Here is a 49,189-nt window from a genome sequence, read left to right as displayed (position 1 = left end):
AAGTTTTTACGCCAAGGTTGGATGGAAAATGACTTATCTAAATTGTTTTATGATATTCATCCAAAACATAACTCTTTTGTAGTGCAGTGACTATATCTAACCCCTTTGGCTAACGCAAAAGGGGCTTTTCTTCGTCTGTAGATTGGTGCGGGAAAACTACTAGTAATTGAGTTCATGAACTTTCCCTATGATAGTCAAATAAGACTCTTATACGAAAAATTTGTCTAGAAAATATATAAAACAATAGATCACGATACATGTTTCTTGTCGAATATAAATACGTTGTGATGAATTGCTTCATTAGTCTTTTGAATATTAAATGTTTTCTTATCTTCAGGTAATCGTAGTACTTTTGGTAGTCGTGCTATTGCCATTTTTTCATTAGCAATGGCATAGTGACGATAGTATTCATTTAAGATTTCATTGCAGTCAAATTCTACGTAAACAATATTATCATTATGTTTTTTAGCTAAATTTATTATGGACAGAAAAAACTCATTTTTCGCTTCATTTTTTGAATGTTCCACATCTTCTAAAGTATAATTTGGTGGGAAACCGACCTTTATTTTTTGCCAAATACTACCATTTTCCTTAGTTTCAAGATAAAATTTTAATTTTTCTTCTAATTGATTCAACTTTATCAGGTTCTGTTCAGTACTATCGAAAGCTTCCTTAACAATTGCAATTATTTCTTTAGAAGCATTAGTGAAATTTTTAATCTCAAATTTTTTATCCTCTAATGAATCATAAATCGTATCTAGAAAATATTTGAAGCTAATTAGCCTGGCAATCATAATTTCTACATTAGAAGAGTATGTAGCGATAGGTCTTAATTGAAAGTTTTGGAGATTATCTATAAGTTTATTAAAAATTTTAGTCAAATAATAAAATAAATAGTATCGATCATCACTATCAGTGACTGCATTATTAATTATATTAGGTAATTTATTCAAAATCGAAATTGTGATTTGGTGCTCATAGTCATTCATACGCTTACTGATATGATACTCTGTCTCTTCGCCGTCTTTTTTCAATTCTTTTTTGAGTAGAGGTATAATTTGTGTCTTACAAAGATGTTGTGCTTCTGCTATAAATTTGATAATTGTGTCCGATACACCAGCATCCAAAGTATATAGTCGACTTGTACAGTATTTAACATGTCGTATATAACTTTCTTCATCTATAAGCTCTTTTCTAATGACAACGTGTGTCAGATATACAAATAGATCATTACTACCGCCATCTTCATGCAAAAAACGTTTAATAGAATAAGGATTTTGTCTTGATTTATCGGCAATACCTATTAAAAACCAGTAACGCTCACTTTCAATGACAAAGAACTTTTTACGCTTTGCCTCTCTTTTTATAATATCGGGTAAGTTGTCTTGTTCCTGAAAGTCTATGTCAGTAGAGTCCCATGCGCGAAAGTCTCGCCCCTGAATCTTTTGCTTAATAAATACTTCTTTAAAGTATGTTTTTACGATATCAGTATTTAAGTGCCTTATACCAGGTTGTACTATAAGATTTACATTATCGATCCAAAATGCTAAATCGTATAAAAATGCTTTTTTTATACTTTCACGACTTTTTTGGTCTAAAATATGATCACCTATATCAATACGGTTAAGATAATCGATCATCGCCTCTACTTTATCAGCAAGTTCAATAGCATCATATGAATCCGGCTTAGACTCAATAAATTTCAACATCTGTATAGCAATTGCTTTTAGCTCTCGATGACGAATTGCTGTTTTAGATAACAAACTTCTCAAATCATCTGGAATGATATAAGTAAAATTTGGGCTAATGTTCCTTTTTGATAATATTTTTTCGTACACACTTTTACGACTGGGTATATCGAGCTGCGGCAAAATACTGATAAGAATGGTTTTCCAGTTACCACCTAATGCTGGGTCTATCGATTTTAATTGATAAACTTGGTATTCTGAGAGCTCATACACATACATATTACAATTTCCTTTACAGAACTAATGTTTGCACAAATGCTCGCTATCTTAGCATCTATCAAATAACTATCACAGCATCTTTATTGCTCAGGCAGCTAGTTTAATAAACTAAGGCAAAATTATGACCACCTCAAAAGTAACCTATCAAGGCAATTTACGCACCCAAGCTATTCACTTACAGTCGAATAATCAAATCATCACTGATGCGCCAACGGACAATCATGGTAAGGGCGAAGCGTTTTCTCCTACTGATTTGCTAGCGACCAGTTTGGGTAGTTGCATCTTAACGATTATTGGTATCAAAGCCGAAGCGATGGATATTGATATCTCAGGTACGACCGCAGAGGTTACCAAAGTCATGGCCGCCAAACCAAGACGTGTGAGTGAAATACACGTTGTGGTTAATTTTTCGAAAGCATTGGACGAGAGTACCTTAAAACGGTTTTATAAAACCGCGTTGACCTGTCCAGTAGGCAATAGCTTGGATCCTGCCATTACTCAAAATCTAGTATTTAACAATGGCTCAGAAGCCTAATATGTCTACTAAGACTTTACTTATCGTCGCTCATACGCCATCGCCCAATACTCAGAAATTGGCGCAGGCAGCTTATGACGGTGCGAATCATCCTGATATAGATATTACTGTCATTTTGAAATCACCGCAGGATACGCGGCCTGAGGATGTATTGGCTGCTGATGCGTTGCTGTTAGGCACGACTGAAAATCTGGCTTATATGGCAGGGCTGACCAAAGACTTTTTTGATCGTTGCTACTATCTAGTGTTAGAAGAGAAGCAAGGCATGCCATTTGCGGTATATATACGCGCAGGTCATGATGGTACAGGTACCAAGCTTGCGCTCAAAACGATTACAACGGGGCTACGTTGGTCATGGATTCAAGAAGCGCTGATACTACAAGGCGATTGGCAAGATAGCTTTGCTGAGCAAGTAGAAGAGCTTGCTATGACCTTGGCTGCTGGGGTAGAGGCGGGTATTTACTAGTAGTCAGTTGTTTGGTAGTTACTAGGGCAATATAGACAGTGCTTGTTCATCTACTGCTATCAACGCTTAGCATAACAAACGGTCTGGGAGGATAGTGATGCATGACGATAATCTGGATAGTGATAATCCAAATAATAAAGTAGATATTTCTGCATTGCCGTTTTCTCAAGCGTGTGAAAATAATAAACAGCCTATTCTAGAAGTACTTCAAATAGAACTACAAGGCTTTAGTCATGTATTAGAGATTGGCTCTGGAACGGGGCAGCATAGTGTTTACTTTGCGCCTAATCTGCCTGAGATACAGTGGCAAACTAGCGATGTCACTAGTAATCATCGCCATATAATCGCTTGGCACAATGCCTATCCTGCACCTAATTTATATTCGCCATTAGCGTTTGATTTGAGTACGGATTCCGTACCTGTTAATAGCCAGTTCAACTTACCTTACGATGTGATATTTACGGCCAATACTTTGCATATCATTAGCTGGGCTTTGGTCAAGCGATTAATTGCATTGGCTGGTGATGCGTTACCTGTGGACGGTAAGTTGATTATATATGGCCCATTTAACGAGAATGGTAACTATACCAGTGAAGGTAATCAGCGATTTGATGCGATGTTGAGAGCAGGTAATCCTGACAGCGGCATTCGCGATAAAGAAGACATTATCAGTCTAGCAAATGCTCATTATCTACAACTCTCTCGAACGTATACAATGCCTGCCAATAATCAGTTATTGGTATTTTATAAGCGCTAATTTTTTAAAGCGTTAGCAAAAATTAAATAAATAAAAAGACACCTTAATGGATCATTATTAGATCTTGTTGAGGTGTCTTTTTGTTTGGGTTTGCTTATATTATTACTTATGCAACTTGTGCTGCTGGATTATTTATATTCTTCTGCTAAAAAGTCTAAGTAGCGTTTCCAAGAGCGCTCATCAGCGCGGGCATCGTATCTATCGCTGCCAAATACGCTAAAAGCATGTGGCGCGCCGCTGTAGGTAACCATTTCGTGAGGTATTTTGGCGGCTTCTAAGGTCTTGCCCAAAGTCGCAAAGCTCTCTAGCGAGACAGATTGGTCAGCAGAGCCGTGAAATACTAGGATTTCTCCTGTAGTTTTGTCATAACTTTGACCCGTTGGAATATCGAATGCACCGTGGAAGGGTACAAAGGCTTTTTGCTCAAAGCCTGAGCGTGCTAACTCTAACGCGACCGTACCGCCGAAACAATAACCCATAGTCGTGCCTTTACGCACATCATTGCCTTGTAGTTGTCCTGCCGTTAATGCCCCTGCCAATATGCGACGCATTTTATTACGATCATCATATAGCTCGCCAGTTAGGCGTTTGTTTTCTTCGATAGAAGTGGGGCGAATGCCTTGTCCAAACATATCGGCCGCTAATACGTTGTAGCCTTCAGCTGCTAACATATCAGCACGTTTGCGCTCATAGTCAGTTAGACCATCCCAATCATGAATCAATAAGATAAAAGGTGCGTTTGGCTTATCTGCTTTGGCGTAATAGCCTTCGTACGCTTTATCATCGACCGTGTAGGTCACGTTTTTGGTCGTGATAGCGGCAGCTGTCTGACTGAACATTAATGCCATTAGACCCATTGACGCGCCTACTAGCAATGAGTGATAAGGTTTTTTAGTCGGGAATTTTAAAGTTGGTAACATGGTAGGTAGCCTTATAGTTATATAAAAAATAGTCGTATTGTCAAATCCATATAAACCGTTACATCGTCATCCTCGCTAACCATAATAATGTATAGCTTGCGCTCGGTTTTCTTGTATCGAAATCATTTGAATTCAACGATATAAAGAAGATAAATATAAGGCTAAAACCCTGCCAATTTATTTATCAATAGTCTCTGATACTTCATAAAAAGCATACCTTAAAGAATAACTACATTACAAGATTCTATTGTTAACGTTTATGCGCCTTTAGGACTATCTAAAGTAGTCGCTTTATAGCGTCTATAAACGTTAACTAAATATCAACAAGGTTTACTATATACGCAACTATATTTGACTTATTTTTTGGGTAGTATAACTCCTAAGCCTATTATTCCTTTACGAATTTTAGTGCGGTATCAATTTAACGATCGGCAGTGCTGAAAACACAGACAAATAAATGACAGATGAAGTCACCACTATCTCAAAGGATATCAAACCTGTGTAGGCACTCTTTTAGTGATTTAAAAGAGCACTCTCAATCTATTAGCTAGGACTTTTTATGAATAATAATATCGATCATACGGACCCCGCCAAAAACATGAATACGGAACGTGGCAATGGTGGTGAAACCCATCAGCGTGCAGGCGACGACACCAAAGTATTGACCACGCAGCAAGGTGTGGCTATCGCTGATAATCAAAACTCTCTAAAAGCAGGCTCACGTGGGCCGACGCTATTAGAGGATTTTGTATTACGTGAAAAAATCAATCATTTTGACCATGAGCGTATTCCTGAGCGTATCGTCCATGCTCGTGGTAGCGCGGCACACGGTTACTTTGAGCTGACAGAGTCACTAGAAGAATATACGACTGCTAAAATATTGACCGAAACAGGTAAGCAAACGCCACTATTTACGCGTTTCTCAACAGTAGCAGGTAACAAAGGCTCAAAAGATACGCCACGTGATGTGCGCGGTTTTGCAGTGAAAATGTATACAGAAGAAGGTAACTGGGACATCGTTGGTAACAACATGCCAATCTTCTTTATCCAAGATGCGATGAAGTTTCCAGATTTGATTCATGCGGTAAAACCAGAACCAGATCGTGGTTTCCCGCAAGCGGCATCTGCTCATGATACGTTTTGGGATTTTGTCTCACTAAGTCCTGAAACGATGCACAACCTAATCTGGCTGATGAGTGACCGTGGTCTACCACGTAGCCTACGCATGATGGAAGGCTTTGGTATTCATAGTTATCGTCTTATCAATAAAGACGGTAAGAGCACCTTTGTACGTTTCCATTGGAAGCCAGTATTGGGCGTACAGTCAACCACGTGGGATGAAGCAGTGAAAATCTCGGGCGCTGATCCTGATTATCATCGTCGTGACTTATTTGAGTCAATCAACAACGGTGACTATCCTGAGTGGGAGTTTGGCGTACAGTTATTTACTGAAGAAGAAGCCAATGAGTTCCCATTTGACCATCTCGATGCGACAAAACTGATTCCAGAAGAATTGGTACCAGTAAAAGTCGTGGGTAAGATGGTATTGAACCGTTATCCAGATAATTTCTTTGCAGAGACTGAGCAGGTAGCATTCTGCCCATCGCATTTGCCACCTGGTGTTGATTTTAGTAATGACCCACTATTGCAAGGTCGTCTATTCAGTTACTTGGATACTCAGCTATCACGTTTAGGCTCGCCAAACTTTGCCCAGATTCCTATCAATGCACCGAAATGCCCGTTTGCTAATAATCAGCAAGATGGTCATATGCAAATGCAGGTGCCTAAGACACGTGTACTCTATGAGCCACAAAGCCTAGATCCAACTCGTCCTCGTGAAAGCGCTAAACGTGGTTTCAACTCATTCCATGAGCAACTAGATGATGGCGTAAAAGGTCGCGTACGTGACGAGAGCTTTGCAGATCACTATAGTCAGCCACGTATGTTCTACCGTAGTCAGACAGCAACTGAGCAAGCACATATCGCAACCGCTTATGCGTTTGAGCTAGGTAAAGTAGACACAGCCCATGTACGTACGCGTATGCTTAGCCATTTGATTCATATCGATGAAGACTTGGCCAACCGCGTAGCAACGGCACTGGGTATGGCGCTACCAGAGCCAGCTGACGCAGCTGCACCTGTCCAAGACTTGGGAACCTCTAAAGCGGTACAAACGATTGGCCTAACGCCTGATAGCTTAAAAGGCCGTATGATTGGTATCTTAGTTGCAGAAGGTTCTAATAGTAGTGAAGTTAAAAAGTTCGAAGATGCTGCTAAAGCGCAGGGTGCTAGTGTCAAAATCGTAGCGCCTAATAAAGAAGTCGTATTGGATGATGGTACACGCATACAAGCTGATGAGCGCCTCGCTGGTGGTCCATCAGTGATGTTTGATGCCGTCGTTAGTATCATCATGCCTGATCAAGCTAAAAATCTGGCAAAAGACAGCTCAGCATTAGATTGGTTCAACGACGCGTACAATCATTGCAAAGCCATCGCCTATTGCGGCGCGACTGATGAATTTATCCTAAGTAAACTACCAGTTGAAAAAGATGAATTTGTGACGCCATTGGCTGAGTTAGATGCCTTTATTAGTAATGCTAAGTCTCGTCTATGGGAACGTGAGCCAAAGGTTCGTGATCTTGCATAGTTAATAAGTAGGTAATTTACGAATTATCTAAAATAACAAATAAGATATTAAGTGTTTCCTTAAACCCAGCCTAAGCGCTGGGTTTTTGCTTTTTGCTAATAAGGTGAGAATTTTCACAGATAAAAGTCATGTTATAGGTGCTAATCATTCGTTATTAATCGTTATTAATCGTTATTAATCGTTATTAATCGTTATTAATCGTTATTAATCGTTATTAATCGTTATTAATCGTTATTAATCGTTATTAGTCGCATTGTCTCTGTATACCGCCTAGCCTTTGTATATAGTCACAAGCGTTCACTCAAAGTCGTTTTATTTATCGTGACGGGCGCTATACTAAAGGTTGGCTATAAAACTGAACAAAAGCCTCACAATAATAACGACGAATGAGGTAGGGAACACCAATGAGTCTATGTGAAATTGTACGATTAGAAGGATATATCCAGAGTAGCTATCTGGCAGTATATCCAGATAAAATAATGCTGTTAGATGGCTGCTGCCGTGCTGATGTGCCGATGGTGCTTGACTATATTAAGACAACATTGAAACGACCCATCACCGACCTAAAAGTAGTGGTGGTCACCCATATGCATCCGGATCATGCAGGCGGTGCGAATAAGTTTCGAGAAGAGACTGGCTGTCTGATTGTCTCAGCTGATAAAAAAAAGCAGTGGTATAGCGGTATTGGCGGGCACACGATGCACTTCGTAGATATACATCTAGGATATTATGTGGCCAGACGTCAAGGCCGCCCACTTAAAAACCTATATTACTCGGCAAGCCTAAAACCAGATATCACCGTCACAGATGGTGAGCTTGTGCCACATTTTGATGAGTGGCAAGTACTAGAGACACCAGGTCATACGGATCGTGACTTGTCATTGTTTCATCTACCCAGTCGCGAAGTATACACCGCTGATTTAATCATTAAGTTGCGACACAAGTTCGTAGCACCATTTCCTGTTTATTATCCTAAAGACTATGTTCAATCATTAAAAAAAATAAGAGCATTACAACCGTCAATGGTGATGATGGCACATGGTCGAGAGTTGGCGATGAGTGAGGCAGAGTTTGATGAGTTTATCGCTCATGCGCCTAAGCATCCACGTACCATCAAAGATACGATCAGACATAAACTACTATGGCGCAAGAGAGATAACTTTCGACTGTTTAAACGCAAGTATAATAAATAGAGGTAGATAAAAGCTAAAAAACAACATTTAAAAAGCCCAGACGAAAAAAAGCCCAGTTACTAAGATAGTAACTGGGCTTTCTAAATATGGTGGGCTGTCCGCGACTCGAACGCGGGACCAATTGATTAAAAGTCAACTGCTCTACCAACTGAGCTAACAGCCCTGAAGAGTATATAAAAAAGCGATGCTTTTTAACTCTACAAGAAAAAATTCTAACTAAAGAACTTTCTAAAATTAAACATCTTAACGATGTCTTTTAAACTTATCTTTATTAGTCTACTACCGGATAGGGTAGAACGACTAATAAAGATTAAACTAAATATGGTGGGCTGTCCGCGACTCGAACGCGGGACCAATTGATTAAAAGTCAACTGCTCTACCAACTGAGCTAACAGCCCTAACGTTTAAAGTGTTTGTATCCCTAAACGTGAGAGCACATTATATATATTATTATGACAATTACAACCCCACATGATAAAAAAAGTGTAATTCTCTTATAAAATTGCCAATTTATTCCAGTTTCTTTAAATTTTTGCCATTATATTGATATTGACTGCTCTATTTTTGGCTAAAGCGAGTCAATAATTGATTATTAGTCTCGAGAAAGTGCTTCAACAGGATCTAATTTGGCGGCATTACGCGCTGGCAAGAATCCAAATACTACGCCAATTAACGTCGAACAAACAAAAGCAGCAATAATAGAGGTTGATGAATAGATAACTTTGAAATTATCACCACCCACGCTATTAATCAGCTCGCCAATGGCAAATGCTAGTCCGATACCAATCAGTCCCCCTAAAATACAGACCAAAACGGCCTCAATAAGGAACTGCTGCATGATATCGCTCTGACGCGCGCCCACTGCCATACGTACGCCAATCTCATTAGTTCGTTCGGTGACAGAAACGAGCATGATGTTCATCACCCCAATACCGCCGACGATCAACGAAATAACCGCGACTGATGAAATAAGTAGGGTCATCGTGCCTGTCGTCGACTCGATCGTTTGACGAATAGAGTCTGAATTGCGCAGCTCAAAGTCATCTTTACCATGGCGACTCTCTATCAAGTCAGAGATGGCTGTCTCTGCGGCGCTAGAAGAGATACTGTCATCTAACAACGCTACAAAGCGGTCAATATTGGTACTACCCGTGACACGCGACATCACCGTTGTATAAGGCATATAGATAGTAGGTGTCGTCACACTGGGGCCAAAGCCACCATCGCTCTCTTCGAGGACGCCAATTACGCGTCCAGGTACACTACCAACCAGTATCACCTCACCAACAGGATTATCAATATCTGAGAAAAAGGTCTGTTTAGCGTTGTCATCGATGATGATATCTTGACTACGTAATGTAATGCTTTTTGCATCAAACCCTTGGCCCAATGTTAATGTCTCACCAGTGACGTTTAGATAGTCTTCACCAACGCCATTGACGGTAGCATCCTCTTGTATATTACGATAGCGGACACTAGAGCTGGCATTTACCTGAGGGCTGACACTGATAATATAGGGCTGATTGCCGACCGCTTCTGCGTCTTCTGGCGTCAGGTTGTCATCGTTGTAACGGCGTCTAGGGTCGCCTCTAGGGTAACCATCATTGACGGTAATGGTATTGGTACCTAACGAGCTGATATTGGCAAGGATTTGCTGCTGAGAGCCTTGTCCAAGGCCTACGATAGATACGACTGCGGCAATACCGATAATAATGCCGAGCATAGTTAGTAGAGTACGCATCTTATGCGCGCGCATGGCAAGCAAAGACATTTTGAAAGCTTCAAGCAGTCGATCAATAAAACTACCAAAGGCACTTTTTCGATGCTCGCCAAGGATAGATTCTGGTTTTTTGTCTGTGTGCTTATAATGCTCAGTTTGATAGTCAGCGATGACATGGCCATCTTTGAGCTCAATCACACGCTCCGCTTGTGCTGCTAGTTTTGGATCATGAGTGACCATGATAATGGTATGACCTTGTGCGCTGAGGTCATGCAAAATCGCCATGACATCTTCGCCAGACTTACTGTCTAGGGCACCAGTTGGCTCATCTGCTAAGATAACATCGCCACCATTCATCAGTGCACGAGCGACAGAAACACGCTGCTGCTGTCCACCTGAGAGCTGATTGGGACGATTGTTGACCTTATTGCCAAGGCCGAGGTCAGTTAGTAGCTTCTCAGCACGATTGGTGCGTGCCTCGGTATCCATGCCCGCATACACGGCAGGGACGGCGACGTTGTCTTTGGCACTGATATCACCAAGCAAATGATAGCGCTGAAAAATAAAACCAAAATGCTCACGGCGCAGCTCAGCCAACTGATCGGCGTCAAGCTTACGCGCGGATTGGCCATAGATCTTATAATCGCCAGCCGTGGCTTGATCTAGACAACCTAAGATATTCATCAAGGTGGACTTACCAGAGCCTGACTGTCCAATGATGGCAACCATCTCACCTTGATTGATAGTTAGATTGATATCATGCAAGACGCGAATGGTTTGCTCACCAGCAGGGAACTCTCTGATAATGCCAGACAACTCCATAATAGGCTTGCCTGGTGCAGGGTGATTAACGGTATTGGTTTTTGCCAAATTATTTAAGTTATTTAAGTTATCTGAGCTGTTTGAAGGGTTAGCAGAAGTGTGTGACCCTAAGTTTTGAGCCGTGCTACTTTCAGAGCTATCTTCAGTCGACGATTTAGGAGATTGAGATATAGTCATAGCAGTGTCTTTAATAAAGGCTAATAAGCGTTATAGTGTTGTTATGAAAGGGCTGCTATGTTTAACAAGCCCTTTTTTATTCAACATAGTCAAAGAGCAAGTTACATTCGAGGTCCACCAGGGATACGGCCGCTACCTGATTTCTTACCGCTCTCTTCACTGATGATTACTTCTTCCCCTTCTTTCAAACCACTTAAGATTTGCGCATTTACTCGGTTATCAATACCGACTTCTACAGTACGCTCTTCTACGGTTCCGTCTTCTTTTAATACACGTACAAACTTGCCCGTTGTTGATTTGCCTTTTTCTTTAGCTCGCTTTTCTTGTATCACTGTTGATGGTACTAATAGAGTATTTTTGGCTTCGTTGACGATGATATATATCTGTGCCGTCATATCGATTCGGAATAAGCGGTCAGGGTTTGGTACTTCTACGTAGCCGACGTAATAGATAGCAGCGTCTGTCGAGCTGGTGCTACTGATCTGCTCTGGGGCAGGTTCGATAGCGGTTAATGTCGCATCATACTGTTGGTCTGGATTACCGATAATATTGAAATAAGCAGGCATACCAGCACTGACGTTAATGACATCAGCTTCTGAGATTTGCGCGTTGATACGTACGGTCGATAAATCTGCTAACGTCACCAATGTGGGCGCCGTTTGGTTAGCATTGACCGTAGTACCTTGCTCAGTCGTAATAGAAACGACTGTACCTGATATTGGTGCACGAATCGTGGTATAGCTTAGATCTTCTTCAGCAGTACTGACGTTGGTTCGTGATTTGCGTAATGCTGCTTGCTGACTGTTGATATTGGCTTCTGTGGTCGCAATCGCGGCTTTAGCTGTGTCGATAGCCGCACGTGCATTGGCAACGGCTGCTTTTGCGGTCTCGACACTGGTCGCCTGCGTATCATATTCTTGTTGCGAGATAGCATCGATAGCGACTAAGTCTTGCAAGCGTGCAAAATCAGACTGTGCTTGTTTGAGTTCAGACTGACGGCTAGCAAGATCGGCATAGGCACTTTTTAGACTGGCTTGTTTGCTTAACGATTCTGCTTGCGCACTTTGTAGCGCGGCTTCGCTTTGTTCAAGACTGGCTTGTTCATTGCTCAGGCTGTTCTTCTGAGTCACTTGATCAATCTGTGCAATCAAATCGCCTTGTTTTACTTCGTCACCGACTTCAACGTACAGGCGTTTTACTTCACCAGATACCTGTGCCCCTACATCGACGGTATTCAACGCTTTTACTTTACCAGACGCCATGACATTGTTTTCAATATCACCGACTTCAACGGTTGCGGTTAAATAATTAGGTGTGGCTTCTTCTGGTTTTAAAAAAATATAGGCCAAAGCCCCTAATGCTACGATAATTAAGGTGATGACACCCCATTTGATAGCAGACTTTTTGCTTATTTTGCGCATGACAACAATCCAATCACAATTAAATCAAGTGTAGATATAGTAGAGACTTCATCTACAAAAGGGAATGGAAATTAGTTTACGAAAGGTTAAGGTAGCCAAGAATAGAGACAGGTACAGAAAAGAAATGCTTACTAAAAATCAATAAAACGGAGATTATAGGAGAACAAGATAGGGTAGTAAAATCTAGATTTACAGCGTTTAAATGTATAAACCAGTAAGAGAAGAGATGGATAACTTGTTAATAGTAGAAACAATAAAAGGTGGTGACAAGCGGATCAGTCTTAGCGCATAGCAAATAAACGCTTACCTGCGAGCTCTAGTGCCGCTTGCAATAATAGCTCCCATGCTGGCTGGCGAACAAGTCCTTTGATAGCTTGGTCACAGCGGTAAAGCAGGGCAGGCCATTCGCTCGTTTGTTGTTTTGACTGACGGCGGCAGGCTTGTTGGTATAACCCTTGTTTACTACGCCAAATGCCTAATGCTTGAGGGTCTTGACCGTCCATAAGTTGGATAATTTGACGCATGTCTTTGCTAATAGCCCAGAGTACTAAAGTAGTGGGCTCATCGGTCGACTTTAGCTGAAACATGATTTTGGCGACCTGCGTACTATTGCCCGCGAGCATCGCATCAGACAAATCGAACACACTAAACTGCGCATCGCTGACCAACGCTGCTTGTAGGTCTGCAATATCCAATGCCACATTATTCACAGGTTGTGAAAAGCTATTAGATTGTTCGGTACTTGTGTCATTAGCACTATCTTCACTAGTACTGTTATTAGCCACTAGCTGCGGTGCAAACAGATAAGACAATCGCCATAGGGTTTGATAAGCACTTAGCAAATGATGCTCAGTGTGTGACATGAGTAGCTGCCACGCCTCTTGAGACAATCGTAAGCCAAACTTCTGAGCTTGTATTTGTAATAGCTGTTGGCGCTGCTGCTCATTGTACAAATTGCAATCAATAATATTGCCATATTGCGCAAAAGGAGCAAACCATTTGCTGCTCTGGCTGCGTTTGTCTTGTTTAGGTGTGAGCCACAATACACTATGACCATGTGTGCCAGCTTGTGCCTCGACCGCAAAACGTTCTAACTCAGCGATAACTGCTTTGTCAGGTTTATGATTTCCCGTCACGATTAAGGCACTGGCATCATCAAATAAAGACTGACTGCCAAGCTCTGACAGTACTTCTTGCCAACTCTTGACAGAAATCAGCTCTATACGTTTGATTGCATAATTCTGCGCGCGCCAGTGTGGGCGCAGCGCATCTATCAACCATTGACTCAGTAGTGGCTCGTCACCGTGCGCCAGCCACAAGCCCGCTACCGCAACGGAAGGCTGCAGTAGTTTTGGATAGGCTTTTATGAAAGTATCTTGCATAGCGTGGTGTTACACAGGTTGATGAGCAGGTAATACCAATTCCAAAAATATGATTAGTAGTATCAAGCTAGCCCAGTCTACTCAAGGTAGTACTTACACTCGCTTAGTTTTCTACTCATATTTCTAGAAATGGTATCGTTTGATAATCAGAACGACTAACTATTCCGGTTGTGGTACGACGACAACGGTTGGTGTCACGCCTTTATTCATTTGCAGAGATTGTTTGGCAGCAGGTGCAACTTTTGGAAGCGAGATAGCAACATACTGGTCAGTGATACGGCGGGCTAAAGTATCATAGAGCCAATCACGAGTCTGATCGCCTTGCTGATCGTCAGTACTAACAGATGCTTCGTTGTACTGATAGCTTCGCTCGACTTGAATGGGGTTGCTTAGGGTTACAGGCTTACCATTTTCCATCGTTTGATAGCTGACATCTGCTGATAGTACCAAGCGAATCTCTGTTAATACGCCAACCAATTCGTAACGCTTAAAACGTACATTACGGATATCGATAGCGGCAATAGTCTCAGCCCCTGCTTGTTGGTTATTACGAGCAACTTCTTCCGAGCTCATATTACCAATAACATCGACACCTAATGTCTTTAGGCGACGCGTCAATGGTAGTTTCAGCGGGAATGAGGTGCGATTATCTTCGATAATGACCGCTGTTTTTTCGACGTCAAGCAGCATCGCTGAGTCGTAGCCACGCAGCTGGAAGCCGCAGCCGCTAAGAGCAGCGGCTGCACCTACCACGGCGAACATTGGCAGCGTAGCAAGTAAGACTGCTCCGAGCTTTTGGCCCTGGGACTTTTTATTAGCTAGGCTGTATGCGCTTGATTCTGGTTGCGCCTGCTCAGCTCGATGCTTGTATGACATAAACGCTATCCTCATATGATAAGAAGGCTTAGAGCACTAAGCCTAAAATACTTAGCTCAAGATACCTCAGCCTACAACCACGATGTTAACCAATTTGTTAGGAACGACGATTTCTTTTTTGATTTCACCCGTGATGAATTTTGCCACGCTTTCCATGGTGCGAGCTTGCTCTTTTAGCTGCTCAGGATCGCTGTTTGGTGCCACATCCATCTTACCACGCATCTTACCATTGACCTGTACCACCATCGTGATCATGTCCTGTACCAACGCACTTTCATCAACGGTTGGGTAGTCTAGGGTCAAGGTGTCAAGACCCAGTTGCTCAAGCAGATGTTCACCAACGTGCGGCGCATATACAGACAACATAATCAACAGATTGGTCAATGCTTCGTGTTTGACGTGTAGCTCTTGCTCATTACTTGCGTTAAAGCCAGTCAGCTCGTTAGCAAGTTCCATCAGGCTTGATACAGGTGTGTTCAGTGCCAAACGATCACCCAAATCACTGTCAATCTTAGCAATCGTTTCGTGCGTTTTACGGCGTAAGTTTTTGGCTTCTTTGCTTAAACCGTCTGTGTTCAATGTAGCACTGTTAAGCGTATCAATGCTGATATTGGCGGCCGTTAGCGCTTGCATATGGTCGGTAGCAATGCGCCATACTTTTTTCACAAAGTTATAAGGGCCTTTTAGCGCGTCGTCTGACCATTCAAGCGTTTGATCCGCAGGCGCAGTAAATAGCGTATATAGACGAACCGTATCAGCACCATATTTATCAATGGTTAGCTGCGGGTCTACGCCATTGTTCTTTGATTTAGACATTTTTTCGATCTTACCAATCGTCACTGGCTGACCATCTGACTTCAAGATAGCTTTAATGGGTTGACCGCGTTCGTTAAAGTCAATATCGATATCTTCTGCAAAATAGTAAGTCGTACTGCCATCCGCATTAACGCGGTAGAACGTACCAGCAAGCACCATGCCTTGGGTCATTAGATTGGCAAATGGCTCATCACCTGTGACTAAGTTTTCGTCGCGCATCAGCTTGTGGAAGAAACGCGCATACAATAGATGCATCACCGCATGCTCGACACCGCCCACGTATTGATCGACTGGCAACCATTTATTGGCAGCAGACTTATTGACCATGTTTTGCGCATCATTTGGGCTAGCAAAGCGTGCATAGTACCAGCTTGACTCTACGAATGTGTCAAAGGTATCGGTCTCACGCTCAGCAGGGTTGCCACATTTAGGACAAGTGGTATTGACAAATTCTGGTATATTTTTAAGTGGGTTACCTCGACCATCAGGTACGACGTCGGTTGGCAACACAACTGGTAGGTCTTGCTCTTCAACAGGCACCGTACCACAATGCTCACAGTTGATCATTGGGATAGGGCAACCCCAATAACGCTGGCGAGATACACCCCAATCACGTAGGCGATACTGGATCTTTTTCTTAGCCAGCTCTTTTGGCTCAAGCTTGGCTAGCATTGCTTCAAATGCTTGCTCGAAATCTAGACCGTCAAACTCACCTGAATTAACCAAAGTGTTGCGCTCAGTATAAGCAAGATTGACTTCACTATCGTTCGCTTTAGCATCTGCTTTTAGCTCATCAAAATAACCGTCAGGCACATTGATGACCTGTTTGATTGGTAGGTCGTATTTATTGGCAAACTCACAATCGCGCTCATCGTGAGCAGGTACTGCCATGACCGCGCCTGAGCCGTAGCTCATTAGCACATAGTTAGCAACCCACACTGGCACTTCTTCACCAGTCAAAGGATGCGTCACAGTGAGACCTGTATCCATACCGATTTTTTCAGCTTTGGCTAGATCAGCTTCAGCTACTGAGCCTTTTTTGCAAAGGGCACAGAATTGAGCGATTGCGTCATCATTCTCAGAGGCATACTGTGCAAGTGGATGCTCTGCGGCTACAGCAACGTAAGTCACACCCATCAAGGTATCAGGACGAGTGGTGAACACATCTAAGGTGTTTGCTTCACCAGCAAGCTCATAAGGGAAGTGGACTTCCATACCAGCACTACGACCAATCCAGTTGCGCTGCATGGTTAGTACTTCAGAGGGCCAGTGACCTTCTAGCTGATCCAAATCATCCAATAACTCATCGGCATAGTCAGTGATGTTGAAGTAGTACATTGGGATGTCGCGTTTTTCGACCGCAGCACCACTACGCCAGCCTTTGCCATCGATGACTTGCTCGTTTGCTAAGACGGTGTTATCAACAGGATCCCAGTTGACCGTCGACAGCTTTTTGTAGACTAGGCCTTTTTTGTACAATTGCAAGAATAACCACTGCTCCCACTGATAATACTCAGGGCTACAAGTGGCAAATTCACGTGACCAGTCAATAGATAGGCCTAGTAATTTAAGCTGTGCACGCATGCTGTCAATATTGGCAAATGTCCATGCAGCAGGTGGCGTTTGGTTAGCAATCGCTGCGTTTTCTGCTGGCAAGCCAAAACCATCCCAGCCCATTGGCTGCATGACTTCATAGCCTTTTAGGCGATAATAACGGCTTAATACGTCAGAAATCGTATAGTTACGGACGTGGCCCATATGCAGCTTACCACTCGGATAAGGGAACATCGACAGCATGTAACGGCTTGGCTTGTCACTTGGCTCATTGCTTACTTCAAAGCGCTTGTCAGTGGCCCATTTGGTCTGCTGCGCGGCTTCTATCGCTTGTGGGTTATAATAGTTGTTTTCTGCTTGGTCTGCTGTCACGGCGTTGCTCATAGTCGGCTCGAAATTGGTTGATACTGATTTGTTTAATATGAATTTGTTTAATACTGATCAAAATAGATGGAATTTGACAATGCCATAGCATAGCGTAATTTGGCGAAAATTGCGACGATATGATGCAGTTGCTTACTAGGTTTGACGATTAAAAGTAAAGCATTCTCTATATCCAGTCAGCCTTAGGTATAATAGACAAGTTAATGAATATTTATGAGGAATCACTATGACCATCACCATTTACGGTATCAAGTCTTGTAGCACGATGAAAAAAGCGTTCACTAAGCTAAACGATCTAGATGTCAGCTATGATTTTCACGATTATAAAAAACAAGGTATTGATAAAGATACAGTACAGCGCTGGGTAAATGAACTAGGTATCGAAAAAATGCTTAATAAGCGTGGTACGACATGGCGCAAGCTAGACGACAGTCAAAAGCAAGCGGCTGACGCTAATGTAGACAACGCGATAGATTTACTCGTGGAAAATACCAGCATGATCAAACGTCCGATTGTAGAAGGTCAGTTGGCAGATAAAGATCAAGCAGTATTACTATGCGGCTTCGATGAATCTGAGTTTGATAAAGTTTTTTCGTAAGTTTAATCCATAAAAATTAAGCTAGGCTTATTTGTTAAGTATAAAAATGCATAAGAAAGCCCAAGCGTTTGTATTCACTCGGGCTTTTCTACATTTAGTATTGCTAGATTTTGCTAGCTCAATGATGAGTCTATTTCTCGACTGATGAGCGTACCAACCCCTTCGTTGGTGAAAATCTCAAGTAAGGTCGCATGAGGGACACGGCCATCAACGATTACCGCACTTTTGACGCCGCTACGTACCGCATCCAGCGCACATTGAATTTTAGGAATCATACCGCCTGAGATAGTGCCATCTTCGATTAAGCTATCGACTTTCTTTGGCGTGAGTCCAGTTACCACTTCGCCATCACGGCCCAGTACGCCTTTGATATTAGTTAATAGCATTAGCTTTTCTGCTTGTAAAAACTCCGCTACTTTACCCGCGACCAAGTCCGCATTGATATTATAGGTGTTACCTTCAGCGTCAACGCCAAGTGGCGCGATTACAGGGATAAAATCTGAGGCAATCAACATGTTAATCACATCTTTATTGACGCTGACCACATCACCGACGAATCCTAAATCAACTGGTACAGCGATACCGTCTGCGCCAATTTTTTCCATCATCAGTTTTTTGGCTTGAATCAAGTTGGCGTCTTTACCTGTAAGACCAATCGCGCGACCGCCATGTTTATTAATCAGGCTAACAATCGATTTGTTGACGCTACCGCCCAAGACCATTTCTACGATATCCATGGTGCTTTTGTCAGTGACGCGCATCCCATCGATACGGTCTGATTGACGTCCGAGCTCTTTTAGGAGGTTGTCAACTTGCGGGCCGCCACCATGTACGACTACTGGATGCATACCGACGGTTTTTAGCAAAACAATATCACGAGCAAACGAGCTCTCAAGCTCAGGGTCGGTCATGGCGTTGCCGCCGTATTTTACGACGATGAGCTTATCAACAAAACGCTGGATATAGGGCAGAGCAGTGGTCAATACTTCAGCGGTGTTTTTGGCATCATCTAAATTAAGCGTCATTACAAACTCCTAAGGGCCGGTTTTAAATTGGTTGTTTTTCTATTATGTCTAATGAGACAGCTATATGTTTTATGAGGCTACTCCGCAGGAATAGCAAGAATCTGTTCAGCTAGCGATGCGTTAAATGGTCGACATAAAGCGGCAAATGTCGCCTGAATATCTTTTAGGTCATCTATACTGTTACCCGCAAAGCGCGCGGTCAGGCTATTGCTGGTATTTGATTGACGCAGTACGCCAAAGCCATGCGCAAAATCTAAACGCACACCATCGATACAGCTCAGCTTGGTTCCTACAGGTAATAATTCATGCGTCTGTTTTAATGCTATTTGCGCCTTCGCAGTAGCGCAAGTACACGCTGATGACTTGCATGTTGTGGCGGGCAGGCAAGTATCTTTTAACTGCTGATTAGATGAAGAATCAGTATGAGTAGACATATCTACTAGATACTGCAAGTAATGACAAAATCTCGTTAATTGCTCTACAAGTGAGCAGTCGGTAGTAGCGGTCTGCGGCATTGGCAAGTAATGGTCAGCAGTACTGACTATAGTGGGTAAGCTTTGGATGATATCTGCTAGCGGTTTTTTATCATTAGTATCATCATGAACTTGGTCAAGCCAATGCAGCAACCGTAATGCAGCATACATCGCATCGTCATAAGGAATAAAGCGGCTGTCATTAAAGATGAAATGCCCTGATAATTCACCAGCGAAGACAATCTGATTGTCAGGATGTTGTACCTGTTGGCGCATAAAGCTGCTGCCAGTCTTGCTAATCACAGGTGTAGTACCAAGCTCAGATAATAGTCTTGGCAAATGATGGGCGCATTTAATATCGAAAAGAACTTCAGATGCTAATAAATAACCGCTAAGAGAGTTAGGGTGCTCAGTAATAGCAATACGAGCCAATAGATAGAGCAAATGATCGGGCGTAACTATTTTGCCGTTATTATCAACGATCATCAAACGATCGCCATCGCCATCAAACGCCAAGCCTATATCTGCTGCATTCGAAATAACGGCTCGTTGCAATTCGTTTAGACGATTTGGTTCGGTAGGGTCTGGATTACCAAGGGGAAAGTTGCCATCAGGTGTGTCATTGAGAAAAATAACATGCTGGCAAAAACGTTCAAACAGGCGTTGAGCAATGCTCCCAGTTGCGCCATGCATACAGTCAACAACTATGACCAAATCAAGTTTATAAGCGCTTTTCTGATTGTCTGCAGTTGCCGAGTGATTATGCTGAAATAATTGTTCAAATACCTGCGCAATAGCATCGATATAAACGTTTGCTACTTGATAAGCAGGTAGTTGCTCAAGCAAGTCGCTTGGTAATTTTGAGTCATGGTTATTATCAATGCTTTCAATATTTTCTGAATGCAAGATAGGATTTTTAGCTTGGCTATCGGGATAAGCGTGACAACTATGATGATCGGTTAGCTGATGATAGAGCGTCTGTATCTCTGAGCTACTAGGGGACTTGTTATTTACTAACCATTTAATGCCTAGTATGTCTTTAGCAGAATGGCTCGCTGTTGCAACTATGCCATGACCTTGATATTGCGCTGCCCAAAACGCCATCATCGGCGTGGTAACCAGACCTAATTGGATTACGCGTAAACCCTGCTGAGCTAATACAGTAGAGAGTGTATGTGCAATGGCTTCACTACCAATACGCATATCATAACCAATAACGACAACATTCTGCTTAGTCTCAACAGAGGCGTTAGTACTGATATTTCGAGACGGTTGGCTATCTTGCGTATTATAGAGAGTAGCAAAAGCATGGCCTAACGCTTGTATAAAACTACTAGTGAAATACTGGTTGGCACCACGAATATCATAAGCACGGAATAAGGATTGCTGCGCCGCAAAAGGTGGCATTGCTTACTCTCCTTATAACCGTGATAGATGTTCAATGATAAATAAAAATGAATAGCGCAAGGTTTTATATATAGCTTAAGCAAAATCCTAGACGCTATCTAAAAAGTTGTCAGAAAAATTGACCAACAAAATAGCTACTACTGACGACCTGAGTGTCCAAACCCGCCTGCACCGCGTACGCTTTCATCACTGAATTCTGCAACCACTTCAAACTCAGGACGGGCAACAGGTACTACGATGTACTGTGCCATACGTTCAGCTGGATTAAGAATAAAATCATCCCCACTGCGGTTCCAAATACTAACCATCAGCTCGCCTTGATAGTCAGCATCGATTAGCCCAACCAAGTTACCCAAGACGATACCGTGCTTATGACCAAGACCTGAACGCGGTAAAATCATACCTGCATAATTAGGATCTTGAATATAAACCGCAAGGCCTGTGCCAATTAAATGGGTTTCACCTGCTTTAATCGTCAATGGCTCATCGATGCAAGCACGCAAATCAATACCTGCACTACCATCGGTGGCACGAGTTGGTAGAGAAAACGCTTTATCTTCAGTAATTTTAGGGTTTACCACTTTAACTTGTACAGCTTGCATAACGCACTCACTTAACGATTTGATGGTTTTTAAATTATGATTTCAAACTAGGACTTTGAACTATGGTTTTAAATAAATCTTATTCGACATTTTTATATAAATAACAATTCTATATTTTAATTATTCAGCAATTCAGCAATTCAGCAATTCAGCAATTCAGCAATTCAGCAATTCAGCAATTTAGCAATCAGCTATAGTATCAACACGCTGGCCAATCCTAAAAAGGACATAAAGCCGACGATATCCGTGACAGTCGTTAAGATAACCGAAGCAGATAGAGCAGGGTCGATATTCATCCGTTTTAGCATCAGCGGTATGCTGATACCCGAGACATTAGCTGCAGTCATGTTGATTGCAATGGCAAAACCGATGACGGCACTGATCTTAATATCATGAAACCATAACTGAGCAATAAACGCCATAATTATCGCCCAGATGATACCGTTTATCGCACCCACCCACAGCTCTTTATTTAACAGCCAGACACGGTTGGAACCACCGATTTGACCCATCGCCATCCCGCGGATAACGACCGTTAGCGTCTGCGAGCCAGCAATACCGCCCATACTGGCGACTACTGGCATCAATATCGCTAGCGCCACGACTTGTGCCAATACTTCTTCAAACTGTCCAATCACAGCTGCGGCCAATAGGGCGGTACATAAATTGATACCTAGCCAAACGCTACGGCTTTTGGCACTGGTTAGGATAGGAGCAAACAGCTCTTCATCTTGGCTAACACCAGCGAGGTTTTTCATGGTGCTGTCGACATCATCTTGGATGATTTCCATGATGTCTTCACCGTTTAGTTGACCAACTAGCTCGCCATGGCTATTGATGACAGGGGCAAAACGGATGTCTTCTGAACGAAAAATCGCGGCTGCATCTTGAATATCCAAGCGATCATTAATTGTAATGGCAGTGTCAATCAGATCCGAGACTAATGTATTCTGTTTATGCTTGATTAAATCTACTAGACTCAGTAGTCCCAGTAATTGCTGGCTTTGATCGACAACGAGTAGCTCTTGGCTCTCGTCATCGAGCAGGTCATCGTTTTCACGCAGCCACTCTTGCACATCAGCCAAATAGATATCATCCCTTATCTGGATAATATCGGGATCCATATAGCTACCCACTTCCCAGTCAGCATAGGTATCAAGCTTATTGACTTGAACCCGCGTCTCTTCGTCCAGCGTTGCCATAACCGAGGTACGTACGCTCTCAGTGACAGTATCCAAAATCTCAGAGATATCTTGCGCATCGAGGTCTTGGGTAAACAAGGAGATTTCTTGAGAAGAAATATTCTCCATCAACGGCTGGCGCGTATCGACATCTAGCTCGGCAAGCACTTCACCTTTGATGTGCTCTGGCACCTGCGCCCAAATCAACAGACGGTTTTGAGTTGGGAAGGACTCTAGTAAGTTGGCAATCTCGTATTCGGACTGCTTTTCTAAGAACTCGGTAATGGCCTCGTATGCTTTATCAGCAACCAACCCCTGCAGATACAGAAGCTTATATTCGGCACTATATTCAGCCGAATTATAGTCTCCTGACAGCATGGCAGTTCGTTCCTGATTGGGCGTCGGGGTAGGCATAAGTGTTCCAAGTTTTTACAGTCAATTTTTTATAGTATATAAAGAACAAGAACAAGAACAATAACAATAACAATGACGATTATAACAATCGTTTTTTGCACAGTCTAAAGCGTGTTCTCGCAAGCGTTTTACTTAGGTGGTTAAGTGTTTAAATTAAGATTAACGCTTGCCCAGTAACGCTCGAATATTGGCCAGATATTCATCAGCGACGGCTTCTGGATCTTTGGTCGCTTTTTTCTTTTTCGCTTTGGCAGGCCAGTCTATATGATCCTCGGGCAGCTCATCTAAAAACCGTGACTCTGACGTAACGCGCATCTGACCGCCTGCACGGCGTTGTGTGGCTAGCGTCAATGTCAGTTCACGACGAGCGCGAGTAATACCTACGTACATCAATCGTCGTTCTTCTTCTACGGTTTCGCTGAGAATAGAGTTGCGGTGCGGTAGCATCTCTTCCTCAAGTCCCATGATATAAACGAAATCAAACTCCAAGCCTTTTGCCGCATGCAAAGTCATTAAGTTGACCTTGTTGGTATTCTCTTCTTCTTGCTGTTGCTCGAGCATATCAAGCAAAACCAGCTTACGAATGATGGTATCAATCGTCCGATCCTCGTCTTCTTCGGCGCGATTAATCAACGATTGAATACTGGTATAAAGCATATCAATATTATCAATACGATTTTTTTCTTGCTGCGGTGTTTTGGCATCACTGCGCACAAAGTCAATATAACCTGTCTCATCGATCATTTGACGTACGATAGGTACAGGATCAGGGTGTTGATCCAGCTCGCGCGTATAGTGCTCAATGAACTCGCCAAACTCTTTTATCGTACCATAAGCCTTTGACGGCAATACATGAGTCAGACCAGCGTGGGTACAAGAAGCCAATAGCGATATGCTGTGCTCTTGCGCAAACAAACCAAGTTTTTCTAGCGTGGCAGGTCCCATACCGCGCTTGGGTGTATTGATAATACGCAAAAACGCGCTGTCATCTTCAGGGTTCAAAATCAGGCGCAGATACCCCATGATGTCTTTGATTTCACTACGCGCAAAGAACGACTGACCGCCTGATAATTTATAAGGCACTTGCAACTGGCGCAGTTGTGCCTCTAGCATACGTGCCTGAAAGTTACTGCGGTACAGCACCGCATACTGTTCCCACTCATTGCCAAAACGCAGCTTATGAGTGACGATTTCTTTGGCCACGCGCTCCGATTCATCATCGTCATTACGGCAGTTAATGATGCGGATTTTTTCGCCTTGACCTTTATCTGACCATAGTTTTTTCTCGAATAAATGCTCGTTATTTAGAATGACGGCGTTGGCCGAGGTCAAAATACGCGTGGTTGAGCGATAGTTTTGCTCAAGCATAACGATTTTTAGTTTTGGAAAATCTTCTTTTAGCAGGGCCATGTTTTCAGGCTTCGCCCCGCGCCACGCATAGATAGATTGGTCATCATCACCTACCACGGTGAAGCGACCTTGCGGACCGACCAAGTATTTAATCATTTCATACTGGGCGGTATTGGTATCTTGATACTCATCGACCAATAGATAACGAATACGGTTTTGCCATTTGTCTCGCAGTTCTCTGTTTTCACGCAATATCTTGGTTGGCAAGACAATCAAGTCATCAAAATCGACGGCATTATAAGCACGCAAGTTACGCTCATAAAGCGCATATAGCGTGGCAAAAATCATGTCTTCTGGATCGTCTAGCGTTTCCATCGCCTTATCAGGCTCGACCAAGTCATTTTTCCAATCAGAAATCATTTTGATGGCTTTACCGACCAACTCACGGCTTTCAGCGCCACTCAAGTTGTCGCGCATCATCAGCTCCATCAGCAATCGCTTACTGTCGTCGCTGTCCATGATGGAAAAGTTGCCTTTTAGCGGCGTATGAATCAGCTCATAGCGCAAAAACTGTAGACCAAATTGGTGAAAAGTCGACACCGTTAGCCCGCGCATTTTTTCGCTTGGTAGCAGTTTGCTTACCCGCGCTTTCATCTCACGTGCCGCTTTATTGGTAAAGGTTACGGCGGTGATACGCTCAGCTGGCATGTCGCATTCTTGGATTAGGTAAGCAATCTTACGCGTAATCACAGAGGTCTTGCCGGAGCCAGCACCTGCAAGTACAAGTAGTGGACCAGATACGTAGAGCATGGCTTCTTGTTGTTTGGGATTGAGTTGACTCATAACGTGACCTGTAAGACAAAAGCAAAAAGAGGGTAGCGCTGATATGACAAAGATAGTTAAACGCAGCGCGCATCATCAAAATTCGTATCGTTGCGATATTTTAATAATCTTTATTATAAGAATAATAGAATTTAAGGTTTGATGATGGCATATCATAAAAATCTGGTGGGTCATTATAAAGCAAAAATGCTCACTTTGGGGGAGGACTTGGATGATGAAAGTGGGGTATTCGGACACTTGATTTTTGCTAAACGTCGTGGCAGTGTTTGCTCATAGCCAAAAGTACGGATTTGGGGTTAATATAAGGTAAGGTCTATATCATAATTCATAGTAAAAAAAACACATTTTTTTTACACAGAAAGTGACCGTTCAATACAGTTAAAAACTAGCTTTTAGACACTGATATGCGTATAGTACGTAAATAATTTATGCCAGTTGTCACGTCATTGTTGACCACGTGTAATGAGCTATTAAATCAATTAAGTAAGCAGTCAGATATGATATTGATTTAATACGTTGATCTTACGTTGTTAGAAGATGCGTTGGGCGACCAGCCTTTATCCGCGCGCATACCGGAATCTCTACAGTTGGTCACGTCTGACATCGTCGTCAATAAGCTTGATAATTGGTTGTTACCAGCAAAATACCTAACATGTGACTCAATGACAGTTACTTAAACACAGTGACAGTTGCTGAAGTGCAGTGACAATTACTTAAATAAAGTCACTTTGTGTTTTCGTCTGCGTTATACCTGTCGCAACATGGCCTGAGTGGGTCAGTGCTTGCGCTGTGTCTAACACTCGATTGGGTGAGGAGCACGTATTATCATGTCTGCTTTTAATTGGTCAGCCATTGCTTTTATCTTAGCCGCCATTGGGCTAGTTGTCTTTATGCTGGTCGTACCGCGCTTACTTGGCGGTCGCTCTCAAGGCTCACAAAAGGAAGAAGTATTTGAAGCGGGTGTTGTCGGATCTGGCAACGCCCGTATTCGTTTGTCTGCCAAATTTTATTTGGTCGCAATCTTCTTTGTGATTTTTGATTTAGAGGCGCTATATCTCTACGCTTATGCTGTGTCGGTACGCGAGGCAGGCTGGCTTGGCTTTGCCGCCGCTGGCACGTTTATCACTATTCTGATTATCGGTTTGATTTATGAGCTGAGCTTGGGTGCGATGAACTGGGCACCTGCTGACAAGCTACGCAAAAAAGCACGCTTGTATGCGGCGCCTGCAGGCTTTAATTTGGCAGACATCACCAAATTTGATGGTGCTCATGAGCTAATGGTCGATCCGACAGGTAAAGTGCCAGCGCAGTCATCCGGTCAAATCAATGTCTCAAACAATATTGAGACCAATCGTCGTCATCTACAAAACATCGATCATATTAATACCACGGGTAACGTTACTTCTGTGGATTTTGCGACGTCTGCTCAGCAGGATAAAACTGAACGTTAATAGCAGTTGATGCTCAGCTTATGGCGTTTGCAAAGACGAGCAGCAAAGCATAAAGGCGTCAGTTCTGTTTGTATTAATGATCGCTGATGATTAGCCACTTATTAATAATAAAATTATGGCGACAGCGTGAGCAAGATGATTGCCACGCCAAGCCTAATATGAAGGTTGTATGTTATGAAATACACATTAACAAAAGCCAACCCCGATGCAGATACCTATCCTGCACAGACCAGTCAAACGGTCAATGATCCTATCGAAGATGAAGTGAATAAAAACGTCTTTATGGGTCGTCTCGAAGACCTCGTTCATTCAACAGCAAACTGGGGGCGTAAGAACTCACTTTGGCCATTTAACTTTGGTACCTCTTGCTGTTATGTTGAATACGCTACTACCTTAACCGCCGTTCATGATTTGTCACGTTTTGGGGCAGAGGTTATTCGTGCTTCGCCTCGTCAGGCGGATGTCATGATCGTCGCTGGTACTTGCTTCGTTAAGATGGCTCCTGTCATCCAGCGCCTATATGAGCAAATGCTTGAGCCAAAATGGGTTATCTCTATGGGTGCCTGTGCCAATTCGGGCGGCATGTATGATATTTATTCTGTCGTACAAGGTGTCGATAAGATTATCCCTGTTGATGTGTATGTGCCAGGTTGTCCGCCGCGTCCAGAAGCGCTTATTCAGGGTTTGATGTTGTTACAAGAATCTATTACTAAAGAGCGTCGTCCGCTGGGTATCCATGTCAATGAGCAGGGTATCTATCAGCCGCAAATGACGCCTGAGCGTGACCGCAAGCAGGCAGATCGTATTGCTGTCAAAAACTTGCGTAGCCCAGACAGTATTTAAGTTTTAAACAGCATTTAGACTTATAGCAACAGTTTCAATATTTTATGCGCTTATCATAGTTCGGTTATGATTAACATAGCTTAGTTATGGTTGACATAGTTCGGTTATGACTAACATAGTTCAGTTATGATTAATGAAGGAATACATCATTCATGGTCACGGTAGTCGAAAACATAGATCCTAAGATCAAGCCCGTCCCAGCAGTCATCACAGAGCTGGAGCAAAAGTATGCTGGTAAATTTGTCGTGCAGCAGACTGTGGATGAGATTCCAACGGTTTGGGTGGCGCGTGCTGATTTATTAGATATTCTCTTATTCTTGCGCAAACTGCCTAAACCGTATGTCATGCTATTTGACTTATCAGCGATAGATGAGCGTTTACGCCAGCATCGCGCGGGTTTACCTGACAGTGACTTTACGGTGTTTTATCACTTGATGTCGCTTGAGCGCAATAGCGATGTACGTATCAAGGTCGCGCTAAGCGAAGACGATGTCAATGTACCGAGCGCCACCAATATTTGGCCAAACGCCAACTGGTATGAGCGTGAAGTGTGGGACATGTTCGGTATTGTCTTTACAGGTCATCCGCATTTGACCCGTATTTTATTGCCGAAATACTGGGAAGGTCATCCACTGCGTAAAGAATATCATGCGCGGGCGACTGAATTTACCCCGTATTTCTTGAATACCGCCAAGCAACAATACGAGCAAGAAAACCTACGTTTTGTCCCAGAAGAGTGGGGCATGAAGCGTTCAGGTCGTGATGAAGACTTTATGTTCTTGAACATCGGTCCTAACCATCCCTCTGCTCACGGTGCGTTCCGTTTGGTGCTACAGCTCGATGGCGAAGAAGTCGTCGATTGTATTCCTGATATCGGCTATCACCATCGCGGTGCAGAAAAAATGGCTGAGCGTCAAACATGGCACTCATTTATTCCTTATACCGACCGTATCGATTATCTTGGCGGTGTGATGAATGAGCTGCCGTACATCATGTCGGTTGAAAAGCTTGCAGGGATTACGATTCCACCGCGCGCTGAAACCATTCGCGTGATGATGAGCGAGTTTTTTCGTATTACCAATAACTTACTATTCGTCGGTACGTTCATTCAGGATGCGGGCGGTATGACCCCTGTATTCTATATGTTTACCGATCGTCAAAAAGCCTATGACGTTATCGAAGCCGTGACTGGCTATCGTATGCATCCCGCTTGGTTCCGTATCGGTGGTACAGCTGCTGATCTGCCACGTGGCTGGCAGCGTTTGGTTCGCGAGTTCTTAGATTGGATGCCAAAACGCTTGGACGAATATGTCAAAGCGGCATTACAAAACAGCGTGCTCAAAGGCCGTACCCAAGGGGTTGCTCAGTATAATGCGAAGCAAGCACTTGCTTGGGGCGTGACGGGCGCTGGTCTGCGCGCGACAGGCGTGGATTTTGATCTACGTAAAGCACGTCCATACATGGGCTATGAGAATTACGATTTTGAAGTGCCAGTTGGTTACAACGGTGACGCTTATGATCGCTGTATGGTCAAAGTTGAAGAGATGCGTCAGTCATTACGTATCATTCGTCAATGTATGGACAATATGCCACAAGGTCCTTACAAAGCGGATCATCCATTGGCCGTACCACCGCCAAAAGACCGTACGCTGAATGATATTGAGACATTGATTAATCATTTTATCTCAGTATCTTGGGGTCCTGTGATGCCAGCAGGTGAATGTACGACGATCGTCGAGGCGACTAAAGGTCTGAACAGTTATTACATCACCTCAGACAAGGCCACGATGAGCTATCGTACCCGTATTCGTACACCGACATTTGCGCATTTACAGCAGATGCCATCGGTCATTAATGGCTCACTGGTTTCTGATGCCATTATGTATTTGGCATCGATTGATATTGTGATGGCGGACTGCGATCGTTAAGATTTTGATCTTTAAGGTTAAACCGCTGCTTCATAAGTATTTGTTCATCAATATATTATTGCCTGATGGCACACCAAAATGCTGTCGCTTGTCGATATAACCACGGTTTTAAGCAGACTGATATTGGCTTGTGATAGAGCAGGATGAGTGAGGAAAGACAGAAGATTATGAAAATTGTTTCCGACAAAATGCCAAAAGTAGATGTGGAAAGCATCCTCACCACTGAGGAAATCGCTGCCATTCATGAGTTTATGCACCATTACCCACAGGCGCGTGCTGCCTCATTAGATGCACTAAAAATCGTGCAAAAGCGCAACGGCTGGGTCGATGATGCGCAAGCAAACGCTATTGCCAACATCCTAGACATCCCGATGTCAGACATGGATGGGGTCGCGACTTTCTTTAACCGTATATATCGCCAGCCTGTCGGTCGCCATGTGATTCTCATCTGTGACTCCGTGGCTTGTTATTTGACAGGTTATGAGGCGCTATCAGCTGAGATCAGATCACAGCTGGGTATTGAGTATGGTCAGACAACTGCTGATGGACGTTTTACGCTATTGCCAATTTGCTGCTTGGGCAACTGTGATAAGGGACCAGCGGTACTGATTGATGAAGACACTTACGGCCCTGTCCAGCCATCTGAGGTCGCGCAACTATTGGAGATATACGCATGAGTTTAACGATTTCAGAGCAAATTGCTCGTCGCGGTCAAGGCCAAGCGCCAAGCCAGCTAAATGCACAGCGTGTTCCAATCTATGGTGATAAAGCGACAGCCACTAGCGAAACCAAGCCGTTGACGTGGCGCCTAGCGCACCATGACGCCGTGCTTGATTTAGCCACTTATGAGTCTCTAAAAGGCTTTACGGGTCTAAGAGAAGCGCTATCTAAATCGCCTAAAGAAGTTGGCAATATGATTAAAGCGGCCAATGTCAGAGGTCGCGGCGGTGCAGGTTTTAACGCTGGTCTTAAATGGTCATTTATGTCACCGCCAGATGGTCTACCGCGTTATCTTATCTGTAATGCTGATGAAATGGAGCCGGGCACATTCAAAGACCGTTTGCTCATGGAGCGTCTACCGTTTCAGCTGATCGAAGGTATGCTCATTACCGCTCATGCGATTGGCGCCACTGACGGTTATATCTTTATCCGCGGTGAGTACATCTTGGCAGCCCAGCGTTTGGTCTCTGCTATCGAAGAATGCTTGGCCAATAACCTAATGGGCGATAATATTTTAGGCTCAGATTTTAGTTTTAACTTACATGTGCATACGGGCGCTGGGCGTTATATCTGCGGTGAAGAAACCGCATTGATTAACTGTCTAGAAGGTCGCCGTGCCAACCCACGTACCAAACCACCGTTTCCACAAATCTCTGGTGCATGGGGTCGTCCAACCGTTGTTAACAACGTTGAAACTCTATGTAATATGCCAGCGATTTTGAATCATGGCGTTGAGTGGTACCAGTCATTATCTGAAATCAAAGGCAAAAGTAAAACGCCGGGCACCAAACTATTTGGTTGCTCAGGATTGGTCAACGATCCAGGCCTATGGGAATTACCATTTGGTTATACGGCACGCGAAATCATTGAAGAGTTGGCGGGCGGTATGAAAGATGGTAAAACGCTGAAGGCTTGGCTACCGGGCGGTGCATCGACTGACTTTTTAACCGCTGAACATTTAGATGTGGTGGTGGATTTTGATACCATTCAGGAAGCTGGTAGCCGTATGGGTACAGGTCTGATTATGGTTGTCGATGAATCACAAGACATGGTGCCATTACTGCGTAATCTTGAAATTTTCTTTCAACGCGAATCCTGCGGTTGGTGTACGCCATGCCGTGATGGTCTGCCTTGGGGCGTCAAACTGCTTACTGCCATCAATGATGGTGAAGGGCAAGTGGGCGATGTCGAAAAACTAGAAGGCCTCACGCGTGACTTATGGATTGGTAAGACATTCTGTGCGCATGCCCCAGGTGCGATGGAACCACTAATGAGTGCGATTAAATATTTCCGTCCAGAGTTTGATCAAAAAATCGCGCAGGCGGTTGGTGTCGATATTATTGATGCGGCAGCCAACCAACAGCCAGTAGCGAAATAAGGAGAGCGGCATGGCAGTCATACATATTGATGGGACCACTGTCGAAGTAGATAGCAGCGACAACTTACTACAAGCCTGCTTATCACTCGGCATTGATGTGCCGTATTTTTGTTATCATCCAGCTCTTGGCTCAGTTGGCTCGTGCCGTCAGTGCGCCGTCAAGCAATTCCAGAATAAAGACGACATGGAAGCGGGCAAAGGTCGTTTAGTGATGTCCTGTATGGTCGCTCCTGGCGACGACATGTACATCTCTGTGACTGACGATGAGGCCAAAGCCTTCCGCAAGTCGATGGTTGAGCTACTGATGACCAACCATCCGCATGACTGTCCAACCTGTGAAGAGGGCGGACATTGTCATTTGCAAGACATGACCTATATGTCAGGTCATAGCCGTCGTCGCTATCGCTTTACTAAACGCACGCACCACAATCAAGAACTTGGTCCATTCATCGCGCATGAGATGAACCGTTGTATCGCTTGCTATCGCTGTGTACGTTTTTATAAAGACTACGCGGGCGGCGAAGATTTGGGTGTTTATGGCTCAAACAATCGTGTTTATTTTGGCCGTGATAAAGATGGGCAGTTTGAAAGTGAGTTTTCAGGTAACTTGACTGAAGTCTGCCCAACCGGTGTGTTTACTGATAAAACCCACTCTGATCGCTACAATCGTAAGTGGGACATGCAGTATGCGCCTAGCATCTGTCATGGTTGCTCGGCTGGTTGTAATATCTCACCAGGTGAGCGTTATGGTGAATTGCGCCGTATCGAAAACCGCTATAACGGTGAGGTGAACCGTTACTTCTTATGTGACCGTGGTCGCTTTGGTTACGGCTATGTCAACCGCGCGGATCGTCCAACGCAAGCGCTTGAACGCATCAATGACAAGCATGTCAAAATCAATATTGACTATGCACTTGATGAAACCATCAAACGTATTAAAGATAAAAAAGTCATCGGTATTGGCTCACCGCGTGCCAGTCTAGAGACCAACTTTGCATTAAAAAACCTAGTTGGCTTTGATAGTTTTTCAACAGGTTTGAACCATCAGCAGCAAGCATTGGTCAACAAGTGCATCGAAGTGCTTAACACTGAAGGCATTTATAACCCTAGCATGACCGATATCGAAACGCATGATGCAGTGCTCGTATTAGGCGAGGATATCACGCAAACGTCATCAAGAGTCGCACTATCAGTACGCCAAGCGGCAAAAAATGAAGGGCTTAAAATGGCAGCGGCATTGCAAACGCAGCCTTGGCTTGCCGAACCAGTCAAACGTATCGCTCAAGATGCGCTAAGCCCAGTCTATGTCATCGATGTAACGCAAACCAAGCTAGAAGACATCAGTAAAGTGAGTGTGGTGGCGACTCCTGAAGATATTATTAAACTTGGCTTTAAGGTTGCTGATGAGATTGCAAAACTTTCTGATGACTTATCAGAAATAGCAGATCCGCAAGCGGCTGAGCAAGATGCCAGTATCGATACTGATGGTATGCAAGCATTGGCGCAGCAAATCGCTTATGACTTGATCCAAGCCGATAAGCCATTGGTTGTGTCAGGTAGTAGCCTGTCTTCTACCGCATTGATAGAAGCAGCGGCGCAGATTACCCAAACATTGACCCAAAAACGTGAGGCGATAAAATCCACTGAGCAGCAGCAGGTGGACGCTCATAATGCCAAAGTCAAAGCCCAAGCGTTGTCTGCTAATGATCAGCCTGAAGAAGATAAAGAGCTATCAGCCAAACCGAACAAGCCTGAAACAGGTGTGGATACAGAAGTACAGGACGATATAGAACGCGAACCTGCTGAAAACCTTGAGCTGAAAGAAGTTAATACTAAATACCAAGCGCAAGCAGGTATTTACTTAACGGTTCCTGATGCCAATAGTATGGGTGTCTGTATGCTTGGTGGTCACTCAGTTGAAGAGCTATTAGCCACCGATTATGATGTGGTTGTGGTTGCAGAAAATCAGCTAACAGATGCGATTGATGCCAATAAATTGACGCAGCTATTGACGGACAAAACGGTCATTGCGTTAGATCATCAGCTCCTTGATTGGCATAAAGACGTCGATATTGTATTGCCAGCGGCGAGCTTTGCAGAAGCGGATGGTACCCTAATATCTGCTGAAGGTCGTGCCCAGCGCTTCTTCCAAGTTTACGATAATGAATACTACCATCCGATGAGCAGTATCAAAGAAGGTTGGCGTTGGATACATGCTGTGCATAGCAGCATTGAAGGTCGTGATGTCGACTGGACGCAGCTTGATGATGTGATTAATGCATTGATCGCAACGCACCCTAAACTTGCGGGTATCAAAGGCGCTGCGCCTGAAGCGGACTACCGTATTACCGGTCTTAAGATTGCGCGTCAGCCGCGTCGTTACTCAGGTCGTACCGCCATACGTGCACCGATCTCAGTACATGAGCCGATGCAGCCAAAAGATTTGGACACAGGTTTAACTTTCTCAATGGAAGGCTATAGCGGTAAAGAAACACCAAGCTCGATGATTCCTTTTGCCAGTGCAGCAGGCTGGAACTCACCGCAAGCGTGGAACAAATACCAAGACAAAGTTGGTGGCCATCTAAAAAATGGCGATCCAGGGGTGCGCTTGTTTGATCATTTAGAGCGCTTAGCGACGCGTCAGTACGTTGCGCCAGAGGCTATGTCTGCAAACACTACTGATTTACAACAAGGTCAAGCCAAGCTGGTACCGATTCATAACATCTATGCCAGCTCAATGATGGCGTCACGTAGCCCACTCGTCACAGAGCAACTACCCGTTGCCGCATGGCGTATCGGTATTGATGATGCCAAAGACTGGAATATCGCTGCTGGTGACTACTTAGCGATTGAGATTGATAAGCAGCAAATTACTTTACCAGTACAGTTGGTTGGTTATCTAGCAGAAGGCTGCATCGGCTATCCAGTCGGGCAGGTGAGTATCATTCATCCATCAATGCCAGCGTCAGTACGTAAAGTAGATGCGCCAGTAACGATGCTGGGTAGCATGGCTAACGATATGAATAATAATGTGGCTGAGCATATGAGCGCAGCACCGACCACGACACAGGAGGTGTAATATGCAAGTGACTCGTATTATCCCTGATGTGCCAAGCTTTTTGGCCAATAGCATAAGCTTTGATGCTTGGTCTATTTTGTTTTTGGTAGGTCAATCGCTAGTTATCTTTTTAGTTGTGGTACTGGTTGCTGCAATGATGATTGTCTATGAGCGTCGCATGCTAGCCTTATGGCAAGACCGTTATGGCCCGAACCGCGTTGGTCCTTTTGGTTCATTGCAGCTCATTGCAGATATGCTCAAAATCTTCTTTAAAGAAGATTGGACGCCAAAATTTACCGATAAGTTTATGTTCACGTTGGCGCCTGCGGTTGCCATGTTTACCGCATTGGCCTCATTTGCCATTATTCCTATCTCGCCGACATTGGGCGTGGTTGATTGGGATATTGGTATTTTATTTTTCTTTGCCATGGCAGGTATTGCGGTCTATGCCGTGATGTTCGGTGGTTGGGCATCTGCTAATAAATTCTCACTGCTTGGTGGTCTACGCTCTGCTGCACAGACCATCAGTTACGAAGTGTTTTTGGGCTTATCATTAATGGGTGTGGTGGCGCTGACAGGTTCATTTAACCTGCGCGCCATTGTTGAGTCACAAGCGGACGGCTGGTACATCATTCCGCAGTTTTTTGGCTTTTTGACCTTTGTGGTCGCTGGTGTGGCGGTAACGCACAGACATCCATTTGACCAACCAGAAGCAGAGCAAGAACTTGCCGAAGGCTACCATGTCGAATATTCGGGCATGAAATTCGGTATGTTCTTTATTGGTGAGTATGTCAACGTTGTCTTGATTTCTGCCTTGATGACTTGCTTGTTCTTTGGCGGTTGGCTTGCACCTTTTAATTTAGATATTCCATTTATTCCACCAGCTTTTTGGTTCATGATTAAAACGCTGTTCTTTATGACATTGTTTGTTTTGGCTCGAGGCTCACTCATGCGTCCGCGTTATGATCAGGTGATGAACTTTGGCTGGAAAGTATGTCTGCCCGTAACCTTGATCAATCTGTTGGTTACTGCTGCGGTCATTTTGATCTTTTCCCCAACGTTATAGTCATTACTAGCCATCACTGATGAACTAGGGTAAAGCTGATAAGGATAATAATCCCATGTTTACTACCATAAAAAAGACCGTCATTGGTATATTTACCATTGTCCGCAGCATGTGGATGGTCAATAGTCATGCGCTCAGACCGCGTGACACCATCCTTTATCCTGAAGAGCCGGTACCTGTACCGCCGCGTTTTCGTGGACGTATTGTCCTAACGCGTGATCCTGATGGAGACGAGCGCTGTGTCGCTTGTAACTTGTGTGCGGTGGCATGTCCGGTAGGGTGTATCTCATTACAAAAAGCCGAGCGTGAAGATGGACGCTGGTATCCAGAGTTTTTCCGTATCAATTTCTCACGCTGTATCTTTTGTGGATTGTGTGAAGAAGCCTGTCCAACGACAGCGATTCAAATGACCCCAGATTTTGAACTGGGTGAATATAAGCGCCAAGATTTGGTCTACGAAAAAGAGCATTTGCTCATTTCAGGACCAGGTAAATACCCTGATTATAACTATTATCGTGTGACAGGTATGGCGGTAGCAGATAAACCAAAAGGCGCAGCACAAAATGAGTCTGCACCGATTGATCTAAGGAGCTTGCTACCATGATGAATATTTTGAACCATCCTGAACTGGCTGGGTTTTATTCGCTTGCAGCAGTGGCAGTATTTGCCAGTCTGCGCGTAGTGACTCAGGCCAATCCAGTGCATGCTATCTTATCGATGATTGTATCGTTGCTGGCAATTGCTGGGATATTTTTTGTATTAGGAGCGCCGTTTGCGGGTGCGCTAGAGATTGTTGTTTATGCTGGTGCCATTATGGTGCTATTTGTCTTTGTCATTATGATGCTTAATTTGGGCATGAGCAATGACGAGCGCGAAGAGCGTTGGCTTGATGCCGGCACTTGGGCGATACCGACAGGATTGACGATAATCATTGCCGTTGTGCTCTATGCGATGATTGGTCTCAATCACGATGAAGCTGTCATGATGGGTGGCACGACTATCTCTGCCAAAGCAGTCGGTACAGTGCTATTTACCAAATACATTATGCTGGTTGAAGTAGCAGCATTGCTATTATTGGCAGCCTTGGTCGCCGCTTATCATTTAGGTAAAGAGACAGTCGACGATGAGGTCATCGGTAATGATAGCCAAAACTTCAAGCCAAGCGTAGGCAGTATCAAACAATACGACAATGATAGTACGCTTACAAAGCATGACGGCGTAGAAATGGCTAAGCCTTACGAATATAAAGATGTTGACCCGCATGACTATGTAGGTATGAAGGTAGGCACGAAAGCAGGTGCGAATAAAGTTACGCGCAAGGAGTCAGACTAATGGTACTAGCAGCAAGCGTGGCACAAGATGTGTCAAACGTGCCGTTTGCCCACGAGGTGGCAGGCTTAGTACAGCCAGTTGCTGAGGCGCAAAATGTACTGGGTATGATACCCATGAGCCATGGACTGATTTTGGCAGGCATTTTATTTGCCATCGGTCTGTGCGGCGTTATGGTACGACGTAACTTCTTATTTATGCTAATGAGTCTTGAGATCATGATGAATGCGGCAGCATTGGCATTTGTAGTAGCAGGTAGTCGCTGGGTCGATCCAGACGGACAGATTATGTTTATCTTTATTTTGACCTTGGCTGCGGCTGAAGCGTCAATTGGTCTGGCAATATTATTGCGTTTTTATCATCAGCGTGGGCATCTCGATGTCGATAGCGCCAATGAGATGAAAGGATGATGTCATGAGTTTATTACCATTAACCTTTATATTCCCGCTCATTGGCTTTTTGATTTTAGCCTTTATGCGCGACAAATTATCAGAGACGGTCGCAGCGATTGTTGGCGTGGGTAGCATGCTGTTATCAGCACTATGCACGCTAGTGGTTAGCTATACCTTTTTGACCACCAATCCAGCTGGAACGGTAGTAGAGGTTCCGCTGTGGACATGGTTCCAAGTTGGCGATTTTGCGCCACATTTTGGCTTGAGCTTTGATGGTCTTGCATTGACTATGACAGGCGTCATTACTGGGATTGGCTTTTTGATTCATCTGTTTGCCTCTTGGTATATGAAAGGCGACACTGGCTTTGCTCGTTTCTTTAGCTATATGAACTTGTTTGTGGCCAGTATGTTGTTACTGGTACTCGCAGATGACTTATTTCTGCTATATCTTGGTTGGGAAGGCGTGGGTATCTGTTCGTACCTATTGATTGGTTATTATTACCATGATAGAGCCAACGGCCGTGCCGCGATGAAAGCTTTTACCGTCACGCGTGTCGGTGATGTGTTCTTAGCCTTTGGTTTGTTTTTATTATTCCGCGAATTCGGTACGCTTAATATTCAAGAGATTATTACGCGCGCGCCAGAAGTGTTCGATGTTAATAACCCAACGATGATGCTTACCACGATGATGTTGGTCGGCGGCGCGATGGGTAAGTCAGCCCAGTTGCCACTACATACATGGCTTGCTGATGCGATGGCAGGTCCAACACCAGTATCGGCATTGATTCACGCGGCAACGATGGTGACGGCAGGTGTTTATCTGATTGCTCGTCTACATCCATTGTTTGAGCTGACCCCAGGTATCTTATTGTATTGGGTTGGCGGCGTAGGGGCATTGACGTTGGTCGTTGCTGGATTCTGTGCACTCGCGCAAACAGACATCAAACGTATCCTTGCTTATTCGACCATGAGTCAAATTGGCTATATGTTCTTAGCGCTTGGCGTGGGCGCGTGGCAAGGGGCAATCTTCCATCTGATGACCCATGCTTTCTTTAAAGCATTGCTGTTCTTATCATCAGGTGCGGTCATCCTTGCGGTACATCATGAGCAAGATATCTTTAAGATGGGCGGTCTACGTAAAAAGATCCCATTGGTATTTTGGTGTTATATCATCGGTGGCGGTGCACTCGCTGCCATACCTTGGGTTACCGTTGGTTTCTATTCTAAAGAAGCGATTCTTTGGGAGACTTATGCCACAGGTCACTTAGTACTATTTTATATGGGTGTATTCGGCGCATTCTTAACCGCGATTTATACATTCCGTATGATTTGGATCATATTCTTTGGCGAAGAGAAGACCCATGCTCATAAGTTATCAGGTGTATCGTATTGGTTGCCTTTGACCGTGTTGCTAGTGCTATCTACTGCCGTTGGTGCTTGGATTACACCGCCATTAGATGGTGTGTTGCCAGAGAGCGTTGGTCATCTATTAGAAGTTGCAGGTCAAGCACATGCTAAGCACACCGCAGAATATATCGCGATGGGTGCAATGGCAGCAGGTTTGATATTGGCTGCACTGTTGTATGTCGTCAATAAAGGCAGAATGCTCACTAGCTTTAAGCGCTCACGTATTGGTGGGGCGCTATATCACTGGTGTTATCATGGCCTAGGTTTCGACGCGCTATATGATGTAATTTTTGTAAAACCCTTTTTATTCATCGGCCGCTTACTTAAAGCCGACCCTATCGATAAAACGTGGTTGCTGTTACCTAAGCTGGCCTCAGCAGGTAATAAAGTATTGTCTGCGACGCAAACAGGGTCTCTTCGAGGTTATGCCACAAGCTTTGGCTTGGGTATGGCTGTATTGCTGGTGCTGGTAATGATGACGGTGGTGTAAAGATGATTGAGTTACAACAAACGTGGATGCTACCAGCATTAATTGCAATTCCTTTTATTGCAGGATTGCTATGCTGGGTGGTAGAGCGATTTAATAAACGTCTGCCGCGCTGGATTGCCTTGATCGGTATGACGTTGACCTTTGCTTTGTCATTGGTACTTTGGCAGCAAGGTGATTTTAGCGGTATGAGTAAGCAGGTCATTGCACCAGATGCTACCGTGCCTTGGGTCGCGGAGTTCAGTGTGCCATGGATACCAAGTTTTGGTATTAGCTTTCACTTAGCGCTAGATGGTTTGTCATTGATGATGGTGGCCCTAACAGGGTTGCTTGGTGTGGCAGCCGTTGCTTGTTCGTGGAATGAGATTCAGCGCCGTGTTGGTTTCTTCCATTTAAACTTGCTATGGAGTTTGGGCGGCGTCATCGGTGTTTTCTTGGCCATTGACTTATTCTTATTCTTCTTCTTTTGGGAGATGATGCTGGTTCCTATCTACTTCTTGATCGCAATTTGGGGTCATGATGTGGTTGGCAAAACCAAAGAATACGCCGCAACCAAATTCTTTATCTATACCCAAGCGTCTGGGCTTATCATGCTCATCGGTATTTTGGTATTGGTCATTATCAGCTACGCCCAAACTGGGGTGGTCAGCTTTAACTATAATGACTTGCTCGGTACGTCACTTGGCGGCTGGGAATATCCCATCATGCTGTGCTTCTTCATTGGTTTTGCGGTGAAGTTGCCTATTGTACCTTTTCATGGCTGGTTGCCAGATGCGCATGCGCAAGCACCAACGGCAGGTTCGGTGGATTTGGCAGGTGTGCTCATCAAGACTGCTGCATATGGTTTGATTCGTTTTGTGTTGCCGCTATTTCCAGCAGCGTCACAAGAGTTTGCGCCGATAGCGATAACATTAGGTACGATTGGTATCTTCTACGGTGCATGGCTTGCGTTTATGCAGACTGATATGAAGCGTTTGCTGGCCTATACCAGTATCTCGCACATGGGTTTTGTGGTACTAGCAATCTATGCGGGAACACTACTCAGCTTACAAGGTCTGATGATTCAGATGCTTGCTCATGGTTTGAGTTCAGCCGCACTATTCATCATGGCAGGACAGCTATATGAGCGTCTGCATACACGCGATTTAACCTTGATGGGTGGTATGTGGGGGCAGTTCCGTTACTACGCACCGATATTGATGTTCTTCTGTGCCGCGCTGCTAGGTATTCCAGGTACGGGTAACTTTATTGGCGAGTTCATGATTTTATTCGGCTCATTTGCTCAGTATCCCGTGTTTGTGGTATTTGCGACATTCAGTTTGGTATTAGCAGGTCTTTATTCACTGATTTTGATTCATCGCGCGTTATTTGGTGAAAACAACATCGCTGCATTGGCAGAGCGAGAGACTAAGTCACATGGCTTACCTGCACGTAAACTAAAAGATTTGGGCAAGCGCGAGCTGTCATTACTACTGATATTAGCTGCTGGTTTGGTATGGCTCGGACTGTACCCACAGCCGTTCCTTGATACCTCAAGCCACGCTATGCAGTGGATCAATAACGCATATATATACAGTCAAGTGACACAGGTAGATGCGTCGCAGCTGCTTGATGTAATGGAGGCACGTTAAGTCATGAATGATATTACGATGAATGATTTGATAGGATTGTTGCCTTACGCGCCGATTATCGCCGTAGTGATTACGGTACTGACGGTTATGATCGCGATTACCTTTAAACGCTCGCACATGGTCACTGGTACGATTACGGTGGCAGGCTTAAACATTGGTCTATTTACCCTGATCGGTCAGATGATCGGTGTGATTGAAAGCGGATCTATCGCGCCAAATGCTGAGCAGTTATTTGTTATTGATAACTTTGCTCAGTTTAATATGGTGGTGATTTTTATCTGTGCCTTGGCTTGTTGTACGCTGTCTTATGCGTATCTGGCCAACCTAAAAGACAATAAAGAAGAGCTGTACTTGCTCATGCTGCTATCGACCATTGGTGCATTACTCATGGTAAGCGCGCAGCATATGGCGTCATTCTTTATGAGCCTAGAGATGCTATCAGTACCACTATATGGTTTGCTTGCTTATACTTATATGCGCAACCAGTCACTTGAGTCGGGATTGAAATATTTGGTATTGTCGGCGACTGCATCAGCGACGTTGCTTATGGGTATGGCCTTTATCTATGCAGAAGTAGGCTCGCTAGCATTTAAGCCAATCAGCATGGTGCTAGGCAATATCTTTGAGTCGCCACTACTGATACTGGGCGCGGCAATGATGATGTTTGGTATCGCCTTTAAACTCTCAGCTGCTCCTTTCCATATGTGGACGCCAGATGTTTACGAAGGTGCACCAGCGCCTATCGCTACCTTTTTAGCATCAGTATCAAAAGTGGCGATGATGGCACTAGCCGTGCGTTTCTTAATCGATACTGCTTTGCTGGCATTGCCATCAGTGCAGATGCTATTGATGGTAATGGCCACTTTATCTATCTTGGTAGGTAACTTATTGGCAGTACGTCAAACTAGCCTGAAACGTCTACTCGGTTACTCATCTATTGCCCATATGGGTTATGTGATGATCGTGATTGTCAGCATTGGCTCGGCCGCTGATAGTATCTCTAGTATGTATATGGCGGTTTATGCCTTTACCTCTATCGGTGCCTTTGGTGTAGTGACGTTGATGTCGAGTCCGTATCGCTTATCTGGTGAAGCCGATGAGTTGACCCATTATCAAGGGCTATTCTGGCGTCGTCCATTATTGACCGCTGTCATGACTATCATGATGTTGTCATTGGCTGGTATTCCGTTGACGGCAGGCTTTATCACTAAGCTATTTGCTATCTTAGCTGCGGTACAAGGCACCAACTGGTTCTTGGCTGCGATGATTATCTTGGGCAGTGCGATTGGTCTATTCTACTACTTACGTGTGTTACTCACGCTGTTCAAACGTCCTAAGCAGTTCATCGAGTTTGACGTGTCTGGGCAATGGGGTATTCGTACCGGTGGTATTATGGTCATTGCTGTGACGGCGATTATTCTATTCTTTGGTATCTTGCCAAATAGTATGATTGAGTGGGCAAGTTTGGCTCGCATTTGGTAATGTCGCTGAGTTAATACAACAGATAAGTCGCTGCGATCTATCTGTTGTTACGGTTAAAAAACCAAGATGCGCCAGCTTTATGATAAGCTTGGCGCATCTTTTTTATGCTTACCTTTTTGGTATTTATCTTCTTTTGCCTATCAAAGGTATCTTATAAAAATACAGTTTAATAAAGTATAAGTGACGAATAATTATGAGTGATAATATTCAAACCGTAACGGTGCTCAGTAAAACTACATGGACGCCCAATTTATTTAGCTTTACCGTCAGCCGTCCCGATAGTTTTAAGTTTACAGCGGGGCAGTTTGTACGTTTAGGCGTCAATCCTAGTCAATTAAAATATTATCAACAGACTGATGCAAGTGATGAAACTGCTGATACCGCATTGAATGAAGATGTTTTTCGCGCGTATTCGATTGTCTCTTCGCCATTTGATGAGGTGATAGAGTTTTTCTCTATCGTGATACCGGATGGTGCATTTACCTCGCAATTACAGCACTTACAAGTGGGTGATGAGCTACTGCTTAATACCATGCCATTTGGATTTTTGACGTTAGCACGTTACCAAAAACCATTGCCAAAAGACTTATGGCTGCTAGCAACAGGGACTGGTTTAGCACCGTTTTTGTCGATGCTACAAGATTTAAAGACATGGGAAGATTACGAGCACATTGTATTGGCTTATAGTGCCCGCTCGCTCGATGAACTTGCTTACGTTGAGAAAATCGAAAGCCTACAAGAAGATTTTGGCACGCTGGTTGATAATCCAGCAAAGCTTATCTTCATCCCAATCGTCACTCGTGAGCCTGTTGAAGGCACATTGTCAGAGCGTCTGCCGAAGCTACTGCTAGAGGGTACGTTACAAGCGCGCGCAGGTATCGCATTAGATATTGATACTACGCATGTCATGCTATGTGGCAACCCAGACATGGTAGAAGATACCAAAGAGGCGTTAAAGACATTGGGACTGGTAATGAATCGCCGCGGTGAGGGTAATATTGCCGTAGAGAACTACTGGTAGTTGACGACTCCCATAAAAAAACGCTGCATCTATAAGGCCAATAACCTCTAAGCTGCAGCGTTTTTTTATGGGATAAAACATTGTCTTATGGGATGAAACATTAGCGACTTACTCTTGGCTTGGTTCAGTCGCATCGTCTACAGGGTTAATAGGGCCTTGCATCAATTCAGGATCATCATCATCACCGATGATATCTTCGTTACTGCTGGCCGCCAGTAAATCACGATAGTTGATTTGAGCCTTCAAAATCATTTGCTCTTCTTCTAGCTCGCCATAATTTATCTGTACCTTATGCAAGGTACTCATGATTTTCTTGTTGTTTTTTAACCAACGATGGATATCGAGATAAATCACTTCGTCTTTTGCGCGAGCAATATTGACGTACGACAGAATAAAGCCTAAAGGGTCTTTTTTGAGGACGCTATGATAAAACCAAATCGCCAGTTTGACGCCTTGACGTTTCACGAAAGATTCGCAGCGCAGATTCAATATATCGGTATAAGTTTGCTGACCAAATACAAAGCGTTGCACATTGCGATCGAGTTGGACGTGAACTAAGCTAAAGTTACTTGCCACCTCGGCATAGATGCCGCCTGCATTGACAGTGCAGTACAAACGAAACCAATCCTCATGCATCTCGACACGTAGCTCTAAAATGGCTTTTACATTGTCGGTGACGAATTTTTGTAGTGCATCATTAACGTAAGTCTGTGCCACTGGCAATGACAACTCATCTTCGAACTTGTCCGTCGTCTTATTATAGATATCTTTAACCGATTGGGCGATACGCTCCCAACCACTGCCGAATGACTCGTCAAAACGATAGCCAATACTCTCGAAGAACTCATCAAAATTGTCTGAATTATTCACGTTATCAAAGTCACTCAAACTTATTATCCTTATAGGGCGCGTCATTCAATCGGTGACGTAAAAATGGCTAAACAAACTTTGCAGGCTATCGTTAATTTGAACGAAAGCTAATCATCTATAATTTCTAAATATCTACGACCATTAGTAATTTTTATACTGATAGGTAGCAAAAGCGAAAAACTGACCTCTGATACTAGTGCATAGTGAATCTACATTTACTGTGCTGCTTGATAATCTGCCGTGCCTAATCAACACGATGCACAGTTCTGATTGTTGCAAAGTATCGTGCTACTAATGCTATTATGCTAAAGCAGTATATAACAAATACAGTGGCTTCAAAATGAACACATGCGTTTTATAGCAATTCATTTGGTATAGACAGTGTTTAGTCTGCCTTATATATTCTCAAATGCATGTTTTTCAATTAGCGGATAAGGTTACCAATACTGTATGGCAGATGTCAAAATGCCGTCTCAGTGCTTATACTGGCGACATAATTCTATGTCATGTTATGATAGCGCCAGTATAAATCATGCCTATCGTTACAACACTTGTTAAATAGTGCTTTGTACTGATGTGCTCACAAGCTGAGATTCATTGTGGCCTATATAAAAGACTCACAGAGCTATCATTTTTCGGCGCAAGCGCCCAAGCGCGATATAAGTTTGCCTGTCGCCATTGTTATTGCGGTAGCTGTTCATGTGCTGATTATTTTCGGGATTAGCTTTTCTATGGGAAAAGACCCAGCTGCTATGATGCAAGATGTGGCAAAGGTACTGACCGATAACATGAAGCCTAACGAAGATGCGCACTTTATTGCCAATGCTTCGCAAGAGGGCGGCGGTACAATAGAAGAGCAGCTAAGACAAGAGAACAATCAGCTAAGTGCAATGTCTGCTGAGCAAATGAGTGAGACTCAAGACATCGTTAACTTACAGCGTAAAGTGCGTCAGCAGCGCTATCAAGAAAGTTATCTACGCACGACGTTAAGTTGGCGTCAGGCTACTGTAGAGTCGGATAACGACAGCGAGCAAGCGCAAGATGATGCGATGGCACAAGAAGAGCGGCTACGTAAGCAGATTGCCACCTTAGAAGCTCAGCTATCTCAGCGTCAGCAGGTCTACGCGACCAAATCCAAAGTCGTGACCATGGATAGTAATTCGACCACACGGGGTGCGGCAGCAGATTATATCAACACATTTCGCGAGCATGTCGAGCGTGTGGGCAACTTGCATTATCCCGTGCAAGCGCGCGCCCAAGGCATTACGGGTGAAGTACGCCTTATGGTTATCATAAGTAACGACGGCAATATCAAAGCCATTCGTTTGCTTGAAAGCTCAAACTCTACGATATTGGATGAAGCGGCCAAGCAGTCGGTACGACAAGCTGCACCTTTTGGTAAATTCACCGAAGACATGAGCGATATCGTCGAGCTGCGCTTGATACGTACTTACCGCTATAGTGATACAGTCGAAGTAACGTACTAAGGTTAATGTATTTATGCACTAAGAAGACAAGCACTAAGAAAAAAGCTACTGAAAATAAAGTTGCTGAAAAAATATCACCGAAAATACAATTGTTAAGAATAACACTTAACGCACCATTTTTTATCATTACAGATACCCAAGTTCATAACACACAGCTATAAAATAAAGAGTCAGTATGGAATTTTTAGGTTTTACCGTCGATGTCGCTACCTTAACGAGCAATGCCCTAGAGTTGGTCATTAAAGTCGCTTTAGCAATACTTATATTTATCGTTGGACGTTGGCTTGCCAAAAAGGCAGTCGCTTTTTCCGATCGCTTGATGACGCGTAGCCATCTGGACGAGACAGTTGCTAGTTTTTTAAGTCGCCTATTGTATGGCGTGCTACTGGTCGTAGTGATTTTAGCTGCACTTAGCAAAGTCGGTGTACAGACTACGTCGGTCGTCGCAATCTTAGGTGGTGCCGCTGTTGCCGTTGGTTTGTCACTAAAAGACCAGTTATCAAATTTTGCCGCTGGTATTATGATTGTGACGTTTCGCCCGTTTGTACGCGGCGATTACGTACAGATTAGTAGCTACACAGGTACAGTGACAGAGATCACCTTGGTTAATACCCATCTGACGACCATTAACAATCACGATATCATCATTCCTAATAGCGATATCACGACTTCACCTGTGGTCAATTATACAGCGCTACCCAATCGCCGCGTCGATATCACTGTCGGTATTGGCTATGATGCTGATATCAAAACGGCTAAAGACGTGATGTTAAGTCTGGCAAGAAACAACCCATTGGCTTTCACTGATCCTGAGCCTATCGTGCGAGTGACCAATCTAGGCGACAACTCAGTAGATCTTACCCTAAACGTTTGGACAACCAATGCTGACTGGTGGTCGATGCAATGCGAGCTACTAGAGCAATTCAAGCAAGCTTTAGATGATGAGAAGATTGAGATTCCATTCCCGCAGCGCAGTGTCCATGTTAAAGGCTTGGATCATATGATCAACCAAATGGGTCAAGCGCAAAAGCTACCACTATCTAAAGATTGATTGATAGCTGCTTAATAGTTAGAAGACTGTTTAATAGAGCAGTGCTAGTTTAGACATAAGGATTTGGTAGGTTTAAGCCTGCCAAAATCTCAATTTCAAAGTACTCCATCTCATCTTGTTCAGCTTGTCCGAGCTCATGATCAAAACCTAGTAGGTGTAGCACGCCATGCACTAGCAAATGGCTAATGTGCTGCGCCACGGTTTTGTCCTGTTCAGCCGCTTCACGCACCATCACTTCATGACAGATAATTAGCTCACCAAGAGGTAATGTTGGCATCAGCTCAATGACTGCAGCAGGTAATTCGCTTGGATAAGACAAAATATTAGTCGCATAGTCCTTGCCGCGTGCTTCTAGATTTAGAGCACAGCCTTCGACGTCATCAGTGATATATATATCTAGAGTTTTAGATTTTTCCTGCCACAGCTCAGGATCAATATCTGCAAAATAGGGTAGGGTCAGACCATTATTAATACGACCATTTATATAATCTAAAGTCGCCATCATGACTGTTAGTAAATGCTCGCGATTATAAAAAGTATCTAATACTTCGTCATCAATACTGTCGGTCGCACTGATATCAAGTGCTGCTAAGCTGGCATGGTTGCTAGCGATCTTGTCGTCAAAATTAGTATTGTCAGGTTGGCTCATATTGCTGTCCTTTTTATTATAAATAAATGCGTTTCTAATGCTGCATCGTTTACATTATTTACTTAGCGGATTTTTTACCATAAAAGTAGCTTGATTATTGTCTTTCATTGCTAAGTTTTTAACTAATAAATAGAGGCTAATGTATAGAATATATAGAGGCTACTATAGCTAAGTTGCTGGTAGGCGACTAGTAGCGAAAGAGCTAAATTCAATAAACTGTTGGTAAGAAAAAACCGGACTACTTTTAGTAATCCGGTTTTCTTATGCAAGATAAATGCTCATAGCAAATGATTGTAATTCAATGATTAGCTCAATTATTACAGATTGGCTGCTGCATTAGCGACGGCTTGTCTACGCTCTTGTTCTTTAATACGTTCAAACTTACGTTTTTCTTCTAAAGCCATTTGCTCTTCATCAAACACATCATAGGCTTCAACAATTTGTTGTACCAATTGATGTCGTACGACGTCTTTTGAATCAAACTTTGTGATATGAATCTCTTCGATATCCTTTAGAATATCCATTGCTTGGGCCAAGCCTGACTTGTGACCACGTGGCAAATCCACCTGAGTAATATCCCCAGTAATGACGGCACGTGAGCCAAAGCCCAAGCGGGTCAAAAACATTTTCATCTGTTCAGGCGTGGTGTTTTGCGCTTCATCTAGAATGACAAACGAGTTATTCAAAGTACGACCGCGCATATAGGCCAGCGGTGCCACTTCGATAATCTGACGCTCAATCATTTTACCGACTTTCTCAAAGCCTATCATCTCATAGAGCGCATCATATAATGGGCGTAAGTATGGGTCGATTTTTTGGGTCAAATCACCTGGCAAGAAGCCTAGCTTTTCGCCAGCTTCTACCGCTGGACGCACTAGCAAAATACGCTCAATCTCATTACGCTCAAGCATGTCGACGGCACATGCTACTGCTAGATACGTTTTACCCGTACCAGCTGGCCCAATACCAAACGACACATCAGAGCTCAGGACGTTTTTTACGTAACGCTGTTGATTGCCCCCACGCGGAACGATGCGACCCTTACGCGTACGCAAACTGATGGGCGTAAACTCGCTAGCCTCATCCAAATCTTCATCATATTCCATGTCATCGTGATCTTGTTCGTCTTCTTCGATGTCTTCATCACGAGAGAGGCTAGATTGGATGATGAGATGCAGCTCTTCTGCACTGATGTCTTTAGTATTCTGTGCTTCATCTACCATTTTGTAGATAATACGTTCACCGCGTTCGACATTAGTCACATCGCCACTCAGACAAAAATCGCCTTGGCGCTGAATGATTTTAATATCGAGGCGTTTTTGGATATATTTCATGTGATTGTTGTATTCACCAAGCACGGTTTTTAGCTGTGCTGGAGTCAGTGATTCAAACTTAATACGGCGGCTCAT

37 protein-coding genes and 2 tRNA genes (1 of these 39 only partly in view) are annotated in these 49,189 nt (G+C 43.8%); 22 read left to right on the top strand and 17 right to left on the bottom strand.

The genetic code is table 11. The features are described 5' to 3' along the window. Positions 1-248: 248 nt before the first annotated feature. Positions 249-1,967 (bottom strand): hypothetical protein, encoded by a 1,719-nt coding sequence (locus tag ACQKCG_RS02370; RefSeq protein ID WP_201555988.1) that lies wholly within the window; start codon positions 1,965-1,967, stop codon positions 249-251. A gap of 121 nt (positions 1,968-2,088) precedes the next feature. Here ACQKCG_RS02370 and ACQKCG_RS02365 point away from each other — a divergent pair, with 121 nt between their 5' ends. The 3 genes from ACQKCG_RS02365 (at position 2,089) to ACQKCG_RS02355 (ending at position 3,725) form a co-directional block, all read left to right on the top strand. Beyond that, positions 2,089-2,502 (top strand): OsmC family protein, encoded by a 414-nt coding sequence (locus ACQKCG_RS02365; protein ID WP_102092989.1) that lies wholly within the window; start codon positions 2,089-2,091, stop codon positions 2,500-2,502. 1 nt (position 2,503) lies between these two features. Next, positions 2,504-2,968, top strand: coding sequence for a flavodoxin family protein (locus ACQKCG_RS02360; protein WP_102092990.1), 465 nt, complete (start codon positions 2,504-2,506; stop codon positions 2,966-2,968). Between the two features lie 97 nt (positions 2,969-3,065). Continuing rightward, positions 3,066-3,725 carry a DUF938 domain-containing protein gene (locus ACQKCG_RS02355; RefSeq protein ID WP_201555977.1) on the top strand — a complete coding sequence of 220 codons (660 nt, stop codon included), beginning with the start codon at positions 3,066-3,068 and terminating at the stop codon, positions 3,723-3,725. Between the two features lie 128 nt (positions 3,726-3,853). On the opposite strand, the gene ACQKCG_RS02350 is transcribed toward ACQKCG_RS02355, so the two are convergent. Then, entirely contained in the window at positions 3,854-4,645 is a 792-nt protein-coding gene (locus tag ACQKCG_RS02350) for a dienelactone hydrolase family protein (protein ID WP_201555976.1), read from the bottom strand. Between the two features lie 559 nt (positions 4,646-5,204). Between ACQKCG_RS02350 and ACQKCG_RS02345 the strand changes: the two genes are divergently transcribed. Both ACQKCG_RS02345 and ACQKCG_RS02340 read left to right on the top strand, forming a co-directional pair. Next, positions 5,205-7,292 carry a catalase gene (locus ACQKCG_RS02345; RefSeq protein ID WP_201555974.1) on the top strand — a complete coding sequence of 696 codons (2,088 nt, stop codon included), beginning with the start codon at positions 5,205-5,207 and terminating at the stop codon, positions 7,290-7,292. A gap of 404 nt (positions 7,293-7,696) precedes the next feature. Then, complete coding sequence (locus ACQKCG_RS02340; protein ID WP_201555971.1) at positions 7,697-8,485, top strand: MBL fold metallo-hydrolase; 789 nt, start codon at positions 7,697-7,699, stop codon at positions 8,483-8,485. A gap of 87 nt (positions 8,486-8,572) precedes the next feature. On the opposite strand, the gene ACQKCG_RS02335 is transcribed toward ACQKCG_RS02340, so the two are convergent. The 7 genes from ACQKCG_RS02335 to leuS all read right to left on the bottom strand — a co-directional run bounded on the left by ACQKCG_RS02335 (position 8,573) and on the right by leuS (position 17,637). Continuing rightward, positions 8,573-8,648: transfer RNA gene (locus ACQKCG_RS02335), tRNA-Lys, on the bottom strand. Positions 8,649-8,807: 159 nt separating this feature from the next. Continuing rightward, a tRNA-Lys gene (locus tag ACQKCG_RS02330) sits at positions 8,808-8,883 on the bottom strand. Positions 8,884-9,077: 194 nt separating this feature from the next. Next, entirely contained in the window at positions 9,078-11,027 is a 1,950-nt protein-coding gene (locus ACQKCG_RS02325) for a MacB family efflux pump subunit (protein ID WP_201555996.1), read from the bottom strand. A gap of 278 nt (positions 11,028-11,305) precedes the next feature. Further along, complete coding sequence (locus tag ACQKCG_RS02320; RefSeq protein WP_201555969.1) at positions 11,306-12,625, bottom strand: efflux RND transporter periplasmic adaptor subunit; 1,320 nt, start codon at positions 12,623-12,625, stop codon at positions 11,306-11,308. A 281-nt stretch (positions 12,626-12,906) separates the two neighbouring features. Next, positions 12,907-14,007, bottom strand: coding sequence for a DNA polymerase III subunit delta (locus ACQKCG_RS02315; RefSeq protein WP_201555967.1), 1,101 nt, complete (start codon positions 14,005-14,007; stop codon positions 12,907-12,909). Between the two features lie 159 nt (positions 14,008-14,166). Continuing rightward, positions 14,167-14,883 (bottom strand): hypothetical protein, encoded by a 717-nt coding sequence (locus ACQKCG_RS02310; protein WP_227678827.1) that lies wholly within the window; start codon positions 14,881-14,883, stop codon positions 14,167-14,169. 66 nt (positions 14,884-14,949) lie between these two features. Continuing rightward, a complete protein-coding gene (leuS, locus tag ACQKCG_RS02305; RefSeq protein WP_201555966.1) occupies positions 14,950-17,637 on the bottom strand; it encodes a leucine--tRNA ligase in 2,688 nt (895 codons plus the stop codon). Positions 17,638-17,863: 226 nt separating this feature from the next. On the opposite strand from leuS, the gene ACQKCG_RS02300 reads away from it, so the two are divergent. Then, positions 17,864-18,235 carry a Spx/MgsR family RNA polymerase-binding regulatory protein gene (locus ACQKCG_RS02300; protein ID WP_201555964.1) on the top strand — a complete coding sequence of 124 codons (372 nt, stop codon included), beginning with the start codon at positions 17,864-17,866 and terminating at the stop codon, positions 18,233-18,235. Between the two features lie 113 nt (positions 18,236-18,348). On the opposite strand, the gene argB is transcribed toward ACQKCG_RS02300, so the two are convergent. The 5 genes from argB to ACQKCG_RS02275 all read right to left on the bottom strand — a co-directional run bounded on the left by argB (position 18,349) and on the right by ACQKCG_RS02275 (position 25,530). Then, the gene (gene argB / locus ACQKCG_RS02295; protein ID WP_057758912.1) at positions 18,349-19,260 is read right to left on the bottom strand and encodes an acetylglutamate kinase; all 912 of its coding nucleotides are present in this window, start codon (positions 19,258-19,260) and stop codon (positions 18,349-18,351) included. 77 nt (positions 19,261-19,337) lie between these two features. After that, entirely contained in the window at positions 19,338-21,140 is a 1,803-nt protein-coding gene (locus tag ACQKCG_RS02290) for a phosphomannomutase (protein ID WP_201555962.1), read from the bottom strand. 137 nt (positions 21,141-21,277) lie between these two features. Beyond that, complete coding sequence (dut, locus tag ACQKCG_RS02285) at positions 21,278-21,742, bottom strand: dUTP diphosphatase (RefSeq protein ID WP_201555960.1); 465 nt, start codon at positions 21,740-21,742, stop codon at positions 21,278-21,280. A gap of 191 nt (positions 21,743-21,933) precedes the next feature. After that, positions 21,934-23,337 (bottom strand): magnesium transporter, encoded by a 1,404-nt coding sequence (gene mgtE / locus ACQKCG_RS02280; protein WP_201555958.1) that lies wholly within the window; start codon positions 23,335-23,337, stop codon positions 21,934-21,936. Between the two features lie 159 nt (positions 23,338-23,496). Continuing rightward, complete coding sequence (locus ACQKCG_RS02275; RefSeq protein WP_201555957.1) at positions 23,497-25,530, bottom strand: UvrD-helicase domain-containing protein; 2,034 nt, start codon at positions 25,528-25,530, stop codon at positions 23,497-23,499. Positions 25,531-26,357: 827 nt separating this feature from the next. On the opposite strand from ACQKCG_RS02275, the gene ndhC reads away from it, so the two are divergent. From ndhC to ACQKCG_RS02205, 14 genes are all read left to right on the top strand, one after another. Next, positions 26,358-26,981, top strand: a complete 624-nt coding sequence (gene ndhC / locus ACQKCG_RS02270) for an NADH-quinone oxidoreductase subunit A (RefSeq protein WP_102091044.1) — start codon at positions 26,358-26,360, stop codon at positions 26,979-26,981. A gap of 174 nt (positions 26,982-27,155) precedes the next feature. Next, complete coding sequence (locus tag ACQKCG_RS02265; protein ID WP_101206265.1) at positions 27,156-27,824, top strand: NuoB/complex I 20 kDa subunit family protein; 669 nt, start codon at positions 27,156-27,158, stop codon at positions 27,822-27,824. A 152-nt stretch (positions 27,825-27,976) separates the two neighbouring features. Beyond that, on the top strand, positions 27,977-29,752 hold the full coding sequence (nuoC, locus tag ACQKCG_RS02260; protein ID WP_057758925.1) for an NADH-quinone oxidoreductase subunit C/D: 1,776 nt from the start codon (positions 27,977-27,979) through the stop codon (positions 29,750-29,752). Between the two features lie 167 nt (positions 29,753-29,919). Continuing rightward, complete coding sequence (gene nuoE / locus ACQKCG_RS02255; protein WP_201555956.1) at positions 29,920-30,429, top strand: NADH-quinone oxidoreductase subunit NuoE; 510 nt, start codon at positions 29,920-29,922, stop codon at positions 30,427-30,429. Beyond that, a complete protein-coding gene (gene nuoF, locus ACQKCG_RS02250; protein ID WP_201555955.1) occupies positions 30,426-31,850 on the top strand; it encodes an NADH-quinone oxidoreductase subunit NuoF in 1,425 nt (474 codons plus the stop codon). Before nuoE ends, nuoF begins: the two co-directional genes overlap by 4 nt. Before the next feature lie 10 nt (positions 31,851-31,860). Further along, the gene (nuoG, locus tag ACQKCG_RS02245; protein ID WP_201555954.1) at positions 31,861-34,929 is read left to right on the top strand and encodes an NADH-quinone oxidoreductase subunit NuoG; all 3,069 of its coding nucleotides are present in this window, start codon (positions 31,861-31,863) and stop codon (positions 34,927-34,929) included. A 1-nt stretch (position 34,930) separates the two neighbouring features. Next, positions 34,931-35,974 carry an NADH-quinone oxidoreductase subunit NuoH gene (gene nuoH, locus ACQKCG_RS02240; protein ID WP_227678826.1) on the top strand — a complete coding sequence of 348 codons (1,044 nt, stop codon included), beginning with the start codon at positions 34,931-34,933 and terminating at the stop codon, positions 35,972-35,974. 55 nt (positions 35,975-36,029) lie between these two features. Next, positions 36,030-36,578 (top strand): NADH-quinone oxidoreductase subunit NuoI, encoded by a 549-nt coding sequence (gene nuoI, locus ACQKCG_RS02235; RefSeq protein WP_010198902.1) that lies wholly within the window; start codon positions 36,030-36,032, stop codon positions 36,576-36,578. Beyond that, positions 36,575-37,306 carry an NADH-quinone oxidoreductase subunit J gene (nuoJ, locus tag ACQKCG_RS02230; RefSeq protein ID WP_201555953.1) on the top strand — a complete coding sequence of 244 codons (732 nt, stop codon included), beginning with the start codon at positions 36,575-36,577 and terminating at the stop codon, positions 37,304-37,306. The genes nuoI and nuoJ overlap by 4 nt, the downstream gene beginning before the upstream one ends. Positions 37,307-37,404: 98 nt before the next feature. Continuing rightward, entirely contained in the window at positions 37,405-37,713 is a 309-nt protein-coding gene (gene nuoK, locus ACQKCG_RS02225) for an NADH-quinone oxidoreductase subunit NuoK (RefSeq protein ID WP_025653102.1), read from the top strand. Positions 37,714-37,717: 4 nt separating this feature from the next. Next, the gene (nuoL, locus tag ACQKCG_RS02220; RefSeq protein ID WP_201555952.1) at positions 37,718-39,592 is read left to right on the top strand and encodes an NADH-quinone oxidoreductase subunit L; all 1,875 of its coding nucleotides are present in this window, start codon (positions 37,718-37,720) and stop codon (positions 39,590-39,592) included. A 2-nt stretch (positions 39,593-39,594) separates the two neighbouring features. Next, on the top strand, positions 39,595-41,220 hold the full coding sequence (gene nuoM / locus ACQKCG_RS02215) for an NADH-quinone oxidoreductase subunit M (protein WP_201555950.1): 1,626 nt from the start codon (positions 39,595-39,597) through the stop codon (positions 41,218-41,220). A 3-nt stretch (positions 41,221-41,223) separates the two neighbouring features. Further along, positions 41,224-42,702: an NADH-quinone oxidoreductase subunit N gene (locus ACQKCG_RS02210; protein ID WP_201555948.1), complete on the top strand. Its 1,479-nt coding sequence runs from the start codon at positions 41,224-41,226 to the stop codon at positions 42,700-42,702. Between the two features lie 193 nt (positions 42,703-42,895). Continuing rightward, entirely contained in the window at positions 42,896-43,723 is an 828-nt protein-coding gene (locus ACQKCG_RS02205) for a ferredoxin--NADP reductase (RefSeq protein WP_201555947.1), read from the top strand. A 108-nt stretch (positions 43,724-43,831) separates the two neighbouring features. Here the strand turns inward: ACQKCG_RS02205 and ACQKCG_RS02200 are convergent, their stop codons facing one another. Next, on the bottom strand, positions 43,832-44,611 hold the full coding sequence (locus ACQKCG_RS02200; RefSeq protein ID WP_224737876.1) for a hypothetical protein: 780 nt from the start codon (positions 44,609-44,611) through the stop codon (positions 43,832-43,834). Between the two features lie 581 nt (positions 44,612-45,192). Between ACQKCG_RS02200 and ACQKCG_RS02195 the strand changes: the two genes are divergently transcribed. After that, positions 45,193-46,080: a TonB family protein gene (locus ACQKCG_RS02195; protein ID WP_201555946.1), complete on the top strand. Its 888-nt coding sequence runs from the start codon at positions 45,193-45,195 to the stop codon at positions 46,078-46,080. A gap of 175 nt (positions 46,081-46,255) precedes the next feature. After that, complete coding sequence (locus ACQKCG_RS02190; protein WP_102092965.1) at positions 46,256-47,131, top strand: mechanosensitive ion channel family protein; 876 nt, start codon at positions 46,256-46,258, stop codon at positions 47,129-47,131. 49 nt (positions 47,132-47,180) lie between these two features. Here ACQKCG_RS02190 and ybeY read toward each other — a convergent pair whose 3' ends face one another. Next, positions 47,181-47,780 carry an rRNA maturation RNase YbeY gene (ybeY, locus tag ACQKCG_RS02185; RefSeq protein WP_201555945.1) on the bottom strand — a complete coding sequence of 200 codons (600 nt, stop codon included), beginning with the start codon at positions 47,778-47,780 and terminating at the stop codon, positions 47,181-47,183. Between the two features lie 317 nt (positions 47,781-48,097). After that, on the bottom strand, positions 48,098-49,189 hold the 3' portion of the coding sequence (locus ACQKCG_RS02180) for a PhoH family protein (protein ID WP_201555944.1). The gene runs 12 nt beyond the window's last position; 1,092 of the gene's 1,104 nt are visible here — the last part of the coding sequence; the start codon falls outside the window, past its right edge; it ends in the stop codon at positions 48,098-48,100.

The organism is Psychrobacter sp. NPDC078929 (assembly GCF_050267985.1).
In the GTDB taxonomy this organism is placed as follows: Bacteria; Pseudomonadota; Gammaproteobacteria; order Pseudomonadales; family Moraxellaceae; genus Psychrobacter.
Note: the sequence above shows the minus strand (reverse complement) of the source record. Positions and strands in the feature narration are given on the sequence as shown.

Bases quoted from the DNA above. Each gene is read 5' to 3' on its own strand.
- ACQKCG_RS02370 (WP_201555988.1), bottom strand. From the start codon at position 1,967: ATGTATGTGTATGAGCTCTCAGAATACCAAGTTTATCAATTAAAATCG.
- ACQKCG_RS02365 (WP_102092989.1), top strand. From the start codon at position 2,089: ATGACCACCTCAAAAGTAACCTATCAAGGCAATTTACGCACCCAAGCT.
- ACQKCG_RS02360 (WP_102092990.1), top strand. From the start codon at position 2,504: ATGTCTACTAAGACTTTACTTATCGTCGCTCATACGCCATCGCCCAAT.
- ACQKCG_RS02355 (WP_201555977.1), top strand. From the start codon at position 3,066: ATGCATGACGATAATCTGGATAGTGATAATCCAAATAATAAAGTAGAT.
- ACQKCG_RS02350 (WP_201555976.1), bottom strand. From the start codon at position 4,645: ATGTTACCAACTTTAAAATTCCCGACTAAAAAACCTTATCACTCATTG.
- ACQKCG_RS02345 (WP_201555974.1), top strand. From the start codon at position 5,205: ATGAATAATAATATCGATCATACGGACCCCGCCAAAAACATGAATACG.
- ACQKCG_RS02340 (WP_201555971.1), top strand. From the start codon at position 7,697: ATGAGTCTATGTGAAATTGTACGATTAGAAGGATATATCCAGAGTAGC.
- ACQKCG_RS02325 (WP_201555996.1), bottom strand. From the start codon at position 11,027: ATGGAGTTGTCTGGCATTATCAGAGAGTTCCCTGCTGGTGAGCAAACC.
- ACQKCG_RS02320 (WP_201555969.1), bottom strand. From the start codon at position 12,625: ATGCGCAAAATAAGCAAAAAGTCTGCTATCAAATGGGGTGTCATCACC.
- ACQKCG_RS02315 (WP_201555967.1), bottom strand. From the start codon at position 14,007: ATGCAAGATACTTTCATAAAAGCCTATCCAAAACTACTGCAGCCTTCC.
- ACQKCG_RS02310 (WP_227678827.1), bottom strand. From the start codon at position 14,883: ATGTCATACAAGCATCGAGCTGAGCAGGCGCAACCAGAATCAAGCGCA.
- leuS (WP_201555966.1), bottom strand. From the start codon at position 17,637: ATGAGCAACGCCGTGACAGCAGACCAAGCAGAAAACAACTATTATAAC.
- ACQKCG_RS02300 (WP_201555964.1), top strand. From the start codon at position 17,864: ATGACCATCACCATTTACGGTATCAAGTCTTGTAGCACGATGAAAAAA.
- argB (WP_057758912.1), bottom strand. From the start codon at position 19,260: ATGACGCTTAATTTAGATGATGCCAAAAACACCGCTGAAGTATTGACC.
- ACQKCG_RS02290 (WP_201555962.1), bottom strand. From the start codon at position 21,140: ATGCCACCTTTTGCGGCGCAGCAATCCTTATTCCGTGCTTATGATATT.
- dut (WP_201555960.1), bottom strand. From the start codon at position 21,742: ATGCAAGCTGTACAAGTTAAAGTGGTAAACCCTAAAATTACTGAAGAT.
- mgtE (WP_201555958.1), bottom strand. From the start codon at position 23,337: ATGCCTACCCCGACGCCCAATCAGGAACGAACTGCCATGCTGTCAGGA.
- ACQKCG_RS02275 (WP_201555957.1), bottom strand. From the start codon at position 25,530: ATGAGTCAACTCAATCCCAAACAACAAGAAGCCATGCTCTACGTATCT.
- ndhC (WP_102091044.1), top strand. From the start codon at position 26,358: ATGTCTGCTTTTAATTGGTCAGCCATTGCTTTTATCTTAGCCGCCATT.
- ACQKCG_RS02265 (WP_101206265.1), top strand. From the start codon at position 27,156: ATGAAATACACATTAACAAAAGCCAACCCCGATGCAGATACCTATCCT.
- nuoC (WP_057758925.1), top strand. From the start codon at position 27,977: ATGGTCACGGTAGTCGAAAACATAGATCCTAAGATCAAGCCCGTCCCA.
- nuoE (WP_201555956.1), top strand. From the start codon at position 29,920: ATGAAAATTGTTTCCGACAAAATGCCAAAAGTAGATGTGGAAAGCATC.
- nuoF (WP_201555955.1), top strand. From the start codon at position 30,426: ATGAGTTTAACGATTTCAGAGCAAATTGCTCGTCGCGGTCAAGGCCAA.
- nuoG (WP_201555954.1), top strand. From the start codon at position 31,861: ATGGCAGTCATACATATTGATGGGACCACTGTCGAAGTAGATAGCAGC.
- nuoH (WP_227678826.1), top strand. From the start codon at position 34,931: ATGCAAGTGACTCGTATTATCCCTGATGTGCCAAGCTTTTTGGCCAAT.
- nuoI (WP_010198902.1), top strand. From the start codon at position 36,030: ATGTTTACTACCATAAAAAAGACCGTCATTGGTATATTTACCATTGTC.
- nuoJ (WP_201555953.1), top strand. From the start codon at position 36,575: ATGATGAATATTTTGAACCATCCTGAACTGGCTGGGTTTTATTCGCTT.
- nuoL (WP_201555952.1), top strand. From the start codon at position 37,718: ATGAGTTTATTACCATTAACCTTTATATTCCCGCTCATTGGCTTTTTG.
- nuoM (WP_201555950.1), top strand. From the start codon at position 39,595: ATGATTGAGTTACAACAAACGTGGATGCTACCAGCATTAATTGCAATT.
- ACQKCG_RS02210 (WP_201555948.1), top strand. From the start codon at position 41,224: ATGAATGATATTACGATGAATGATTTGATAGGATTGTTGCCTTACGCG.
- ACQKCG_RS02205 (WP_201555947.1), top strand. From the start codon at position 42,896: ATGAGTGATAATATTCAAACCGTAACGGTGCTCAGTAAAACTACATGG.
- ACQKCG_RS02190 (WP_102092965.1), top strand. From the start codon at position 46,256: ATGGAATTTTTAGGTTTTACCGTCGATGTCGCTACCTTAACGAGCAAT.
- ybeY (WP_201555945.1), bottom strand. From the start codon at position 47,780: ATGAGCCAACCTGACAATACTAATTTTGACGACAAGATCGCTAGCAAC.